General features: G+C 30.7%; 48 protein-coding genes (1 of these 48 running past the window's edge). 39 read left to right on the top strand and 9 right to left on the bottom strand.

Translation table 11 applies throughout. The annotated features are described in order from the left end of the window. The 3 genes in view from IPK06_03065 to IPK06_03055 are tightly spaced (at most 53 nt apart) and all read left to right on the top strand, a layout consistent with a single transcriptional unit that may run on beyond the window. Positions 1-807, top strand: the 3' portion of a protein-coding gene (locus tag IPK06_03065; protein ID MBK7978995.1) for a 1-acyl-sn-glycerol-3-phosphate acyltransferase. Its footprint begins 72 nt before the window's first position; 807 of the gene's 879 nt are visible here — the last part of the coding sequence; the start codon falls outside the window, past its left edge; the stop codon is at positions 805-807. A gap of 14 nt (positions 808-821) precedes the next feature. Beyond that, a complete protein-coding gene (locus IPK06_03060) occupies positions 822-1,322 on the top strand; it encodes a GNAT family N-acetyltransferase (GenBank protein ID MBK7978994.1) in 501 nt (166 codons plus the stop codon). Between the two features lie 53 nt (positions 1,323-1,375). Then, positions 1,376-1,588, top strand: coding sequence for a hypothetical protein (locus IPK06_03055; protein ID MBK7978993.1), 213 nt, complete (start codon positions 1,376-1,378; stop codon positions 1,586-1,588). Between the two features lies 1 nt (position 1,589). Here the strand turns inward: IPK06_03055 and IPK06_03050 are convergent, their stop codons facing one another. The 6 genes from IPK06_03050 to IPK06_03025 all read right to left on the bottom strand — a co-directional run bounded on the left by IPK06_03050 (position 1,590) and on the right by IPK06_03025 (position 4,490). Continuing rightward, complete coding sequence (locus IPK06_03050) at positions 1,590-1,898, bottom strand: hypothetical protein (protein MBK7978992.1); 309 nt, start codon at positions 1,896-1,898, stop codon at positions 1,590-1,592. A gap of 549 nt (positions 1,899-2,447) precedes the next feature. After that, positions 2,448-2,576 carry a hypothetical protein gene (locus tag IPK06_03045; GenBank protein MBK7978991.1) on the bottom strand — a complete coding sequence of 43 codons (129 nt, stop codon included), beginning with the start codon at positions 2,574-2,576 and terminating at the stop codon, positions 2,448-2,450. Then, positions 2,560-2,823, bottom strand: coding sequence for a hypothetical protein (locus tag IPK06_03040; protein MBK7978990.1), 264 nt, complete (start codon positions 2,821-2,823; stop codon positions 2,560-2,562). The genes IPK06_03045 and IPK06_03040 overlap by 17 nt, the downstream gene beginning before the upstream one ends. Further along, the gene (locus IPK06_03035; protein MBK7978989.1) at positions 2,823-2,903 is read right to left on the bottom strand and encodes a hypothetical protein; all 81 of its coding nucleotides are present in this window, start codon (positions 2,901-2,903) and stop codon (positions 2,823-2,825) included. The genes IPK06_03040 and IPK06_03035 overlap by 1 nt, the downstream gene beginning before the upstream one ends. Positions 2,904-3,369: 466 nt before the next feature. Further along, positions 3,370-3,843 carry a family 1 glycosylhydrolase gene (locus IPK06_03030; protein ID MBK7978988.1) on the bottom strand — a complete coding sequence of 158 codons (474 nt, stop codon included), beginning with the start codon at positions 3,841-3,843 and terminating at the stop codon, positions 3,370-3,372. A 410-nt stretch (positions 3,844-4,253) separates the two neighbouring features. Further along, the gene (locus tag IPK06_03025) at positions 4,254-4,490 is read right to left on the bottom strand and encodes a family 1 glycosylhydrolase (GenBank protein ID MBK7978987.1); all 237 of its coding nucleotides are present in this window, start codon (positions 4,488-4,490) and stop codon (positions 4,254-4,256) included. A gap of 688 nt (positions 4,491-5,178) precedes the next feature. On the opposite strand from IPK06_03025, the gene IPK06_03020 reads away from it, so the two are divergent. The 20 genes from IPK06_03020 to IPK06_02925 all read left to right on the top strand — a co-directional run bounded on the left by IPK06_03020 (position 5,179) and on the right by IPK06_02925 (position 32,330). Then, a complete protein-coding gene (locus tag IPK06_03020; GenBank protein MBK7978986.1) occupies positions 5,179-6,450 on the top strand; it encodes a Gfo/Idh/MocA family oxidoreductase in 1,272 nt (423 codons plus the stop codon). 37 nt (positions 6,451-6,487) lie between these two features. Continuing rightward, entirely contained in the window at positions 6,488-6,658 is a 171-nt protein-coding gene (locus IPK06_03015) for a hypothetical protein (protein ID MBK7978985.1), read from the top strand. A 69-nt stretch (positions 6,659-6,727) separates the two neighbouring features. Beyond that, positions 6,728-7,150 (top strand): hypothetical protein, encoded by a 423-nt coding sequence (locus IPK06_03010; protein ID MBK7978984.1) that lies wholly within the window; start codon positions 6,728-6,730, stop codon positions 7,148-7,150. A gap of 31 nt (positions 7,151-7,181) precedes the next feature. Further along, a complete protein-coding gene (locus tag IPK06_03005; GenBank protein ID MBK7978983.1) occupies positions 7,182-9,881 on the top strand; it encodes a DUF1080 domain-containing protein in 2,700 nt (899 codons plus the stop codon). Positions 9,882-10,256: 375 nt separating this feature from the next. Next, the gene (locus IPK06_03000) at positions 10,257-10,946 is read left to right on the top strand and encodes an HNH endonuclease (protein ID MBK7978982.1); all 690 of its coding nucleotides are present in this window, start codon (positions 10,257-10,259) and stop codon (positions 10,944-10,946) included. A 271-nt stretch (positions 10,947-11,217) separates the two neighbouring features. Then, complete coding sequence (locus IPK06_02995; protein MBK7978981.1) at positions 11,218-12,075, top strand: hypothetical protein; 858 nt, start codon at positions 11,218-11,220, stop codon at positions 12,073-12,075. A gap of 115 nt (positions 12,076-12,190) precedes the next feature. Next, entirely contained in the window at positions 12,191-12,829 is a 639-nt protein-coding gene (locus IPK06_02990) for a hypothetical protein (GenBank protein ID MBK7978980.1), read from the top strand. Between the two features lie 206 nt (positions 12,830-13,035). Next, positions 13,036-13,197, top strand: coding sequence for a hypothetical protein (locus IPK06_02985; GenBank protein ID MBK7978979.1), 162 nt, complete (start codon positions 13,036-13,038; stop codon positions 13,195-13,197). Positions 13,198-13,407: 210 nt separating this feature from the next. Further along, positions 13,408-13,797 carry a VOC family protein gene (locus IPK06_02980; protein MBK7978978.1) on the top strand — a complete coding sequence of 130 codons (390 nt, stop codon included), beginning with the start codon at positions 13,408-13,410 and terminating at the stop codon, positions 13,795-13,797. A gap of 268 nt (positions 13,798-14,065) precedes the next feature. Further along, positions 14,066-14,422, top strand: a complete 357-nt coding sequence (locus IPK06_02975) for a DHCW motif cupin fold protein (protein ID MBK7978977.1) — start codon at positions 14,066-14,068, stop codon at positions 14,420-14,422. A gap of 853 nt (positions 14,423-15,275) precedes the next feature. Further along, a complete protein-coding gene (locus IPK06_02970) occupies positions 15,276-17,462 on the top strand; it encodes a hypothetical protein (protein MBK7978976.1) in 2,187 nt (728 codons plus the stop codon). Between the two features lie 32 nt (positions 17,463-17,494). After that, a complete protein-coding gene (locus tag IPK06_02965; protein ID MBK7978975.1) occupies positions 17,495-18,637 on the top strand; it encodes a hypothetical protein in 1,143 nt (380 codons plus the stop codon). A gap of 1,094 nt (positions 18,638-19,731) precedes the next feature. Then, positions 19,732-20,385: a T9SS type A sorting domain-containing protein gene (locus IPK06_02960; GenBank protein ID MBK7978974.1), complete on the top strand. Its 654-nt coding sequence runs from the start codon at positions 19,732-19,734 to the stop codon at positions 20,383-20,385. 267 nt (positions 20,386-20,652) lie between these two features. After that, positions 20,653-20,865: a hypothetical protein gene (locus IPK06_02955; GenBank protein MBK7978973.1), complete on the top strand. Its 213-nt coding sequence runs from the start codon at positions 20,653-20,655 to the stop codon at positions 20,863-20,865. Positions 20,866-21,684: 819 nt separating this feature from the next. Beyond that, complete coding sequence (locus IPK06_02950) at positions 21,685-22,263, top strand: DUF2911 domain-containing protein (protein ID MBK7978972.1); 579 nt, start codon at positions 21,685-21,687, stop codon at positions 22,261-22,263. A gap of 141 nt (positions 22,264-22,404) precedes the next feature. Continuing rightward, positions 22,405-24,840: a PIG-L family deacetylase gene (locus IPK06_02945; protein MBK7978971.1), complete on the top strand. Its 2,436-nt coding sequence runs from the start codon at positions 22,405-22,407 to the stop codon at positions 24,838-24,840. Then, positions 24,833-24,985: a hypothetical protein gene (locus IPK06_02940; GenBank protein ID MBK7978970.1), complete on the top strand. Its 153-nt coding sequence runs from the start codon at positions 24,833-24,835 to the stop codon at positions 24,983-24,985. The genes IPK06_02945 and IPK06_02940 overlap by 8 nt, the downstream gene beginning before the upstream one ends. 27 nt (positions 24,986-25,012) lie before the next feature. Continuing rightward, complete coding sequence (locus IPK06_02935) at positions 25,013-26,695, top strand: sodium:solute symporter (GenBank protein ID MBK7978969.1); 1,683 nt, start codon at positions 25,013-25,015, stop codon at positions 26,693-26,695. A 311-nt stretch (positions 26,696-27,006) separates the two neighbouring features. After that, positions 27,007-28,569: a carboxylesterase/lipase family protein gene (locus tag IPK06_02930; GenBank protein MBK7978968.1), complete on the top strand. Its 1,563-nt coding sequence runs from the start codon at positions 27,007-27,009 to the stop codon at positions 28,567-28,569. A 728-nt stretch (positions 28,570-29,297) separates the two neighbouring features. Further along, positions 29,298-32,330 carry a prolyl oligopeptidase family serine peptidase gene (locus IPK06_02925; GenBank protein ID MBK7978967.1) on the top strand — a complete coding sequence of 1,011 codons (3,033 nt, stop codon included), beginning with the start codon at positions 29,298-29,300 and terminating at the stop codon, positions 32,328-32,330. Between the two features lie 680 nt (positions 32,331-33,010). On the opposite strand, the gene IPK06_02920 is transcribed toward IPK06_02925, so the two are convergent. The 3 genes from IPK06_02920 to IPK06_02910 form a co-directional block, all read right to left on the bottom strand. Next, positions 33,011-33,580, bottom strand: coding sequence for an isoprenylcysteine carboxylmethyltransferase family protein (locus IPK06_02920; GenBank protein ID MBK7978966.1), 570 nt, complete (start codon positions 33,578-33,580; stop codon positions 33,011-33,013). A gap of 218 nt (positions 33,581-33,798) precedes the next feature. Continuing rightward, positions 33,799-34,188: a hypothetical protein gene (locus IPK06_02915; GenBank protein ID MBK7978965.1), complete on the bottom strand. Its 390-nt coding sequence runs from the start codon at positions 34,186-34,188 to the stop codon at positions 33,799-33,801. A gap of 559 nt (positions 34,189-34,747) precedes the next feature. Further along, complete coding sequence (locus tag IPK06_02910; protein MBK7978964.1) at positions 34,748-35,029, bottom strand: hypothetical protein; 282 nt, start codon at positions 35,027-35,029, stop codon at positions 34,748-34,750. A gap of 145 nt (positions 35,030-35,174) precedes the next feature. Between IPK06_02910 and IPK06_02905 the strand changes: the two genes are divergently transcribed. The 16 genes from IPK06_02905 (at position 35,175) to IPK06_02830 (ending at position 56,152) form a co-directional block, all read left to right on the top strand. Continuing rightward, complete coding sequence (locus tag IPK06_02905; protein MBK7978963.1) at positions 35,175-35,633, top strand: tyrosine-type recombinase/integrase; 459 nt, start codon at positions 35,175-35,177, stop codon at positions 35,631-35,633. After that, positions 35,634-35,870 (top strand): tyrosine-type recombinase/integrase, encoded by a 237-nt coding sequence (locus IPK06_02900; GenBank protein ID MBK7978962.1) that lies wholly within the window; start codon positions 35,634-35,636, stop codon positions 35,868-35,870. It abuts the gene before it with no gap. Between the two features lie 72 nt (positions 35,871-35,942). After that, complete coding sequence (locus IPK06_02895) at positions 35,943-36,350, top strand: hypothetical protein (protein MBK7978961.1); 408 nt, start codon at positions 35,943-35,945, stop codon at positions 36,348-36,350. 453 nt (positions 36,351-36,803) lie between these two features. Continuing rightward, positions 36,804-37,202, top strand: coding sequence for an ROK family protein (locus IPK06_02890; protein ID MBK7978960.1), 399 nt, complete (start codon positions 36,804-36,806; stop codon positions 37,200-37,202). A gap of 548 nt (positions 37,203-37,750) precedes the next feature. After that, positions 37,751-38,905, top strand: a complete 1,155-nt coding sequence (locus tag IPK06_02885) for an MFS transporter (protein ID MBK7978959.1) — start codon at positions 37,751-37,753, stop codon at positions 38,903-38,905. Positions 38,906-38,941: 36 nt separating this feature from the next. Further along, positions 38,942-40,228, top strand: coding sequence for a hypothetical protein (locus IPK06_02880; GenBank protein MBK7978958.1), 1,287 nt, complete (start codon positions 38,942-38,944; stop codon positions 40,226-40,228). Between the two features lie 12 nt (positions 40,229-40,240). Then, a complete protein-coding gene (locus IPK06_02875; GenBank protein ID MBK7978957.1) occupies positions 40,241-42,595 on the top strand; it encodes a GH92 family glycosyl hydrolase in 2,355 nt (784 codons plus the stop codon). 141 nt (positions 42,596-42,736) lie between these two features. Further along, positions 42,737-45,871 (top strand): GH92 family glycosyl hydrolase, encoded by a 3,135-nt coding sequence (locus tag IPK06_02870; GenBank protein MBK7978956.1) that lies wholly within the window; start codon positions 42,737-42,739, stop codon positions 45,869-45,871. Positions 45,872-46,397: 526 nt separating this feature from the next. Next, positions 46,398-46,544, top strand: a complete 147-nt coding sequence (locus IPK06_02865) for a hypothetical protein (GenBank protein ID MBK7978955.1) — start codon at positions 46,398-46,400, stop codon at positions 46,542-46,544. 253 nt (positions 46,545-46,797) lie between these two features. Next, positions 46,798-49,326 carry a hypothetical protein gene (locus IPK06_02860; GenBank protein ID MBK7978954.1) on the top strand — a complete coding sequence of 843 codons (2,529 nt, stop codon included), beginning with the start codon at positions 46,798-46,800 and terminating at the stop codon, positions 49,324-49,326. Between the two features lie 1,359 nt (positions 49,327-50,685). Then, positions 50,686-50,913: a T9SS type A sorting domain-containing protein gene (locus IPK06_02855; protein MBK7978953.1), complete on the top strand. Its 228-nt coding sequence runs from the start codon at positions 50,686-50,688 to the stop codon at positions 50,911-50,913. 137 nt (positions 50,914-51,050) lie between these two features. Further along, the gene (locus IPK06_02850; protein ID MBK7978952.1) at positions 51,051-51,218 is read left to right on the top strand and encodes a hypothetical protein; all 168 of its coding nucleotides are present in this window, start codon (positions 51,051-51,053) and stop codon (positions 51,216-51,218) included. Positions 51,219-51,364: 146 nt separating this feature from the next. Then, complete coding sequence (locus IPK06_02845) at positions 51,365-51,502, top strand: hypothetical protein (protein MBK7978951.1); 138 nt, start codon at positions 51,365-51,367, stop codon at positions 51,500-51,502. A gap of 337 nt (positions 51,503-51,839) precedes the next feature. After that, complete coding sequence (locus tag IPK06_02840; protein ID MBK7978950.1) at positions 51,840-53,717, top strand: VCBS repeat-containing protein; 1,878 nt, start codon at positions 51,840-51,842, stop codon at positions 53,715-53,717. 59 nt (positions 53,718-53,776) lie between these two features. Continuing rightward, positions 53,777-55,681, top strand: a complete 1,905-nt coding sequence (locus IPK06_02835; protein ID MBK7978949.1) for a T9SS type A sorting domain-containing protein — start codon at positions 53,777-53,779, stop codon at positions 55,679-55,681. Positions 55,682-56,014: 333 nt separating this feature from the next. Further along, complete coding sequence (locus tag IPK06_02830; protein MBK7978948.1) at positions 56,015-56,152, top strand: hypothetical protein; 138 nt, start codon at positions 56,015-56,017, stop codon at positions 56,150-56,152. Positions 56,153-57,671 lie beyond the last annotated feature (1,519 nt).

The following is a 57,671-nucleotide window of genomic DNA, read 5'->3' as shown; positions in this document are numbered from 1 at the left end:
GGAGTAGATTTCATTGATAATTTATTTGAATATCTAAATTTTTCATTTAATGTTTCAAATAAAGATATTAGAAAAATCCCTTCTGAAGGAAGATTAATTGTTGTGGCTAATCATCCTATTGGAAGCTTAGACGGATTGGCATTACTAAAAATGATATCGGAAATTAGAGAAGACGTTAAGATTATTGCGAATTCAATTTTGTATGAAATTGAAAATTTAAGGGACTTATTTCTTCCCTTTAATTTGGATTCAAAGTTAATTCAAAGAGATAATATAAAAGCAATTGATATAGCGCTGCAAAATGAACAAGCAATTATAATTTTTCCGGCTGCCGAAGTATCAAGATTGAAATTCTATCATATTTCGGATTCAAAATGGCACAAAGGCGCGATTCATTTTGCCAAGAAAAACAATTCTCCAATTTTACCAATTTATATTGAAGCTAAAAACTCGCCACTTTTTTATTCGGCTTCGGCTTTAAACAAATATTTATCTAGATTTTTTTTAGTACATGAATTATTTAATAAAAAAAATAAAACAATTACAATAAAAATTGGGAATCCAATTCCCGCAAAAGTTTTTACTTCACATATTATTGAGGATCAAGCACAAATTGCATTATTAAAGAAACATGTAATGCGAATTAGGAATAATAAGAAAGGTGTATTTATAACTGAAAAAAATATAATTCATCCAATCTCGAGAAAATTTATAAAACGAGAATTAATAAATTCTGAATTGATAGGTGAAACATCAGACAGAAAAAAAATATATTTATGTAATATTCAAAGGCTCCCAACACATTAAACGAAATTGCAAGATTGCGTGAAATAACTTTTAGAAAAGTTGGAGAAGGCACTGGCAATAAATTAGATATTGATAGATTTGATAAAATTTACAAACACATAGTTGTTTGGGATGAAAATGATTTGGAAATAGTTGGTTCCTACAGATTAGGTGTAGGAAGTGAATTAATTAAAGAGTTTGGTATAAACGGATTTTATACTTCAACTCTTTTTAATTATTCGGATGAATTTATTAGTACTTATTTAAATAATAGTTTAGAATTAGGAAGAAGTTTTATTCAGAAAAAATATTGGAAGACAAATGCACTTCATTATTTATGGCAGGGGATTGGCGCATTTTTATATAAACATCCTGAAATAAAATATATGTTCGGAGGAGTTAGTATAAGTAAAAATTATAATCAAACAGCATCAGAATTGATTGTCTATTATTTTTCAAAATGGTACGGAAATTCTAATAAATCCGTTATACCCAATAAAGAATTCATTATTTCCGAAAAAATAACTCAAATTTAATTTTAGAATTTAATGGAAATTCACCAAATGATGATTATAAAATTCTTAAGAATTTGTTAAAGCCATTTGGCTTAACTGTACCAACCTTATATAAACAATATACTGATTTGTGCGAAAAAGACGGAGTTGAATTTTTATGCTTTGGAGTTGATGATTCGTTTGAAATGGGTATAGATGGTTTTATTATGATTGACGTTGAGAAAATTAAAGATGAGAAAAGGATACGATATATAGATATTCATTCCGGTGAACAAGCTGTTGCTTAAATTATTCTTTGTTATCGGTTAGACCAAGTTTTATTAAATAATCTTCAAGTTCTTTAATTAAACTAAAACTTTTGGCTTTAATCTCATTGAAAGTTTTTGAATAAAGCTCGCTTTTCGAATTGTCCCAATTTAATAATCGTTGATTATAATTTCGGAATGGTTCTTTTTCGAATCTTTGCGGTTTCGAGTCCTCTAAATATTGCAAAGTACTTCTTGCCTTTAGTTCAGAGTAGTCCCATGTCAATTCATAAAGAGTGAATAAAATCTTTTTAGCATTTTGCCAATCTTCTTTACTTAACTCTTTTTTCATAATTAAATATTCTATTTAAGGTTATGAATGACTTTTTTTGTTAATTCACTAATTGGAAATAAAACTGAACCGATAAAAGAAAAGTAAATATCGTTAATATCAAAGGTTAGTGTAGATGACAAATTTGTATAATAAGCGAAAAACTTGAATGTTATTATACATGAAAAAAGTTGAAAAACCAATTAAACTTATTTTAATAATTTCATATTTGTTAAAATAAAATTTATCTAAAAAAATATATTATATAGATTGTAATAATGAATCTTTCCTAATTCGAAACGTATTATTCCTCCAGTTTACTTCTGAATTTAAAAATGGTATAAACCACAACAAGCCTATAATTAAATCTTTAATTGGAATAAACAATAGTTGATAAAATTTAATGTCTGAATTGATTATCCTTAAAATGGAATAATCTAAAATCAGCTTAGTCATACAAGTTATTAAAAATTGTTCTAATCCAAATTGATTAAATAAAATTACCGCTAAAATAAAACTTGATGAGATAGGGTTAGAAAAGCTTCCAATAAATAAGTATTTAACCGAATCTTAGCTCCATTTTGCCCAGCGAGAATGACGGTTAAGAAATTTATTAAATGTTAGATTTTCATTAATGTTATCGACAAACGTAGGAGATGTTATGATTTTATATCCCAATTCCTCAACTTTTATCCCCATTAAATAATCTTCCGCTAAATAATTTTAAAGCTTCAAAACCGCCTATTTGTGTTATAATATTTCTTGGAATCAAAATAGATTTTCCAATTACAATGGAAATTTTGGCAATTTTAGATGCAGTAAAAACGCTGGGTAAAAGAAATGCGTTAAGGTGAATATTTTCAAAAACTGATGGAATATTCTTTGCGCTAATTCCTTTTATCGATGCTGTTACAAGACCTACACTATTGTCGTTGAATTCATTCATTAACTTTTTAGAAAAAGTGGTTCAACTCTAGTATTACTATCGCTTATTAAAATGTATGTTCCATTTGATTTTGGATACATATTGAATAGATTATTTATTTTGGGTTTAATCCTATCATAAAATTATCTATTACAATTTTCGTCTTGATATTTGAATATTTAAGGGATATCTGTTTAATAATATTCAACGCGGGATCTTCATTGAATGCAGCCCAAATATGATTTCATAGTTTGGGTAATCAAGGTTATAAAATGATTCTAAATTTTCTTCAAGTTGATCATCAATTCCTTTTATTGGCTTTAATATGCTGATTAAAGGATAATTGATTTAGAAAGTTTAATAATATTATTTTTTCGTGAATAGACTTTTCTTAAAACTATAATTGATAATAATTGATAACCAATTCCAACTGAAATAATAATAAGGAAAATAACAATTAGTAAATTTGTCATATTTTATCCATTAATTATTTATCATATAAAATTATTTTATGTACTTCTGAATATTTTTTTACAAGTTCCGAATAGTATAAAGCACTCGGTTTAATTATTCTTCTAAAATTATTTTTATAATCAATTTTAATAAGTCCAAATCTTTTGATTTACCTTTAAGCCATTCATAATTGTCAATAAGACTCCAATAAAAATACCCTTGGATGTTATGTTTATGCCTGGCTTTATTTAGAATTTTCAAATGACGTTTTATGAAATATTTTCTTAAACTTTCATCTTCAGTAGCTATTCCATTTTCAGTGATAATTATTTCCTTACCCGTTTTTGCAACAAGTTTGATGATTTTCTTTAATCCTTTAGGGTAAATCTCCCAACCCATATCTGTTGCCGGCTTTTTGGAAAAGGAATACCGGATTTTCAAACTAAATTTGAATTGACTATAAATTCTGTAGTAATAATTTATACCCCAAAAATCAATTTTGTTATCTAGCGGTATTTGGGTATCATATTTTAAGACTGTTGGAAACCAATGGCTGATTTTATTTGTTTTGAAAGCATCTAATAACATTTGTTAAAAAGTATCAACATTATTTGTTACTTTTTTATCAAGAAAAACCAAGTCCTGGCTTTTAAAATTATAAAGTGTTTTGCAATTCCTAACTTTGCGTTTGGATTTCTTTTTAAGATAATCATAAATGTAAATATGGGCTGACATCATATTGTAAATTGCATCCATCATCATATTCATATCTTTATAACCCGAGGAATTTACTCGGCATGCAGCCAGCGCCCAAACTATTGGTTCGTAAAGATATCCAATAATTTATCGGCAAATCAATCAATATGATTTTAGCGAAATTACAAAATGTTGAAACAGATTTTTGTGCCATGGTGAATGCCTGGAACCATTTAGATGTAAAGGGTGTAGTAATAAATGGCTAATCATTTTCAATAAGATAGCTCATTTCGAATATTGTTTTAAAGCTTTATCCGAATATTTATTTGTCGTTCAATTCTAGACCATTCAACAGAAAACCTATATGAATTAAGGTTAAGTTCTTTTAGATACTCAAAGTCTGTTTTCCAGTTATTCCAATGATTGCTCCCATTTTCATATAAAGTATTTTCACCTTTTATTTTAAACTTACCTTGACTTTCCCATTCGGTAAAGTCATTAGAAACATTTCTCGATTTGAAGATGTCGAAGTTCCCCAAAAAAATTTTGTCATTTAATTCTCAATAACTAAGCTGAAAAATCATTATCCGGATAATTTTATTTACGTGTAAAAATCTATTTATTTTGATGTTAATTTAATTGTATAATGTTAAAAACATATTATTATAATTTTAATAAATTGTTAACATTTGATAATACAATCAAAAGTGAAACCTAATATGGTCTTAACTTTCTATTTTAACCTGTAATATTTGTTGATTTGCTAATATTCTGATTGGTTTAAAAAAATTTACTATCAATAAATCCAAATTGTACCATCTCCAATCCAAAATTTAGTTTAATATCTAAGAAAAATATTTCAAATAATTTCTTTTGCCTAAATCTGGATAAGATTTAGTCGTACATAAAGTGATTATAAAAAAATAACCATGCTCCGATATATTAAAAGTTACCAAAATTGGTATGAAGCGAGAAATACAAAAATTTAATAAAAAAGTTAATTCATCTAAAAAAATATTAGTTAATAATACATAAGAAATTTTTAGTTTAGTTATCAACAATATTTACTTTCAAAAAATGTTATTATTCAAATAAATTGTTAAGTTATACGGTAAATAGTTTTGGAAATAAACCAATTTGTTTTTGAACTTATTTGAACAAAGTAAAGTTGCGTTTAATAAATTATTATCTAATTGTTTTTTTAACATTCAATCCACATAAAAAGTTATGAGTAATAAAAACAAATTTACAAGAAGAGGCTTTTTAAAAAGCGCGTTCGCTATTGGAGCCGGTATTACAATTGTACCTCGTAATGTATTGGGCGGAAACGGATTTATTGCTCCTTCCGATCAGTTAACAAAAGCGATTATCGGTGTTGGCGGTATGGGGCGGGGACATATTCCGTACGAAAATACTAGGGTTGTCGCAATTTGCGATGTTGACAAACTGCATTTGGAAGAAGCGCAGAACAAAATTGATTATAAGGTTAAACAATTTATCGACTTTAGGGAAGTATGTCAGCTTCCAGAAGTTGATATTGTGCATATTGCCACTCCTCCGCATTGGCATGGTTTAATGGCGATTGAAGCCGCTAAAGCCGGCAAAGATATTTGGTGCGAGAAACCAATGACGCGAACAATTGGAGAAGGCAAAAAGGTTGTAGAAGCTGTTAATCAACATAGTAGAATGTTTCGCTTAAATACTTGGTTTCGTTTTAAAGATAATTTTTATGGATTAGGTACAGAGGTTTTTCCTTTAAAGAAAGTTATTGACAGCGGAATTCTTGGCTGGCCGTTAAAAGTTACAATTAGCGGAAATACCGGGTTTAACTGGAAATTCTATTGGACCGGAAAGTATAATCTAATGCCGGAAAAAGTTCCTGATAATCTTGATTATAATATGTGGCTTGGACCGGCGCCGTACCGTCCTTATAACCCGCACCGCGTTCATGTTAATTTCCGCGGATACTGGGATTATGACGGCGGCGGACTTGGAGATATGGGTCAGCATTATTTAGATCCGGTTCAGTATATGCTAGGTAAGGATGATGAAAGTCCGGTTAGTATTGAAGTTGACGCGCCGCAGCAGCATTATGACGCGGTTGGCACATGGAAACGTATTGAATATACTTATGCTGACGGATGTCAAATTATTCTTGATGGAGAAAACAAGGATAAAGAAGCCGCATATATAGAAGGTCCGAATGGTAAAATTTATCAAGGTTTCAGATCGGACATTCCAAATTTGCAGAGTTTTATTAAATCGCTGCCTGACCCCGAACCGCAAATAAGTGTATTTTCCGAATCCGTAAAAACCCGAAAAAAGTTCGCGTTAAACGAAATGAACGGATTCCGTTCTTCAACTCTTGTAAACCTTGGAATTATAGCCGTCCGTTTGGGCAGATCGTTAAAATTTGATTCCGAAAAATTAGAATTTATTGACGATGAAGGCGCAAATCGCTTAATAAATCAACCGATGCGCGCGCCTTGGAATTTATAATTGAAATAGTTATTAACTAAAATTTATATTAAACATTATGAGTAAAAATACATTTCGAACAATAGCATTAATTATACTTTTAATTTTAAGTATCAGAAATATTGCTCAAGTCAATAGTGATCTTGATATTAAAGTTGAAGATATTTTAGACCAGATGCCTAAAAAGAATTTAGTTCTGCTTGATAAAGTTCTCAATGAACTTATCTAATTAGGTCCGGAAGGTTTTCAAAAAGTAACTGATCTTTTAACTCCGCCCGGTGCTGGCGATGATACAAATGTGAGATTTGCTTTAAACAGCTTGTCACGTTATGCCAGTCAATTTGACAAAATAAAAGAAAGGAATTTTGTTGAAGAAAACTTAATAATAGCGTTGAAAAAACAAAGTAATGTTGAGGTAAAAACCTTTTTATTGAATCAGTTAAATTTAGTAGGCGGCAATAAAACAATTGATGAAATTAAAGAATATTTATCAGATGAAGAACTTTGTGAACCTGCAGCTCAGACTCTTATTTCAATTGATGACAAAAGCGCCGCTAATGAATTATTATTTGCTTTAAAATCTTCCAAAGGGAATACCAAAGCTACCTTGGTTAAAGCTTTGGGAAATTTAAAATGTGTTAATGCTATCGAACAAATTACTCCGCTTATTCATTCAAATGATACGGCAATAAAAAAAATCAGCTCTTGCGGCTTTAGCTAATATCGGTTCGCCTTCATCATTTGATAATTTATTGGAAGCCGCGGAATCTGTAAAATTTAAATATGATCCGACAAACGCGGCGGAAGCATTTATTATCTATGCAAACCGTTTGGGCGAACAAAATAAAATTGACTTATTGAAAGAAGCGTGCGAAGAAATTTTTAACGCAAATACATCTGCCGATCAACTTCACAACTACTCAAGCGGATTGGCTATATACGCGAAATATTTGGGTTATGAAGTTACACCGCTATTATTAGAAGCGTTAAATAACGGCGATAAAGCGTTTCGTTATTCTGTTTTAAATATTGCTGAAAATATTGGTGGAATAGCCGATACAAGAAAATGGATTGACGAAGCCAAACTTGTTTCGCCTGAAATTCAATCGGAAATTATTTCAATGCTTGGAAGACGAGGAGATGAATTTGCGGTAGATTTTATAATTGAAAACTTAAATTCGTCTTCTTCGCTAGTTCGTGAAGAATCAATTACCGCTTTAACAAAACTTCAAGGATCTAAAGCAATTAAACCTTTAATTGAACATTTAGTTAAAGGTAATGATATAGAATCGGTTAAATCTGTCCTCATGCAATTGCTGGATAAAGATCACTTGCGACATGTAGCGGAAAAGTTAGAATTAACCGAAGGCAAAACCAAAGCGGGAATAATTGATATTATATCCTCAAAAGGCGGAACAAAATACTTTAATGAAATATTCGCGTACACAGCTTCCAAAAATAATTATGAAAAAACGGCAGCATTTAACGCGTTAAAAAATATTTCGACTGAAAATAATTTGGATGAACTGCTTAAACTTTTATTAAATGTTCAAGATTCAATTGAAATTCAACAGACACAACTTGCAGTAATTGCGGCTGCTGAAAAAGCCAAAAGTGAACAAAGAAAGACCGGTAAAATTCTAACCTCTTTGGAAAAAACGGATAAGAAAGAACGAATTATTCCAATACTTTCTAAAATTGGAGGCAAAGAAAATTTAGAAATAGTTTCAAAATATTTTAACACTTCAACGGGAGCAATACAGGACGCGGCTTTTACCGCTCTTACAAATTGGAAAGATTATTCAGCCGCGAATAAATTATATGAAATTAGCAAAACCGAAAACGGAAGCTATCAGCAAAAAGCGGTTTCAAATTTTATTCAAATTATAAATTCAGCAAAACTGCCGGATGATCAAAAATTGCTTCAATTCCGAAAAATTATGCCTTATGCTAAATCTGAAAGTGATAGAAATTTAATTATTAGATCTATTGGCAATCTTAAAACTTTCTTATCGCTGATTTATTTAGAACAATATCTAAATGACGAAGAACTACGGCAGGATGCTTCTCGTTCAATTATAGAAATCGCGCTGCCAAATGACGACCAAAATAATGGCTTCACGGGAAATAAAGTTCGCGAGTTATTGGAAAAAACAAAAACAATAATTTCCGGGGAAGATAGTCAAGATTATATAACCGAAATTGAATCTTACCTGGAAAATATGCCGATAGAAACAGGATTTGTATCAATGTTTAATGGTGTAAATCTTGAAGGCTGGGAAGGTCTTGTCGGTGATCCAATATCAAGATCTAAAATGAGCAAGAAAGAATTAGCCAAAAAACAGATAGAAGCTAATAAAAAAATGTTGGAAAATTGGAGCGTGAAGGATGGCTTGATCATTTTTAACGGAAAAGGTGAAAACCTTTGCTCAATTAAAGATTACGGTGATTTTGAATTGATACTTGATTGGCGAATTACAAAAGAAGGAGACAGCGGAATTTATCTTCGCGGAACTCCGCAAGTTCAAATTTGGGATACATCACGCGTAGAATCCGGCGCTCAAGTTGGTTCGGGAGGTTTGTATAATAACCAAAAACATATCAGCAAACCGTTAAAAGTTGCTGATAATCCGATTGATGAATGGAATACATTTCATATCACAATGATAGGCGCCAATGTAACTGTTTACTTAAACGGCGAATTGGTAGTTGATAATGTACCGATGGATAATTATTGGGACCAAGAACAGCCGATATTTGAATCAGAGGCAATTGAATTGCAGGCGCACGGGAATCAGCTAGCGTTTAGAAACATTTACGTTAGAGAAATAAATACCAAAGAAATTGGTTTAACAAAAGAAGAAAAAGAAGAAGGATTTGAATCTTTATTTAATGGAAAAAATCTTGACGGCTGGCAGGGAAATAAAATTGATTATTACGCTGAAAATGATGAATTGATTGTTAATCCAAAAAAAGGCGGTCATGGAAATCTTTATACCGCGAAAGAATACAGTGATTTTAATTTGCGATTTGAATTTCAATTAACTCCGGGAGCAAATAACGGTATTGGAGTTCGAGCGCCGCTTGAAGGAGACGCGGCTTATGCCGGAATGGAATTGCAAATATTAGATAATGAAGATTCAATTTACGCGAATTTACAGCCTTACCAATATCATGGCTCCGTGTATGGAGTTATTCCGGCCAAACGCGGCTTTCTAAATCCTGTTGGAGATTGGAATTCGGAAGAAATAATTCTTAACGGTACAAAAGTAAAAGTAACTTTAAACGGGAAAGTAATTGTTGACGGTGATATTGCCGAAGCAAGTAAAAACGGAACACTTGACCATAAAGATCATCCCGGTATAAATCGAAGCAGTGGTTATATTGGTTTTCTTGGACATGGTTCAGAGCTGAAATTTAGAAATCTTAGAATTAAGGATTTAAGCAAATAATTTGATATTCCAATATTTAAAAAATTGATAAATTAGCTGAGAGTCATGAGCTCTCAGTTAAATTAAAAATCCTTAATTTCCGCCACAAACATTTATTGATTATCAAATTCAATTTGTTTGTAACTTAACAACTTCTCATAATTATTATTTTGATGCCGCAAAACCAATACCTTAAAAAGAAATGTAAGTATTTCTACTTATTTACAAAGAGATAAAATTCTCTTATATTTAATTTATTATAAAAACTAAAATATTAAAAATATTATTAATGTAAATACAATAACAAATTTTGAATTGAAAACTAAGTTATGAAAGTATAAAACATTAATTTATAAATGAAAATGGATTTATTGATATAATACTCAAAAAATATTTATGAAAGATGAAATAATTTCATATCGTGAAATGTGCGACAGAGAAAATGTTCAAACTTTGCAAAGAGGAATGAACTTTCGTCTAAATTCCAACTATTCAGTTATTCTTATGTCGCAGAGGAAAAATGCGCCATATAAGGACAAAATATTTGATGATGGGTTTACATTAGGATATGAAGGACACGATATTCCTAAAAATGAGGGAATAAAAAATCCAAAATCTATTGACCAGCCTAGAAATACAAAAACTGGCAAACTTACTCAAAATGGGTTATTCGCAAAATCAATAGAAAACTATAAATCTAAAATATCTTCACCAGAACTAGTTAGAGTTTATGAAAAACTTTTTGATGGAGTTTGGTCAGAAAAAGGATTTTTCAAACTTATAGATTATAAATATCAAAACGATGAAAACAAAAGAAAAGTTTTTCGATTTGTTTTAGAAGAAGCCGATTTTGAATTAACTGATGAAATTATTTTTAATCAAAAATTAAAACCAAGGACCAGGTTAATTCCAAGCAATATTAAAAAAGAAGTGTGGAAACGAGATAGTGGTAAATGTGTAATTTGTGGTTCTACAGATGAATTACATTTTGACCACGATTTACCATATTCAAAAGGCGGAACTAGTATTTCAATAAACAATGTTAGAATACTTTGCGCAAGACATAATTTAAGCAAAATCAGATAAAATAGAATAAAGTTATAAAGTACTATAGAAATCACCTAAACTGCCTTATAAAGTTGGTTAATGTGTATTTGTAAAAATAAAGTATGAAAGCTTTGTTTGGTATTTAGCTTAAGAGAACAATGTTTAGAAAGTTAAGTCGCAAAGTTTGCTAAAGAAAAATTAAACATTGCTCCGGTAAATTTACCATTCCCAAAGGGACATGTCGTTATTTTTTAAAATTGTTGTTTGGGGCGGACAGGTGAAAAACCACACCGTTATACAGCGAGGAAATATGAAAAAGTTGATAATTGCTTTATTAGTATCAATGATTATTTCTTGCAATAAAGAAAATCCAACAGAAACCAATAAAAATTATACTTCACTTGATACTTTGAGCAGAGAAATTAAAGAAGGTATTTTTCTGTCAATTGATTCATTAAAAGATACATACTCGTTGGACGAAACAATTTCAGCAAAAGTAACATTAAAAAATATCACAAATGAAATTGGGTTGCCGATTTATATTCCAAATTGGCCGCCATATTTAGATTGGCATATACTAGATAAAAACAAGAATTTGATTAAATTTTATCCATCTGGACACGGATTTTCTGAATATGAGGATACATTAAATATTGGTGAAATTTTATTTGAAAATGTAGATTGGAATATTGTTGAGTCAAATAGCCACTTAAAATCGTTTAGCGGTGAATATATACTCGAAATAAATTTTAACGGTATTAGTTTTAATAAAACTCCACATTTAATTAAACATTTTAAGATAAATGAGATTGGAGAAGCAATATCAACATATTTAAAATTTGACTATGAATCAACAGATTCTATAAAATTAGATTTATATATTCGAAATAGAATAAGTAAAGAAATTACTGTAAACAATTTAAACAAAGAATCAAAATTATATTTAATTAAACAAAGTTATGAAAGACAAGATACTGTTTATAGAGAAAATATTAAGTTTAATTGGGAAACACAAAAGCTGAACAGTAAAAGTGATATTGTTTTATATAAGTATAAAAGTGAAAAAACTAAATTTCATGAATTGGGAATCAAAGGTGGATATTATTGTAAATTTCACTTACTTATAAATGGAAAGAAATATATATCTTCAAATTTTATATTTATATAAATAATTCTTTTATAAACATGTTTTTCCGGTTAATGCTAAAGTGAAAAAAGGATTTAAAATAAATTTGGAGCGGCAAATTAGCCGCGACGTCTTTATACAAAAAAGAGGTAATAAAATGAAGATCATAATTTTTTTAGCTTTGTTGCCAATATTATTATTTATGAATTTCGGCTGCAAAAATTCTACCGAACCAAAAGATGATATTGATTCAGTAATTGTTTATAAACCAAATATCTATATATATCCATCCGAAAAAAAATCGCTTACTGTTGAAGTAAATTTCCCTCAAGGTGGAAAAATAATTGAAAGTATACCTGCTTATGAAAATTCTTGGAAAGTAGAAGTTGATACAAATGGTAAAATAAATAATACTTATGATTATTTATTTTATGAATGCAGTGTTCCAGATTTATTCCAAATGGAAAATGGGTGGATTATAAAAAAAGAATATCTTGAGAAATTTTTTGTAAATAACCTAAGTGAATCTGGTTTTAGTGAAAAAGAACAAAATGATTTTATTGAATATTGGATTCCAAAGTTGACAGATTATGAATATTATGAAATATATCCTCAATATAAATCTTCACTTGATAAAATAATTGAAATTAACTTTTCTTTAGAACCAGATAATTTTTATAGATTATTTTATTTAATCAAAGGAAGAAACAATAATATCCAACTTAAAGAACCCGAAATAAAAATAGCGATTAGACAAAATTTTTATTCTGTAGAGTGGGGAGTAATATTAAAATAATAAACGCTGTATAACTAACAAATCAATTGACAGCGTCGCTCAGCTGGGTGAGCGCGATAAAAATAAAGTTTATAGTTTCTTTATTGTATTAAACTGAAGGGAACAATGTTCAGAAAGTTAAGCGCAGTTTTTTCAAAAGGACATGTTGTTATTAAGTAAAATTGTAATTATTGGCAACGATGTTATACGGTTAAAAGAGAATTATTATGAAAAGAATAGAACTTTTACTATTTATAATATTTTTTAATGGATATTCCTTTTCTCAACTTGATTGGAATTTAGATTATGAAAGCGCAAATTTTGCTAAAGAAAAGTTAAACTTTGCTCCGGTAATTTTACCATTCCTAAAGGGACAGGTCGTTATTTAATAAAATTGTTTTTTTTGACGGCGGGTAATTTGCCATGTCGTTATGTGCTAAAAAAAATATAATTATAGAATTAAATTTAATATATTATTTTAGAGCGTATTAAATGAAAAAGTAATAATTATTAAACTTTTCTAACTACTAATTTTGAGTTTTACATCAAGTAATAAAATAAATAATAATATCTATACAGATGAATCGAAAGGGAAAATAATGAGTGATGCAATACCAAAAGTTACCGGAGTTGGGGGAATATTCTTTTATTCAAATAATTTAAAAGAAACAAAAGAATGGTATACCAAAAACTTGGGGATTGAAATAAATGATTGGGGTTCATCAAGTTTTGAATACAGAAATATTAATAATCCAGAGGAAATTAATTCACTTCAGTGGAAACCATTCAAAAATGGAGATGAATATTTTTCGCCATCACAAAAAGATTTTATGATCAATTACATGGTACAAAACATTGAAGGACTTGTAGAAAAACTTAAGGAAAATGGTGTAACAATACTTGATAGTATTGCAAGTTATGATTATGGAAAATTTGTACATATTTTAGATGCCGAAGGAAATAAAATTGAATTATGGGAACCTAAATAATTTTCATATATCTAAAAGCATTTAACTATAAAATCAAATGACCGCAGAAACATGTCGGGTGAAGTTGAAAAATAAAGTTAGGAAGTTTTTGTTTGGCATTTAGCTGAAGGGAACAAGGTTTAGAAAATTTAGTCGAAATGTTTGTTGGAAAAAGTTAAGCATTGTTCAATAAAATAAATCATTTTTTATTAAGTAAAATTGTGTTTTTGGCGGCGGATTATGTGCAATGCCTTCATGTATTTGAAAATTTAATAAAAAGGTTAGAGAAATGAATAATTCTAATATTCCTTTTCAAACAATAGATTGGATGAAAATTCCAAAAACTGAACATAAAGGTGAAACTGGAATTGCATATTGGCAAACCATAGAATTTGCTGGATTGAGAATTAGAATAGTTGAGTATAGTGAAAATTACAAAGCAGATCATTGGTGTGAAAAAGGACATCTTGTTTATTGTATAGAAGGAAGTGTAATAAATGAACTTAAAGATGGAAAAGAAACATTGTTAAAACCAGGTATGTCATATATAGTATCAGATCAATTAAGTACGCATAGATCACTAACAAAAGAAGGTGCGAAGTTATTAATTGTTGATGGAGATTTTTTAAAATTAAATAATGAATAACGGCAAATTTCAAGTACAACCACTAAAATATGTAAAAATTCAAGAGGATATAATAAATAATTGTAGATGAAATATAAATCCTAAGTTAGTTTATATAAGTCATTTACCATAAGCCACATAGTCAAACCTATCTCTAGATATCCTTATATAGCACCATAACAATCCTTTTCTAAAATCCATTGCGAAGTGCCGAGGTATCTCTAAAAATCAATTCTATTATCTGAATAAAAAATAAATAACTAATTCATTAAGACCAGTTCTGTAGGGATTGATTTCTCTTTGAGGCTGTTTTTATTTCATTCTAAACATAAGTAGTATTTATATGTCACATTTAATGAAGCAGCCGATTAACCTTGTTAAGTCAAATATTTCTCAAGGTGTTTACAGATCTCATTTTTTGATTAGGCTAAGATAATGTGAATATAAATTTTAACTCCGGCATTGAGGTTTTAATAAATAACTAACAGAATCTTATTGTAAACACACTTTAAAATCTTGGTGATGAACGCAGTCTCAGAGATGGAATATATTCGTCTTTAAATTTAGTTCCGCAGTTCAGCCAGTCAAAAAACTCTTACCTAAATAGCAGCTTTTTTGCGGTTGTTTGTTAAGCTCCGCTGATTGAAGAAATAACACATAATATCTAATATTAAATAGTGAATTATAAAAACTAAATATTATCATTGACAATAATTAAAATTATTTGCAAAATACATGTAATAATTTTTCACTACTCCGAGAGAGTGAAAATTAAGTTACTCTATAGGAAATACACTCCACGAAACTCCAGGTATTCTCTCCCGAAGCAGAAATAGAAAATAAAAATTTTTAATGTTCAGCATTCGGGGGTATAATGTTAATTGGCATTTTATCTCGTAAAAATTTGATTATAGTTATATGCCTTTATATAACTATAATATTTTCTTGTAGAGACTCAGAACCAACTGCTCCAAAAGATACAGATAACCAATATTTAGCAGAAAAAACGATTGGCATAGGAGGCGGAGTATTAAAAACAGATGACTTTAAACTTGAAATATCACCTGGAACTTTAAGTGAATCGACTCAACTGAAATTATCACTTGATGACAGTGAAAATCCATATCCTTCGAATAGTTTAACTTCAAGATATATAGTTGAAGGGTTTCCAAATAATTACAATAAACCAATAAACATAAGAATTAAATTATCGGGTAATTTAGGAGCAAACAATTATATTTCCTTTGGAGAGAATGTCTTTATTCCTTCATTTGCCGCTGAAGATTATTCAGATAAACTAATTCCGGCAATCGATTCTTCCGTATTTTTGTTAGCAACAATTCCAGTGATAGTTAATGAAATAAATCTATATAAAACAATAGTGAACGGCACACAGAAAATAAAGCTTGGTGGCATATTTTCAAATACCCAAGTTACTACTCCTCAAGATCATTTTAAAATTATATGGTTAGCTAGTGGTCAAGCCAATCTCGATATTATGAAAACTATAGGAGAATATTTAGAAAATTCTTACTCGAAGTTTATTGAACCTGAATTAGGATTTAATTATGATAATAGAACCAATTGGCCTGTTGATGTATCTATAAAAAAAATGCCTTCTGGAGTAGTAGGATGTTATAACCCTTCATTATTAGGCCGAAATTATGGAGATATAGAAATTGATAGTGATTATTTATTTAATTCAAATGTGAAATATGTATGTATACATGAGTTTTTTCATCTTGTCCAAGACTTATATGACCCTCGTTCAAGTCCTTTTCACGCTACAAATATTGACTTTCCCTTTTATTGGGTAATGGAAGCCGCATCATGTTGGTCAGAGGTTTTATTTTCGTCTGATCCATATTATTTACCTAGCGGTTATACATCACATAAAACAGCTCCATTTAATGGATTCCAAAAAGGTGCAGATGGTAGTTTTGAAAAAGCAAGGGATCATGGATATGGAATGTCAGGAGTATTTATTTATTTAACTCAAAAATATGGAAATGGAATTATTAGGAAGATTTTTGAAAAAATTAAAGAAGGAAAAAATTCTATTGAAGCAATTAAATCTGCTACTGAAAGTCCTCAAATATGGCTTGAAAAATTTTTTACAGATTATCTAACAAATACACGTTGGGATAACACTCAATTACTAAGTGTCCCATATGGAACAATTACGACAATTACTCCGAATATGACAAATGTTTCAATTGATGAAAATTATCCGGATATATCAGCAAGGTATTTTAGGTATTCACTTAGTGGTTCATTCAAAGACAATTCCGAATTATTATTTACATTAATTAACGGAACAGACGTTGATAATGATTTGACAATTCTTAAAAAAAAGATAGGTGAAAATGCTCAGTTTGTTGATAATTCATATTCCCCTGAGATAAAAGTTACAAAAATATCTGAACTAGCAAAAAATGGTTATGATTTAATATGTATTGTAACAAATTCAAAAGGTAAATCTCCTTATACATCAACATCGCCATTAACATTGGATGTTAAACTTGAAAATAATGAAGACATAGTAAAAACTTATAAAAGAGCATTTATTGATCTTTCTGTTAAAGGTTTTTTTATTCGAACTACACCTGATTCAAGCTGGGAAGATCCATATTTTGAATTTTACACAACAGATGCTCCAAACCAAATTGGAATTACAACAAAAACTACATTTTCTTCATCATGGAATAAAACAAGAATTGATTCTTATCCGGAAGAAGGCACGACAGTAACAAATTCTGGTTCAATAACTATCCAATTCACTAATGATTTTGACTCAATATTAACTTATAATGAAACTTTTACAGTTAGTTGGCCAGGTTGGTATAATATAAATGGTAATATTAGCGTGAAAGATATTCCATTTGGTGAACATAATTGGACCAATTCAGATACATATTTATTGAGAGGAGGTGAATCGACTTGCGGAAAAGTAGTAAGTAGAAGTTATAATCAGGTTTGGTGGAATGGTTATAGTTATTCTTTTACTAGAAACGAATGTGATGAAGATAGTTATATATCAATTTCGCTTTATGAAGACTAGTGACATTAAATTTTAATATTTTGAGGACTCTTATGAAAAATTTACATTTTATTTATTATTTCTTTATAATATTTCAAATTATAAGTTGTGATAATTCGTTAGAAAAAAAAGGCTCTAATTTAAAATTTAATGATGACCCTTCTTTAAGCAATCAACAAACTTTTGTTACATATAAATATATTGATCCTATGGTTGGTATTGAGGCATTCCGTTTGCTCATACCGAAAGGTTGGAAAGTTGAAGGGGGAATAAAATGGTCATCTAACCCAGCATTACCAGCACAATCAGAATTTCGTTTTTTTAATCCTAATGGATCAGAGCAGGTGGAGTTTTTTCCAACTCAGTCTTATTTTTGGACAGATAATCAAACCGCATTATATACAAATCCACCCGGATCCTTACGTTTTGGAACATTAGTAGCTCAGCCAATTAGTTTACAATCTGCTTTTAGAAATATTATACTGCCTGCGTTTAGGGATAGGGTTCGCAATTTAAAAATAGAGACCCAAATCAAAATTCATGAATTGGAACAATTAGCAATTGGACAACCAACTGAAGGTGTTAATTCCTTTGCTGATGGAGGGAAAATAAGATTTACATATTTAGAAAATAATATTCAAATGGAAGAGGAAATGTTTGGGGTAGTGAGTCAATTTATTACAAATTTACCAGGCAGTTATTTTTCACCAGGTTATTTTATTAATTACTGGTACATTGACTATGTTTTTTCGTTCAAGTCAGAATATCAAAAACTAGATTCAAATTCCAAAATATTTCAAACAATGATATTTTCATTCAAACTCAACCCAAAGTGGTTTGCAAAAGTTGTAAATACAAAAGAAAAAATGGTTCAGATGATTATTCAAGGAATTAAGGAATTAGGGCGAATAGGAACAATTGTAGCAAATTCCAGCACTCAATTGAGAGAAGATCAGCTTTCAGATTGGGAAAGACGTCAACAAGCAAATGATCGTGTAGTTCAGAATTTTAGCGATAATATAAGAGGTGTAGAAAGATATAATGACCCGTATACAGGAAATGAAGTTGAGTTACCTTCCGGTTATGGTCATGCTTGGGCAAATAATTTAGGTGAATACATTATTACTGAAAGTCCAAGTTATAATCCAAATATTGGTTCTAATTTAAGTTGGGTTCAAATAGAACAAGCGAAATAAATTTAATAATGTTTTATTAATAAATGATTTAATAAAAAGTTACAACATTATAATTAGGCCATAAATCAATAAAGATTTTTTGTAATTATTATATTAAATCAATTCAAAAAAGAAAACGTAAATCAATGTATTTATTTTAAACCGACTCGCAATGAATAATTTTAACTACAAAAGGGAGCAAATGAAACAATACATTAAATATTCGCATCTAAATTTAGCTCAGCAGTTCAGCCAATCTAAAAACTCCTACCTCAATAACAGCTTTACAGCAATTGTTTGTTAAGCTCCGCTGATTGAAGAAATAACACATTATGTCTATTATTTAATAAATATTTATAAAAATTAAATATAATTATTGACAATAAATAAAATAATTTGCAAGATACGTATAATAATTTTTCACTACTCCGAGAGAGTAGAATTAAGAATTCGTTTTATAATTTTCAAACCACATAACTACAGATATCTCTCCCGAAGCAGACTGTTCTAATCTAAATACTTTTATTATTTTATTTGGAGGCTAAATGCACACCTATCCCAAATATTTAATTATTTGTCTTTTATTATTTTCAAGAATTTGCTACTCTCAATGGATTCAAACAAATGGAGCTAATAATTCAACGGTCACTGGTTTTGCAGAAAATAACCAAGGTTTTTTTGCTTCATATAATGCACGTTATGATAGTGTGGGAGTGATATTTACTAATGACAACGGTGTTAACTGGTTTAATGTAAGTACTGGCTTACCGGCAAGACAGATTGATGTACTTTTTGCGGATGGTTCAAATATTTTTGCAGCAGAAAATGATGCAGGAGTATATCGTTCAACTGACAATGGATTAAGCTGGACCGTAACTGGGATTACTGTAGCATATGTTTACCGATTTGCATCAATCGGTACAAATTTATTTGCTGGCGATGCCAACAGTGGAGTATATTTATCCACGGATAACGGTGTAAGCTGGACATCAATAAATAAAGGATTGACAAATACACTTATACGTACTTTATTTGCAAATGGTACTAACTTATATGCTGGAACCCGCGGAGGCGGGGCATTTCTCTCAACCGATAATGGAGCTAACTGGACTTCAATATTAGGACTTAATAAATACGTTTACTCGTTTGCAAATATTGGATCAAATTTATTTGCTGGCACAGGTAATGCCGGAATCTTTCTATCAACCGATAACGGTATAACATGGAAAGCTGTTAATAATGGAATTACATCATTTTATCCTGTTTACTCTCTGGTTACAAGTGGCTCTAATCTTTTTGCAGGAACATACGGTGGAGGTGTCTATTTGTCCACAGATAATGGCTCGAATTGGACTGAAGTTAATGAAGGATTGACATTTAAAAGTATTCAGGTGCTTGCGGTTAGTGGTTCATATCTTTTTGCCGGTGCAGATCAAAGCGGTGTATGGCGACGTTCGTTATCAGAATTGATTACCGGAATAAATAAAAAAACAGAATATTTGCTATTTAAATTTTCTCTATCTCAAAATTACCCTAATCCGTTTAATCCAACAACAACCATTTCCTATCAATTACCTGAAAAAAGTATTGTAACATTAAAAGTCTATGATATATTAGGAAGAGAAATTGCTGAATTAGTTAATGAATCTAAAGAAGCCGGTAATTATAAGGTTACATTTGATGCAAGTAATTTAAGCAGCGGTATTTATTATTATCAAATCAAAGCTGGTAATTTTGTTCAATCACGAAAGATGCTTTTAATAAAATAGTCCGATGTAAATTATTTAATCTTATTAAGCCTTTCCTAAAAAGAAGGGCTTTTTTTTTAATCGATCTTATATAAATCCCCAAAAATTAAATTTAACAATCACTAAAATAAAGAAGGCATCCGCATGTACACACCAGCTCTATTTGAGGAGCTAATTTGAAAGCTTTATCAACTTAAACAGGTTGAGAAAAGACTTATGACTGTTTTAATTAATGAAGTGAGATGTATTTAAATAACAAAGTAAATAATAATATTCAAGCAGGTAGTAGTGGAAACAGAAATTAATTTCATGGATGAACTATTAGCAGAAGTAGAGCTCAAAGAGGATATTCAAACAGAAGCATATTTTGATCTGTTAATTAAAAAAAATATAGGTTTAGAGGAAAAAATAGCGCGTAACTTTAAAATTGCAGAGGTAGAAGTTAAAATAATTAATGATTTCTATCTTAAAAAGATGTTCTGGTTATTCTCAAGCAGCTAAAGCTAGAATTAACGAAAAGCGAAAAAAATTATAAAATTTAAAACTGTCATACATATGGGCTTTTTTAGTTGCGCTGGAGTGTTCAGCAATTATCCAACCAAAGAAATCCGGAATAATAATAATAATAATAACCGGAGCCTATTATGCAAGAATTTCAACAAGGAATTAGGAATTTCACTTAGGTTTCACTTAATCTGATCCAGTACGGCTCCTGTTCAGCACAAAAAAAGCCCAAAACAAAATTCAAACTCGGGATCAAGGATATAGGTTCCATACCCTAAATAATAATAAAATAATCTTATGTAGTTTCACATTTATCTATAAACTTTGATTGCTCCTAAATATTTTTCGAATTTACAAATCCACCATGCAAAACTAAAATTAAAGGATGTTTTATGTTTTCTGGTTCATTAAAATTTTGCAGTAAGTGAACTAAATTATATCTCCACATTCCATCAAAAAAAAGTGAATCATATTGGCAATAAATTGAACTAAATTTTGGCAATAAAATATAATTACTAAAAAATATTTTAGTGATTTTTTTATTTATTTTACATTTATAAACAATTAATTTTAGGTTATAAAATATAATTGATATAAACTTCCGAAAAATTGATTTATAATATTCTGTTATTGTAATGAAATAAGAATCCATAATAATTTCAATCGATTCCAGTTATCATGAAAATAACAATTTTAATATTTCAGAAGTCTCTAATATAAATTTCGATTTTCATTTGTTTTTAAGTCTGTAAATATTAAATTAAATAAGACACAATATCAAAATAATAAATTATCAAACAAAATAAGGAGGACTTTATGATCGATAAATTCAGAAAGTTTTTAATAATTGCTTTAATTCTAATATTCTTTGCTTCAAATTCAAATTCGCAGAATGATAAAATTAGACCAAGCTTAAATGCAAGTGTTTCGCAGACAATTGGTTTAGACACAAAAATTGATATCAATTATAGTAGACCAGGTGTTAAAGGAAGAAAAATTTGGGGAGATTTAGTTCCATTTGGTTTAACACCAGGGAACAAATATTCAGATGATAAGCCTTTCCCATGGAGAGCAGGAGCTAATGAAAATACAACTTTTGAAACCAGCAAAGATATTTTAATTGATGGCAAAAAACTTCCTGTCGGGAAATATGGGATTCACATGATTCCGGGAGAAAAAGAATGGATTGTAATTTTTAGCAAAAATAATTCACTATGGGGAAGTTATAAATATAATGAGGCAGAAGATGCATTAAGAATAACTGTAGCTCCAAAAGAAGCTCCTTTTGAAGAGTGGTTAACTTATGGTTTTGATAATTTGAATGGAACTTCAGCAACAGCATTTTTGCATTGGGAAAAACTTATTATTCCATTTCAGGTTTCAATAGTAGAATAAAATTTATAATATTACTTTAACTTAGTTATTCGGCAGCTGAATTGGAAAATATTAAGTTGCCGATATTGATCTGATATACTCAATTTTTAGGTGGATATGAATCTTCGGAAAATCTTAATCTCATTTGCAATATTTTCATCAATGATTAATTTAAATCTAATTGCACAAATTCAGCGACCTATGAATAGTGCGGAAATTATTGAATCAATTAAAAAACTAAATGTGGCTGGAAGCGTTTTGTATATTGCAGCTCACCCAGATGATGAAAATACTTCAGTGTTGGCATACTTTTCAAAGGCGAGAAAATTAAGAACTGGTTACTTAGCTTTAACTCGCGGAGATGGCGGTCAAAATTTAATTGGTTCTGAAAAAGGTGATGAAATTGGAATTATACGAACAAAGGAATTGCTTGCTGCCAGACGAATTGATGGAGCCGAACAATTTTTTACAAGAGCAATTGATTTTGGTTATTCTAAATCTCCAGAAGAATCTTTTAAGTTTTGGGGGAGAGAAAATATATTATCCGATGTTGTTTGGGTAATTCGAAATTTTAAGCCGGATATTATTATTACTCGCTTCCCATCTGATGGAAGCGGCGGACATGGTCATCACACAGCTTCAGCAATTTTAACCGAAGAAGCATTTAAAGCTGCTGCTGATTCTGCTAAATTTAAAGATCAGTTAAAATATGTTGAACCTTGGCAAGCTAAAAGATTATTTTGGAATAAGTGGCGACCATCAGATGAAGAACAAAAAGGATTGATAAAAATTAATGTCGGAGATTATAATTCAATTTTAGGAAAATCATATACCGAAATTGCAGCTGAAAGCAGATCAATGCATAAGAGTCAGGGTTTTGGAGCTTCAGAAAGACGAGGAAATATTTTTGAATATTTTGAATTGAATGCTGGGAATAAACCAAATTCTGATTTGTTTGATAATATTGATATAACTTGGAATAGAATTGAAAATAGTCAGAAAATTCAGCACCAAATTAATAAAATTATTTCTTCCTTTAATCCTGAAAAACCATCTCAATCAGTAAATGGTTTAATTGAGTTAAATAATGAATTAAACTCTATAAAAAATAATTATTGGGTTGAGCAGAAAAAGAAAGCATTACTTTCAATAATTCAATCGTGTACAGGATTGTGGTTTGAAGCAATCTCAGATGATTATTCAGCCTCTCCTGGAGATAAAATAAATTTTACCACAACATTAATAAACAGATCGGACATAAATTTTACTTTAGAAAATATATCACTTTCAGATCAACTTGCAGACTCAACAATAAATATTAAATTAGAAAATAATAATCCCGTTGAAATAAAAACTAACTTTATTCTTCCAAAAGATTTTCCAATCTCTCAGCCTTATTGGTTAAAAGAAAATAACAACGGAAAAATATTTAATGTTGATGATCAAAAATTAATTGGATTACCGGAAAATCCACCAGCAATAATAGTGTGGGCAACTTTAAAAGTGGGAAATGATATTTTAAAATTTCAAACACCTTTGGATTACAAATGGACCGATAGAGTAAAAGGTGAAGAATATAGACCATTCGAAATTCGTCCACCCGTTGTAACTTCAATTCAGAATAAATTAGAAATTTTTTCTGAAGATGCTCCCAAGGAAATTAAGGTTCGATTAAAAAGTAATACAAATAAAGTTACGGGCGTGTTAAAACTTAACGGAAATTCAGATTGGAAAGTTTCACCAAGTGAAATTCCATTTTCGTTTGATAAAAAAAATTCCGAACAAACTTTCACTTTTTCAATAACTCCTCCAAATTTTAAAAACGTAGCAAATCTAACTGCCTATATTTTAATTGATGGAAAAAAATACAACAAAGATATGGTTGAAATTTATTATGATCATATCGGTTATAACACTTACTTTCCGGATAGTAAAATTAAATTAGTAAAACTAGATATTAAAAAATTTGCCGGAACAATTGGATATATTATGGGAGCCGGAGACGATGTTCCCGAAGCACTTGAAAATTTGGGTTATAAAGTTGCAATGCTGAGTGATGAAAAACTTGACAGCGAAAATCTAAATAATTATGATGCAATTATTACCGGAGTAAGAGCTTATAACACAAGAGATAGATTAAAATTTGATCAGCTGAAATTATTGGAGTATGTGAAAAATGGCGGAACTTTGTTAGTGCAGTATAATGTTTCTTCTGGCTTACTTACTGAAAACATTGGCCCGTATCCTTTTTCAATAACTCGTGAAAGAGTTACAGATGAAGATGCAGATATTAAATTTCTAAATCCGGAAAATAAACTTTTGAATTTCCCCAACAAAATTACTAATGAAGATTTCGATAATTGGGTGCAGGAAAGAGGTTTATATTTTGCAGATAATTGGGATAAAAATTACACACCTATTTTTGCCTCGCACGATAATGGTGAAAATGATTTAAAGGGAAGTCTTCTTTTTACAAAATATGGAAAAGGTAATTTTATTTACACCGGAATTTCATTTTTCAGACAATTACCATCTGGAGTTCCCGGCGCATTCCGACTTTTTGTTAACTTAATTTCTGCAGGAAAGTCAAATGAATGAAGAACAAAATGAAAATTCTATTGAAATATTAGATGAAGAAAAACCACCAATATTTTCTTCATGGAAAAAACTTTATATAATTGTTTTAATAAATTTAATTTCACTTATTATTCTATTTTATTTATTTACAAAATATTTTAGCTGAAATTTATTCTAATTAATTGGCCGATGAATGAGTATTCTTGATTGGATTGTTCTTATAGGTTTTTTGTTGTTTGTTTTGGTTTATGGAATTTGGAAAACCAGAGGCAAAAAAAATATTCAAGAATATCTGCTTGCAAATAGATCAACTCCTTGGTACACCGTAACGCTTTCAATAATGGCGACTCAAGCAAGTGCAATTACATTTCTTTCAACTCCTGGACAAGCATATGTTGACGGGATGCGTTTTGTGCAATTCTACCTTGGTTTGCCAATTGCAATGATAATTCTTTCTATAACTGTAGTCCCAATTTTTCATCGATTAAATGTTTATACAGCTTATGAATATTTAGAGCAAAGATTTGATTTAAAAAATAGAATTTTAGGGAGTGTGCTTTTTTTAATTCAAAGAGGCATGGCAGCCGGATTTACAATTTTAGCTCCGGCATTAATTATTTCTATTTTACTGGGTTGGGATATTCAGCTTACAATTTTATCAATTGGCGGAATTGTAATTTTATACACCACTTCCGGCGGAACTGATGCTGTTAACAAAACTCACTTATTACAAATGATAATAATTACATTTGGAATGTTCTCAGCATTCTTTATGATTTTGCATTATTTACCAAACGATATTTCATTTTTAGATGCCACACATATTGCCGGGAAAATGGGCAAACTAAATGCAATTACTTTCGATTTTGATTGGTATGACAGATACAATATTTGGACCGGATTAATCGGCGGAACATTTTTAGCTTTATCATATTTTGGAACAGATCAATCTCAAGTGCAAAGATATTTATCAGGAAAGTCAATTGCACAAAGCAGAATGGGACTTTTAGCAAATGGAATTATTAAAATTCCAATGCAGTTCAGTATACTTTTTCTTGGAACAATGGTTTTTGTGTTTTATCAATTTATTACTCCGCCTCTTTTCTTTAATTCTGTTGAATTAGAAAAAGTAAAAAACAGCAATTACTCAGCTGAATATTCAAATATTAAAAATCAGTTTGATGAAATTCATAAAATAAAAAGAAATCAATTAAGGGAAATGTTAGATGCAGAAAATTCAGAAAATGAAAATGTTAATACAATTTCTGAAAAAATAAATAATTCTGTAGCCCAAGAAAAAAAACTTAAATCAGAAGTTACAAGCTTAATTAAAAAAGTTGATTCAAGTGCAGATACAAATGATATAAACTATATTTTCCTCAGTTTTGTTATAAATTATTTACCAGCGGGATTAATTGGATTAATTTTGGCTTCCATTTTTTCAGCTTCAATGTCATCAACTTCTGCAGAGTTAAATGCTTTGGCTTCAACATCTGTAATTGATATTTACAAAAGATTAATTAAATCAGATGGATCAGATAGACATTATGTTTTTGTTTCAAAATTAACAACAGTATTTTGGGGATTTTATGCAATCGGTTTTGCAATGTTCGCAAACAAATTAGGTTCGTTAATTGAAGCTGTGAATATTCTAGGATCATTATTTTATGGAACGATTTTAGGAATATTTTTAATTGCATTTTATTTAAAAAAAGTAAATGGAACAGCAACTTTTTATTCTGCAATAATTGCTGAAACAATCGTAATCTTAATTTACTTTTTCACTTCAATTCCATATCTCTGGTATAATGTAATTGGATGTTTAGTACTAATTGCCATAGCAGTTTTTCTAAATAGGTATGCAACTTATAACTAAAAAAATCAATTATTTTTGAAACTTTATAGAGACTTACTCAAAATCGTCTTCTATTTAAAATTTAATTTCAATAAAAGTGGACTCCCCGCAACTGAGTAATATTCACATAATTCGTTCTTATTATACTCTGGAAAAAAGTAGTTACCCTTAAATAATTAAATAAATATTTTTATTTTTGTATTATTGCGAGTATAATTAAGTTGTGACTTATATAAAAAGACACCATGCTAATAAGATAAAATCAAATCAAATAAAATAAATTTCAGCATTATCTCTTGAAATTTTTTAAATATATAATAAATTATAATACTATGAGACAATTAATTAACTTTATTTTACTTTTTTTTATTACAGCAGAATTTTGTGTAATTGAATGTAAGTCAAAAACAAGCAATAATCAGCAACCGATCGTAAAAACAACCTATGGGGATATATCTGGTAGTTTTAGCCATAATGTTTATGCTTTTAAAGGCGTGCCCTACGCCAAAGCTGAAAGATTTATGCCTCCGCAGGATCCTGATTCTTGGGAAGAAATTCTTAAATGTGAAGATTTTGGACCTGTTGCAAAGCAAGTAGTACCATGGTATCCCGATTCTGTACAAAGCGAAAAAGAACTCTTCAGTGTGAATGTTTGGACACAGGGAATAATGGATGGCAAAAAACGTCCGGTAATGCTCTGGTTGCATGGCGGAGGTTTTCATATTGGAGCTAGCAATGACCCGATGACTTATGGTGAAGCGTTGGCAAAAAAAGGTGATATAGTGTTTGTGTCTATAAATCACAGGTTGAACATTCTTGGTTTTCTTGATTTATCGGTATGTGGTGAAAAATATTCAAAATCAGCAAATGTAGGTATGCTCGATATTGTAAAAGCATTGGAGTGGATACAAAATAACATAGATAATTTTGGAGGCAATTCGTCTGATGTAACCATTGTGGGCGAATCTGGCGGAGGCGGCAAAGTTGGCACACTCATGTGTATGCCATCAGCAAAAGGTTTATTTAATAAGGCAATTATCCAGAGCGGTACACTTATAAATGTGATGACAAAAGAGAAATCACAAGCCTTAGGCTTAGCTGTACTTGAAAGTTTTGGGCTTACACCAAAAGAAGTTGAAAAACTAGATACAATACCATACAAGGATCTTGTAAAAGCTGGAAACGATGCAATAGAAAAAATTTCGGGCCCAAGAAAACCTGGCTCGCTAACAATGTTTGGCTTTGCACCTTCTGCTGATGGAGTGGTTTTACTTCAACAACCTTTTAGTCCGGGATTTTCCGATATTTCAAATGAAATTCCGCTTATGATAGGTTCTACGCTAAATGAAATGATGCCAACAGCATATAGCGAAAAAGATCTTACAATTGAACAGGCTAAAGAACGCTTATCAAAAAAATATCGTAATAAAACTGATCAATACATTGAGTTATTTGCAAAGGCTTATCCAAACTTTATACCTCAGGATCTACTTTCCATTGATGAGGTTTTCAGACCAAATATAATACGAACCGCTGACGCAAGAGCTTCAGAGACGAATGCCCTCATCTATGTTTATTTTTTAGCATGGAAAAGTTCAGTTGATAATGAATCAAAAGGTTCCTTTCATGGTTTAGATATTCCTTTGGCTTTTAATAATGTTGACATGAGACCCGACTGGACGGGCAATTCAGAAGCAGCCAAAAAATTAGCTGACAAAATGAGTTCTGCATGGATTAACTTCATAAAAACAGCTAATCCTAATGTAGAAGGTATACTTCCAAAGTGGGAACACTATACTGCCCAAAACGGTGCTACAATGTATTTTGATAATGAATGCAGAATTGTAAATAACCACGACAGAGAATTGATGAATTTCATCAAACAGAATAATTAGTCGGACGAGACATTTATGAATTTTATGAATGACTCTGATTATAATTTTATATTTCGCTAAAAGTTTGTATAACAGCCATAGGTTAAATGGTTATGTTAAGGGCAAGTATTTACACGAATTAAAAAGTGTATGTCGTTTCTTATACCGACCGCTAACGGAAATAAATTAAAAGCCCAGAAATTAACAACATAGAAAGCTGTTAAAACTATTCTGGAATAAATATTTTAAACTCTATCGGAAATTTAGTTTATTGCTTTTGTTTCCATCAGCATAGCTTGTCTAGGCTTATTGGGTATATCGGCTTATTCAATTGAGAGAATGAAAAAAGAGGTTAGTATCCGCAAAGTTTTAGGTTCAGGAGAGTTCGAAATAGTGTTTTTACTTACTAAAGAGTTCTTTGGAATTTTGGCATATTTGTTGCGATTTCAACTCCAATAAGTTATACCATTAATAATCCATGGCTCCAAAGTCTTCCTATTAGTGTTGACTTCGGTTTAAGAGTATTTATTTTTGGTGTGTTCATATTACTTGCATTGAGATTTGCAACTATTTTTTCACAAACTTTACTGCATTAAAGAGTAAGCCGGGGGAGTCATTTCAATTTGAATAAATATTACAATAGTTATTTACTAATTTGGTGTCACCTTAAAGTGTTAAAGCCGTCATAATATTTTTCAAATTATAAATGTAGGAAGCAAATATTTGTTCAAGATTTAGGAGATACATAGATGATTTACTCAAAACGTTTTACAGTTGGGTTTGTTGTAACAATGATTTTCACATTTTGTATCGAGACTTACGCGCAAACTTCAATTAAAGAAGAAACGCGCTTTCCCTGGGCAAGTTCACAAAAGGATTTTATAAGAGATTGGCTGATAATAGGAGGTTTCCCGAATCAAGATGAAAATGGTTTTGACACGGATTATTTGCAGGAAAACAGCGGTGAGGAGAAAATCCAACCGGTCAATGATATGACTCATACCCGTCCCGATGGATTTAAATTTTATTGGAAAAATTATGAATCTCCTTACAACTATATTAATTTTTACGATATTCTCGAAGATGTTACATACAGCAACAAAGTTGGGTATGCTTATACAAAAATAAGCAGACAGAATGCCGGTAAAGAAATTCTTTCTTTCGGAAGCAATGTGGGATGTAAAATCTGGGTGAATGGAAAACGAGTTTATTCGAACAAGAATGGCAATGCGTCCGGTGAAAATAATCAGATCGAAGTAGATTTACTAATGGGTGAAAATTCCATCCTTCTAAAATCAGTGAATGGCGGCTGGACTTGGGGTTTTTGGATGAGATTAATAAAACCGGAAAATTTTTCGCTTGTTCACGAATTCCAGCTTTCACCCGAAATTATAAAATCTTCCGACCAAAACAAACTTGTTATTAAAACCGACAGAACCTTAAACAAGGAAATTCAAAAAATTGATGTTACTGTTAAAGCAGTTGCGGCAGGCGGAAAAGTTGTTTCGGAAAAGAAAGTAAAACGCGGAGAAGAAGTAGTTATCAATACTCAAAATTGGAAGGATGGAATTTATGATATTTGTCTAACGAGTATTAACACAAAAGGACAAGTTTTAACCGCTTATTTATACTGGTACAAAGGCGACGCTGTAAAAGCTGCCAAGGATTTAATTTCGAGCGTGCCGAATAAGCCTGAAACCCCAAAAGATATGCTTCATGTTATGCTTTCGGAATTAATAATCGACAGAGTTGGAAAAGATTTATCAAATATCGATTCATCAAAAATAAGCACGCTTTATTCACCTTTGATGGAATACGAGGAATCAGTAAATAATTCTGCCGTTCACGCGAATGGATTTGTAAGACTTACTTATCGTGATGAAACCGATAATACTCCGCAATTTTGCCGCGCGTATTTACCAATGAATTACGACCCCGATAAAAAATGGCCTCTTGTTGTAAATCTTCACGGGTATTACGGAGCAAATCCTCCTTATGTAAATTGGTGGTCAATTGATTCAAGGCATATGGATTTGGTTGACAGATACCCTGTAATTGATATTGAACCTCATGGAAGAGGAAATACAAGTTACACCGGAATAGGAGAGAACGATGTATTGAAATGTATTGAGCTTGCAAATAAAATGTTTAATGTTGATGAAGACCGGATTTATTTGAAAGGTGAATCGATGGGCGGTGGCGGAACCTGGCGTGTTGGAACAATGCATACAGATATTTTTGCTGCAATTGCTCCAGTATACGGCGGTTGGGATTATCACGTAAATATGACGGAAGAACAAATTTCGAAACTAACCGAGCGGGAAAAATTCTATAATGAAAGAAGCAGCAATTTTGCACAAGCAGACGCAATGTTGACAACTCCAATATTCATTACTCACGGAGATATTGACGAATCGGTTGATGTTAATTTTTCGCGATATGCCGTAAAGATGCTTCAAAGATGGGGTTACGATATTCGTTATCACGAATATCCAGGTTACGGTCACGAAGGAATTCCATATACAGATGAAGTAATTTCGTGGTTTCTAAATCATAAAAAAAATAATGCGCCTAAAACTGTAAGAGTAAGATCTGCTGCCTTAAACTCAGCAAAATCAAACTGGGTAAAAGTATTACAGCGCGAAAATCCTTTTGCATTTATCGAAGCTGAAGCTGAAGTTTTAATAAATAACACAATAAGATTGGCAACTGAAAATGTAATTTCCGTTGAATTGACTCCGCCTGTTGCTCTGATAAATCCAAAAGAAAACGTTACAGTGGTTTGGAATGTTAATGATATCCGTGAAGTGGAGGTAAAAGATGGCAAAATAATTCTTACAGATAAAAATTACAAAACTTCTGCAAAATCTAAAAATCCCGAAATTGAAGGTCCGATTTCGGAAGTAACAACTACTCCGTTTGCAATTGTTATCGGAACTTCTTCCAAAGATACTTTAATGAATAAATTGTGCAGGATTAAAGCAACTGAATTTGTAAGTTATTGGAAAAACTGGCAAAAATATGAGCCGCGTGTTTTTCTTGATACAGAATTGAGTGAAATCGATATGGCAAAATACTCGCTTATTCTATACGGCGATGCGGAAGCAAATTTAATTACTAAAAAAATAGGAAATAAAATTCCATTAAAAATTTCATCAAGTAATATTGAAATATCGGGTAAAGTTTTTGAAGCAAAAGATGCCTGTGTACAAATGGTTTATCCGCACCCGTTGAATGATAAAAGATATGTAACAGTTATCGGGGGTACATCTGCAGCTGGAATGTACTTTTACACAAACGGCGAAGAGGATTTCGATTTCTTCATTAAAGATGGAAGTGTTGTAAACAGAAGTCTTGGATTCCCATCCGATAAACTTATTATTGCGCGGGGAATTTTTGATAATAATTGGAAAATTAGCGACAAATATACCGAAACAGGCGACTTTGATCTTAGAAAAAAATGCCCGTATAGGAGAGTTCAGTCCGATTTTACAACAATAATTGAGAATTTACCTTTAGTTGATAAGGAAATATTAAATACTTACATCGGAAAATATGAAATCCAGCCTGGGGTTAATATTAATGTATTTATTGAATCAGGAAATTTGATGGGAAACAGCCCGGACGGACAGAAATTCAAATTATTCCCGATTTCCGAAACAGATTTTTTTATTGATATGGCTGACGTTTTGTTAATGTTTAAAAAGAATAACGACGGAATTGTTGACGGTGTTGAAATCATTCAAAACGGTAATAAAATGATTTCCCGAAAAGTTAAGTAAGACCCAAAATTAAAGATTATAAAATTTGTCCGATAGAGATAACTATTGTTACTCAATTGACAAATTTTTTTGTAAACAGTCAATATTTTGGTAATCTCATAATTTTTGTTTCATGAATTAACTTTTGAAAACATACAATTATTACTAATATTTTTTACGCAGATTTATCAGTCATCAAATCTGAAAAGTTATATTGGATATTAAAGATTGAAGCATTCGTAGGTATATAAGGACTCAACCGCATCGTTATAGAGGATTGGAGATGACTCATGGGTAACACACTTTAATGCTGTCATTGGATAATCAATTTGCTGAATATGACCGAATCAGGGAAGGTTAAGAGTTCTTTTAGTTTTCAAATGATTTCTCCACCTCGACAAAAAAAACTAATAACTAAACTCAAATTTGCTAATATAGTTTATAAATTCCTTATTAGGACAGCCAATAATCAACCAATAAGACCATAAGAAAAAAAAATAAACTCGCGATCAAGGATTCTGGTTCCATACCCCCACGGCACACTTAACCAGATTCCCATCGAGTTGGTAAATTTCTTTTCGAAAATAAAGTTAAGTAGGTAGTACTATGCTGATTAAAATTCGGGTTTAGATTTTTTTTATTTTCTAAACTTTTTGAAAAATAAAGCGGTCGGGTTGAGGCGCTTGTTAGGCACTGTTTATTTAATAAATTTTTGGTATTAGTTTTTTTGTTCTCTTCTGATAATTGGAATATATATCACCCATTTGCTCAATCATAAATTTTTCTTCAACTCTAATTCGATTTATATATCCAACAAGAGTCGATAGTAACATAAGAATTACAGCTAACCAATTTGATAATGAAATAGAAATACCAGTAAAAATTAGCAATTGACCTAAATAGCCAGGATGTCTAATGAATTTATAAAACCCTTTTTCAATTAGTAAATGATTTTCAACTTTGGAAACCGAATAAGTAAAATATTGCTTGAGTTGCCTAATGGAAATAACCCTAATTATTAATCCTATCGTAATGATAAATAATCCTATTGTGAACAATATATTCCAATAATAGATTCGTCCAATTTTTGTTGCTGCAATAGAAAAAGAAAGTAAATACCCAGCTGTAATTGAAATCACAATGAGCCATAGGCTTCCTTTATCTCTCACGCTAACAATTTTCAATTTCTTCTTTTGCTGATAGTTCACATAATACTCAAACAATCCATATAAATAAACTATCACGATTATGGTTATTATTTTAAAATTCATTCAGAACTCGGATCAGTTTATGTTGTGCCTAAGCCGAAGCCCAAAACAACAATGCCACATTTATTAAATAACTTTTTAATTAGAACAAACTTTTTTTGACTGTATAATCTTTAACAGGAAGATTAAACGGAACAACTACTTTTTAAACTGCATAAAAGCCCTGTGCAAAAAAAGCTTTAGGCATGAGGCACGGGTTAGATGCTTTTTTTATTAATTATTTATTTGCTTATAAATCTGCCGCAAATTAAAGCACCAACAAATATATTAATAAAAGTTAACGGAACAGCCAGCCATAATACATTGATTGGTAATACGGAAAAATTCCATAAAGCAATCCAATGCGTAACATATACTATTATCCAAACAATGAAAGTTGTTTGCAATACTTTGAATTTTTTCGAAATAATAAAAATCATAACTGCAATTATTATTCCCCATATAAGCCAGAGAATGTTATTTACGGGTTCATTGGGCAATACAAGATTAATTGCTTTGAAGTGCATATCAATATCTGGTTTTGCAAATAACATCCACCTTAAAGTTTCAAAAATGTTTATCCATAAACTAACAAGGAGAATTTGCCAAATTGCTTTTTTAAAATTTGCCATAATAATTCCCATATTCTAGTTTTTAATATATTTGTTATAGCAGCGTAACGTCAGCGCAAATTACCAGCCAATATTTATTAAATTACATTCTATTACAAATTAAAATATTATCTACAAATATGAAATATTAATATTGTATAAATTCTTAACTTAAAGAGAGCAAGGCTCTCTTTATAGCTGAAACATCTTACTGACTTTCATCTGATAGGATGCTCTGATTTTTTTCTGAACAAAGTGTGATATGTAATGTGTAAGTTGATTATACAAAACCCATTGATTCTTTACCTTCGGATTTTCTTCAACAAATTCAGCAATCCCTTTGCCGAAAGTTTTCTGTCTCTGATCTTTGTAATCAATTGCTAGTTTTAGGTTTTGAAGTATGTTGATTCTTCTTTAATGAGAGGGATTTGTTCGTAAGTATCTTCAATCTGCTGTTTAAGATTTTCAACAATTATTCCCGATGTGTGTTTGCGTAGAACTTATCCAATACTTCACCAAATACACTTCCGTTACTGAAAATGCTTCTTATTCCGCCCCAGAACATTCTTACTCCTTCACTTTAATCATAACTGTTGTGAACAAACAAACTGAGAGCAATATCACTTTCTCCATCGTGAAGAGTTATTTCGGGAAAGGTAATCTGTAACCTCATTCTGCTGTTTTCAACACATGAATGACTCGGGTCAATGTACCAGTCGGTCGTAAGATCATTAAGCTGTTCTAGAACAGGTTTTATCACTTCCGCATTTGTAACTAATTGGTAAGTGTTTTTCTGGATTGCAATCAGTTCATTATTATCTTCTCTGATTATTGCTTTGTACTTATTAGTAGGGAAGTACAATCAGCTTGTATCTTTTACTTGAACTTTTGTTTCAATTACAGGAAATAAAAACTTCCATAGTTTTTTATCTACTTCTGTTGTTATGTAATTTACCTCACTTTGTTAAATATGCTATTATCAAATAGAATGTTCTGGAGCATCATCTATGACAATTACACAATATTTGCAAACTGTGAAAGCAATATTTAAATATCAGGTATCTAAGGATAATATTACCAAGAATTCAATGGATCATTTAATAATTCCAATAATCAGTAAGAAAAATTTGATTAAACGTGAAAATGAATATTACAATAAAGAAGAAATACAATCCTTTATCAAACAAGAAATGAGTGAAAATTTGAGAAACATCTTTACCGGTTTATTTTTAACCGGCTGCAGGATAGAAGAATTTACGCATCTCACATGCAAAGATTCAATTGATTTAGAAAGTAGAATGATACTTATAAGAACAACTGAAATGCATGAAACCAAAACAGAATTTTCAGAAAGTAATATTCCGATCACAAATCATTTATTTAAAATAATCCAAAAATTAGAAGCAAAAACAAACTCTGAGTTTATATTTACGAATGAGGAAGGCAATCAAATAAAAGAAAGATGAATATTAGATAAATGTAAAGAAACAGCAAAAAATGCTGGAATAGCAAAAAATGCGACAGTACATAAATGGAGACACTCATTTAGTTCTCATATGCTGATTACCGGCTTACAGTATGAAGAACGCGAGTATTTGATGAGGCATAAACCAGAGGAGATGACTGCTCACTATACAAAAGTCAATCCAAGGGAATTGCATGATAAACTTTCAAATCTTGATGAAATCATAAAAGATATTTAGAAATATTAACTAATTTCAATTCATTAACAATGCTGTCCAAATGGGCAGCTTTTTTTATGTCCGGAGATTAAAATGAAATTTAAAGAATTCCTCCCATATTTAAATAATGAAGAAAAAGCAGAAGAATATTTAAGAGAAGCTAGGATATTTAAAAAGTTTGAAACATGTATTTACTGTAACAGCGGTTCATTAAGAAAAATTAGAAGAGGTAAAATAAAATGTCACAACTGTAAGAGAGAATGGAATAGGAGGAAGGGGAGCATTATTGAAAGGTCAAGATTGGATTACTCTATTATAATAATGATTATAAAATTGTATTCTATGGGATTATCAATTTTTATGATAAGCAATGAAACAAGTAAATCAAAATTGAGTATTTCACCTATTATTTATGAAATAAGAAATAAAATAAAAAATAAAGTAGATATAAAAATTGATAACTCCAGTCTGCTTCTTCTTTATTCACTAGTGAAGAACTAATTTGCAGAATTATTGATTTATATGAGCATTTTAATAATAGATTTTTTCCTCTTGAGATTTATAATACACTTATTTAATGATTTGAAAGAATACAGTGCAATTAAAATTGGATTTCCCGTTCTTCGAATTAGTCGTTTACTTGATAATGAGGACAGTCCTTTTATATTTTTGGAAAACTATTTTCACTCTCAAATTACTTTAAAAGTTGGGGAAGTTTTTTCTCAACTTTTATATGATAATTATGAAATTGATTGTAATGATAATCTGAATTTTTTGAACGAAAAAAAAACAGATTCATGAGGAAATAATTAGTTTTTCAAAATTCCTAAGAATAAAAAGGTGAACCTTTTTTGGAAAATGAGAGTTTTAACCCATATACTGGGCATAGACCTCTAGTTTGAATTTTTTTATAGCTTATAATATTTTATTCTCAATCAAAATTGAAAGGAAGAAATGGAATCAATAACAATTGGTGTAGATGTGGGAGCGAGTCACGATAGCTGCGCAGCGTGTAACCTTGAAGAAAGAAAATTTTTGCCGGAAACACATTTTGAGAATGAATTAATTAATGAAGGGACAGCTGATGAAATATTAAGTATTTGGTCAAAAACTATAGCAGATTGCATAAAAAAAGCTAAACATTTCAAAGTTAACGGTATTGGATTTGCAATGCCAGTACCTTTTGATTATGTTAAAGGCATTCCATTATTTAAAAGCGAAAATAGGAAATATGAAAATATTTACGGACTTAACATTCCAAAACTTTTAAGAAAGTTACTTTATATATATAATAATTTCCCAATTCGTTTTTTAACGATGCAACAGCGTTTGCAATTGGTGAGGATTGGATAGGAAAAGCAGCGGGTATGAACTGTTCGCTATCTTATTACTCTAGGAACAGGTTTTGGTTCTGCAAACCGGATACCTGTTGTTGATGGTAATGAGGTATTTCCTGCTGGAGCAGTCTGGCATTTGCCATTAGAGAATGGAACTGCTGATGATTACTTTTTCGCCCGTGGTTTACTAAAACGTTATTTTGAGAAAACTGGTTAAATACTAAATGGAGTGAAGGAACTTGCAGAAATTTCGAAAGAAAATGAAATTGTTCAATAGCTTTTCTACGATTTTGGTTGAAAACTGGGTATTTTCTTGAAACCATGGATCGAATTATTTGGGGTTGATGTTTTAGTAATTGGTGGTAATATATCTAATACATTCAATCTCTTTGGCGGTAGTTTAAAAATATTTTCGAGACAGCCAGAATAATCTAAGAATAGAAATTTCAGAATTGAAAGAAAAAGCCTCAATAATTGGAAGGGCTATATTGATTAACGATAATTTTTACTCTGGCACTAAATCACAGTTAATAAAAATGTAACTAAATCTTTTAAAAGGAAAATATGTTAAAATCAAAAATTTCTTTAAAGTATATCCTTCCCGTTCTTTTGTCTTTTTTTGTTGCAAGCTTTTGTGATTTAGTTGGTATTGGTGTTGACCGTGTAAAAAGCGATTTTGAACTAAGCAACACACTTGTACAACTAATTCCTTCTGTTGTATTTCTTTGGTTTTTTATTTTATCGGTTCCAGTTGGCATATTGCAAGATCGAATAGGAAAGCGAAACGTATTAAACATAGGTATACTTATTACTTTAATCGGAATGCTATTACCTTTTTTCTTTTATTCATTCACCATGATTCTCACAGGTTTTGCTTTTTTGGGAATTGGAAATACCATTGTGCAAGTATCTGCCAATCCATTACTAGTTGATGTTGTTCCATCTTCACACCGTTCAAGTTATCTTAGTTTATCACAATTTGTAAAATCGGTTGGTTCAATGATTGCAGCACCACTTGCAGGGTGGTTTGCCATCTATTATGGTGATTGGAAGTTTCTCTTTCTTGCGTTTGGATTAGTATCATTAATAGCAATTATTTGGTTAACTTCAACCAAAATTGAAGAAACGAAAAATATCGAACAGCGAGCAACTTTTATATCATCATTTAAGTTACTAGGAAATAGTTTTATTGCCATAATGGTACTTGGAATATTTTTAATTGTTGGAATTGATGTTGGGGTTAATTCAGTTTCTGGTCAATACTTATTATCGAAATTTGGGTCAGAACAAACCTTAGCTGAATCTGGACGAAGCATTTATTTCTTTGGAAAAATGCTAGGAACATTTGGTGGCGCAATTTTACTAGCTAAAATATCTTCTCGGAAATTTTTTATATGGTCGTCAATAATCGGATTAGTATCAATCTCTTTACTTTTTATTATTCCATCTGAAAATATGGCCTTGATAATTATTTTTATAATCGGGTTAGGATTATCTAATATATTTCCGCTTATTTATTCACTTACAGTTGAACAATATCCAACTCGTGCTAACGAAATCTCAGGCTTAATGATTATGGCAATATCTGGCGGGGCGTTTTTACCTTTATTAATGGGTTTGGTTAGTGATTTGTATAATGTAGGAACAAGTATAATTGTTTTGTTATTAGCAGTATCCGTAATTTTAATAACGTCTTTGAAGGTTGCAAAAAAAGCATGAACAAAAATTCTATTATGATTTATAAGGGAATATAAAATGAAAAAACATATTATTATAATAATTTTATTAATAGTTTTTGAAGCATGTAGTTCAATTTCTAACGAAAAAATTAAAATTGAACTAGCCTCAAAATTGGATACAAACAAATCTATAGCTTTTACAAAGGCTAAAGCTTTAGAAATTATGAAAAGTGGTTTTAATGCTGGGGATGGATACAGAGAAGTTTGGATCCGTGACTATAATACATTTATTGAATTGGCAGCTAAAGTTCATCCAGCTGAAGAGTTAAAAGCAAATCTGATAATTTTCTTCAAATTGCAGGGTAGTGACGGCAATATAATTGATGGATTTACACCTCGTGAAGATACAGAAATAAATTACGATTTTACATATTCGGATTTGGCACCAAATTATGCCGGACATAAAAATTCAGTTGAAACTGACCAAGAAACTTCACTTATTCAAGCTATCTATAAATATATTAACCTTACAGGTGATAAAGCTTTTCTAGATGAAATAATTAGAGGAAAAACAGTTGCTGAGCGTATGGAATGGGCAATGGATTATTTAATTGAAAATCGTTTTTCAGATGAGTACGGTCTAATTTGGGGAGCAACTACTGTTGATTGGGGCGATGTGCAACCAGAACATAGTTGGGGAGTTGACATAGATGAAAATACGCATCGTGCAATAGATATTTATGACAATGCCATGTTTATCATAGCTTTGGACAATTTAATGGAAATGCTGCCAAAAACAGTAACAAAATGGTCACCAGTAAAAAAAAGACTTATAAAAAACTGCCGTGAACATTTGTGGGATATAAATAATCAAAAGTTTATTCCACACATCTATTTGAATGGTTCTCCATTCCCAAAAGATTTTAATGAAAACGAGATATATTATTTTGGAGGTACTACCATTGCAATTGAAGCTGGGTTACTTACAAATAATGAAATACTTTCATCCATAAATAAAATGGTTGAACTAATAAAAAAAGCAGGAGCAACCTCTATCGGACTTACAATTTATCCTGCCTACCCAGAAGGATTCTTTAAAAATAAAGGTATGTATCCTTATGGATACCAAAATGGTGGTGACTGGACTTGGTTTGGCGGAAGGATGATTCAGCAGTTAGTTAAATATGGATTTCTTGAAAAAGCTTATGAACAGTTACTTCCAATGACAGAAAGAGTTTTAAAAAACAACGGATTTTTTGAATGGTATACAATAAATAATGAGCCGCGAGGTTCAGGTACTTTCAGAGGCTCTGCTGGAGTTTTATTTGTTGCAATTGAAATGTTTGAAAAAGAAATATTTTAAAATAAAAAATATATGGTAAAAATGAATAAAATTTTGTTGTTTATTTTTTTTCTTAAGATGGTTTATGCTCAACCAACTAATTTGATAAATGAAGTTGATCCCAATATTGGTGTGGCACATTCACGTTGGTTTTTTTATACACCAGCCGCTAATCCATTTGGAATGGCCAAACCTGCAGCTTCAACATATGGACAATATGGAAATAAATCTGGATGGGAAGCAACTGGATATGATCAACGTCATGAATCAATTGAAGGATTTGTTAATTTTCATGAATTTCAGATAGGCGGAATATCATTAATGCCAATGGTTGGCAATCTAAAAACTATTGCTGGAAAATTAGAATCCCCAGATGAAGGTTACCGTTCAAGATTTTCACATAATAATGAATTAGCTGAACCTGGTTATTACAGAGTTAAACTTGATGACTACAATGTTATAGCTGAACTAACATCCACACCCCGTGTTGCTTTTCATAGATACACTTTCCCCGAAGCAAAAAATTCTTACATAATTTTTGATGTTGGAAATGTTCAGGGAGAAAGTGGAAAAGTGGCAAATGCATTTGTCAGACGAGTTTCAGAAACTTCACTTGAAGGTTTTGTAGAAACATTTCCAGAATATGTTAAAAACTATCAACCCGGTGCTTCAGTTAAAATGTATTTTTTTGCTGAAATGGATAAAAAACATTCCGGCTTTGGCTCATTTGTAAAGGAACAAAGATTTCACCAATCTGAATCTGTTCAAGGAGAGGGCTGCGGAATGTATTTTGATTTCCATACACATGAAGGTGAAAAAATTACTATAAAAATTGGACTTTCTTACACAAGCATTGCAAATGCACGCATAAATCTTGAAACTGAAGCTCAAAATCTGAATTTTGATTCTGCTCGAACTAAAGCGCAAAATTATTGGAACAATATGTTAGGAAAGATTGCAATTGAAGGAGGATCTAAAAGCAACAGAACTAAATTTTACACTGGACTTTATCATGCACTACTTGGGCGAGGATTGGCAAGTGATGTAAATGGGGCTTATGTTAAAAACAATAGTACAATCGGACAAATTCCTTTGGATGAAAAAGGTAAACCTAAGTACAATCATTACAACACTGATGCTGTATGGGGTGCATTCTGGAACCTTACACAATTATGGGCAATGGTTTACCCTGATTACTTTAATGAATTTATCAATTGCCAGTTGGATATTTATCGTGATTGCGGATGGCTTGCAGATGGGATTGCAACATCTAAATTTGTTTCAGGAGTAGGAACAAATTTTATGGGACAAGTTGTTGCTTCCGCATTCAATCGAGGTTTAAGAGACTATAATATTGAAGATGCTTATTCTGCTGTTTTGCGCAATGAGCTTGATTGGCAAGACCGTATTAAAGGTGTTGGAAAAGCCGATACAAAAGTTTTTATTGAAAAAGGTTATGTTCCTTTTGATGAAATTAATGCATATTACACGGGATCAACTGCAGAAGCATCTCAATTTTCAGCATCGCATACACTCGAGTACAGTTTTAGTGCATATGCGGCTGCACAAATGGCTCACGCACTTGGCAAAAATGATGATTACTCAAGATTAATGAAGTTATCAACCGGTTGGATAAAACTTTTTGATGATGAAACTGGATTTATCCGTCCACGGGATTTGAATGGAAATTTTATTAAAGATTTTAACCCTTATGAAGCTTGGCGTGGATTTCAGGAAGGCAATGCTTTTCAATATACTTTTTATGTTCCACATAATCCAATTGGTCTCATTGAAAAAATTGGTAAAGAAAAATTTAATGAGAGGTTAAACGAACTTTTTGAAATGGCACAAGAAACCGGTTTTGGCGGAGGTAAGCAGATTGATGCTTTTTCAGGTTTACAAAATGTTTATAATCATGGGAACCAACCCAGCCTGCATATTTCATGGCTTTTCAACTATTCTAATGCTCCCTGGTTAACTCAAAAATGGGTTAGACAAATTTGTAATGATTTTTACGGAACCGATGGAATACATGGCTATGGTTATGGACAAGATGAAGACCAAGGTCAATTGGGAGCTTGGTATGTACTAGCCGGAATGGGACTATTTGATGTTAAAGGTGGTAGTGATGCTAATCCAATGATCCAGATAATCGTTCCTCAATTTAGTAAAGTTACTATTCAACTGGATCATAAATATTTTTCCGGACAAGAATTTATTATTGAAGTTGATGGCGATCCAACAAATGAGCATTATATTCAATCAGCAAGTTTAAATAATAAGGACTTAGATTCATTTGAATTTTCTTGGATAACATTTGTAAATGGCGGAAAACTAAAATTAGAAGTATCTGATAAGCCCAATAAAAACTGGGGTATTAATAAATAGAGATAATAAAAATAAATTTTAATTAAGGGAGAAGTTTACGAATTAAGATCAATTCTTAATGACGGCTCCAATATTTAAAGTAAATTAGTAAATTGATACATGCAAAATATTTCCAGCTAATTAAAAATGAATGAAAAAAATATGAAAAAAATTATACTATTTTTTTTTCTTTTAGGGATGCATCTATGTTCATGCGCACCAGAAAATAAAACTATTTGGGAAATAGGAGTAAACGACAATAGCGGAAATGAGTTTGCTCTTGCCCCAAAAGATTACACACGATTTATTGAAAAGGATTTTGGTTGGGAAGACAAATATTTTCTGATTGGAACTTCCAATGTGAAAAAAGACTGGCCATATATTTTGCCGGGAACAAGTGATACTTGGGGCGGAACTTGGGGAACATCAGGATGGCGCTCAAGTACATTGAATATTCTTTTTGGATTAAATGATGATCATTCAAATGGAGAATGGAAATTAACTATTGATATTCTCGATTGTAATTCAAAAGACCTGCCATTATTTAAAATAACAGTCAACGGTCAATCATGGAAGTATAGAATACCAATTATAAATAAAAATAATTTAATTGAAGGAGAGATTTCCGATTCATCAGAATTTTTAATCGAAATTACATTAGAAAATAGATTGTTAAGAACAGGCGGCAACGAAATAAATTTAACAATACTTGAAGGCTCTTGGTTAAAATTTGATCAAATAAAATTAGAGGGACCCGGCGATGTTAAGTTAACTGAAAATAATAATGTTTATATTCGCAATGTTGCTGCTGCAAATTACGAAATTGAATCAGAAATCGGTCCAGTACAACCTTTGTTAATTGATTTGGAACACATAAATGGAAAACCGGAATTACTTGTAAAACTTGATGATAATGTAATTTTAAAAGAAATTATTGAATCAGGACGTTATATATTTGAAGCGCCAATGCCAATAACAACTTTCACTACCGAGAGTAATTATGAAATAGTTATTAATGGAGATCTATTACAATCCGGTAAAGTTATTCGCAGTTCGCAAAAGCAGATTACACCTGCTGAATATGTGGATACTAAAATTGGAACCGCACACTCGCGGTGGATGATAGCACCGGGACCTTGGATGCCATTTAGTATGGTAAAAATTAGTCCAGATAACCAGAATGATGATTGGCAGGGAGGTTATGAGCCAACTTTCGAGTCAATTGGTTGTTTCTCGCACATACATGAATGGACTATGGCAGGGTTGGGAACTATGCCCACAAATGGAAAAATTCAGATTAATGTTGGCGATGAAAAAAATGTTGATAGTGGTTACCGATCAAAAATAAATAAATCAACTGAAGAAGCTCCAATTGGATATTATAAGGTTGAGTTATCTGACTATAATATTCTCGCGGAGTTGACCTCAACTACTCGTTGTGGATTTCAGCGCTATAGTTATCCGAAAGATAAAGAAGGTTCTCGTGTTCTATTAGATTTAGTTATTCCTGCAGAATACAGTTATAATTCGGTTGAAGTATACATAAAAAGGACAGGAGAAAAAACAGTAGAAGGTTTTAGTCATCAACTTTCTCCTGATACTTGGAGCGGTGGTATTTCCCAAGAATATACTGTTCATTTTATTGCTGAATTTGACCAACCAATTAAGAATTTTAGTGTTTGGACGGAAAATGGAATTCAAGAGAATACAGAATTACTTCAAGTTAAAGGAGCAAAAGACGCTGGAGCAATAGTTGAATTTGATATAAAAGAAAACAATGTTGTTCAATTGCGAACGGGTATTTCTTACGTTAGTATTGAAAACGCAAAAGAAAATCTCAATACCGAAATAACTATTCCATTTGGTTGGGACTTTGAAGCAGTTCGGAAAAATAATGTTGATACTTGGAATGATCTAATGCAAAGGGTAAAAGTTGTATCTAATGACCAACGCGAAAAAATGCGATTTTATAATAATTTCTACCGTTCATTATGTAGTCGTAATATTTTCAGTGATGTGAATGGAGAGTGGAGAGATGCTGATGAAAGAATTAGAAAATTGGTAGACTCTACATCACCGGCATTAGGATGTGATGCATTTTGGAATACATTTTGGAATCTCAATCAATTCTGGAATTTGGTAACACCTGAATGGAGCAACAAATGGGTGAAATCGCAATTGGCTATGTATGATGCAAACGGATGGATTGCAAAAGGTCCGGCAGGAATGGAATATATTCCTGTAATGGTTGCAGAGCACGAGATTCCGTTGATAGTTAGTACTTACCAAATGGGTATCCGAGATTACAATGTTGAAAAGGCGTATGAAGCAGTAAAAAAAATGCAAACCACTCCTGGTCAAGTTGTTGGTGGTGGATTTGCCGGTAATCGTGATTTAGAGGTTTACTTAAAATATAAGTATGTTCCATACGACAAAGGACGATTTTCAAATACATTAGAATATTCTTACGATGATTGGACAGTAAGTCAGTTTGCCAAAGCACTGGGAAAGGAAAATGATTATAAAACATTTCGAAATCGTGGGAACTATTGGAAAAATATAATCGATCCCAAAACAGGATATGCACGAATGAAAGATTCTAAAGGAACTTGGTTGCAAGATTTTGATGCTTACAAATCCGGGGCAAATCAACATTATGTTGAAGGAAATGCATGGCAACTAACTTTTTTTGTACCTCAGGATGTTCCCGCACTGGCAGAAGCAATTGGTAAAGAACGTTTTATTGAACGCCTCAATTGGGGTTTTAGTGAAAGTGAGAAAACTCGATTTAATGGAATAAATGACCAATATTGGGATTACCCCATTATGCAGGGCAATCAACAATCAATGCATTTTGCTTTCTTGTTCAATTGGGTGAACAAACCATGGCTTACGCAAAAATGGAGCCGTACAATATTAGAGCGTTACTATGGTTACGGTATTGCAAATGCCTATCTGGGAGATGAGGATCAAGGGCAAATGAGTGCATGGTTTGTAATGGCAGCTTTAGGTTTGTTTCAAACTGATGGTGGTTGTAGTAATATGCCAATATATGAAATTGGAAGTCCTATTTTTAAAAGAACAGAAATTAATCTTGGCAAACAATTTGGACGAGGTGATAAATTTGTAATTGAAGCAAAAAATACTTCTCGGCTAAATAAATATGTGCAATCGGCTAAACTAAATGGTGAAAAATTGAATGACTTTAAATTTCCGGCAAGCGAATTGTTAAAAGGAGGAAAACTAGAGCTTGAAATGGGTAGTGAACCAAATTATGATTTTGTAGTAGTAAAGTGAAGAGTAAGGATTGAAAAAAAAAGACATATTTAAAGAAAATGCACAAAACATAAAAAATAATTTGGCAGGCTTATCTACTTATAAACTTTCAATAAACTTTAGATATTTTAAAAGTACTTTTTAAACCACAATGGTTTTGACTGTACGTACTTAAAAGGTTATGGACAAATTTAATAATATTTTAATAGACGATTTTATTCATTCAGTTATTTTAAAAATAGTTAATTAGTTAATAAATTTATTTTTTTTCGCAGCCTTAAAGTCCTCCATTTTATTTTATTTCTTTATATTTCAATGTCCATATTTCTTCCAAAAAAAACATCGGCCGGAGTAACATTATTTAATGATTCATGGTAACGATGGTTATTGTAATTATAAATAAACCTTCCAATCTCATCTCCAAAAATCTAAAGCTTAATATCTAAAAAATAACTAATACATAGAGACCAGTATTAAAGAAAATATTTATCGCTTTGTAGCTGATCATTTTACATTTCATCCTAAGCTGATAGAGAGAAGTATTTCTATGTTATATTTTAAGCTGCCGCTGATAAATCTTGGTGATGAATGCAACGTGAGAGATGGAATATATTCACTGCTAAATTTAGCTCCGCAGTTTAGCCAGTCTAAAAACTCTTACCTCAATAATAGCTTTTCAGCAATGGTTTGTTAAGCTTCGCTGATTGAAGAAATAACACTTAATATCTAATATTTAATAATGAATTATAAAAACTAAATATTATTATTGACAATAATTAAAATTATTTGCAAAATACATGTAATAATTTTTCACTACTCTGAGAGAATAGAATTAGGAAATTATAAAGCAAATTACTCACTTCAAAATTGTATAAATTCTCTCCAGAAGCAGATACAATTATTTAAATCTGTTATAGAACTTAAAAAATAATCCCAAATAAATTGAAATGAGAAAGGTAGTTTTAATTATTTTTTTTCACATTTTTTCTTTAATAATTTATGGACAATCACAATATCCTCCTATTTCTCCAAAGTGGGTTTTTGAACCATGGGTTTGGGAAGACGCAATAAATACAAAAGATGCAGCTTGGAATTTAATTAATGGATATCTCAGTAATAATATTCCGGTTGGAGCAATAATTATTGATAGTCCTTGGGAAGCTCCCAACGATAATAATGGTGATAGAGGTTACAACACTTTTAATTTTGATATCAAAAGATATAACCAACCCAAAAAATTTATAGATTCGTTAAATGCAAAAGGTATACATGTAATTCTATGGATAACAGGCGTTATTACAACAAACTGTCCTCTTTATACTCAAGCCTACAATGCTCACTATTTTGTCAACGGCGGAAGCACTACAAAATTTTGGAAAGGCAACGGTATTGCAAGTCATATTGATTTTTTTAATCCTTCAGCTGTTGCGTTTTGGAAAGACTTGATGGATAACGTATTTGATAGCTTAAATGTTGATGGTTGGAAAGTAGATGAAAGTGATTCATATTTAAAGGAAATGAACTCAATATCCACATTTGCAGGCAGTAAAACTCCAACACAATATTCAAATGCCTATTACAGTACAATCTATAATTATACTCTTGAAAAAAGAGGCAATAAGGGAATGATCACGGCCCGACCTTATTGCGATCAACTTGAAACTCCATATTGGTATGCACCTATTTTTACAAATTCTGCGGGTTGGGTTGGGGATCAAACTCATTCTTGGATCGGACTTCAAGATGCACTTAAAAATATTTTCATTTCGGCTGATATCGGATATGCATCATTGGGGTTTGATATAGGCGGATATTCTCATGAAAGTAATGTCATTCCAAATAAAACATTATTTTTAAGATGGGCGCAACTCGGCGCTCTTGTACCTATTATGGAAAATGGGGGGACTACAAATACCTTCCATCAGCCGTGGCTTTTTGATGAAAATGCTGTTCAAATTTACAGATATTATGCTAATTTTCATCATGAACTTGTACCATATTTATATAGTTATAATATTCATTCACATTTAACAGGAAATCCAATTATTGAGCCTATTGGTTCAAGAGGAATACCACCGGATACAAATTCATGGAATGGAGATTGGAAATATTTATTGGGAAATAATTTTTTTATTGCTCCAATCTACCAAGATAATACTAATCGAACAATCACATTTCCTGAAGGTACTTGGATTAATTATTGGAATGAAAATGATATGCATATCGGTGGAACAACTGCAAATCTAAATTATTCAATTGAACAATATCCCTTATTTATTCGTTCGGGTGCAATTATTCCTTTACATGTTGATAATTCAGTAACGGGACATGGATCTAATTTTTCTAAAAATTATTTAACACTATTAATTTATCCAAAAGGTTTATCATCCTACAAATATTACGCAAGTGAAGCAGACTATATCGATATAACTTGTAATGAATTAAGTTCCGGTTACAATATTAATTTCAGCAATAATATTGATTCGTTAATAATAAGATTAAAGAATAATCTCTTACCGGAAACCATAAAATTTAGTGGAGGGAATGATTTGGACGAGAAAAGTTCGTTTTCTGAATTGGAAAATTCATCTTCTGGATGGTATCACGGTAAATTAACAGCAAATGATAATGTTTATACGTGGATAAAATTTAGTAATCCAACAAATTCTATACAAGTAACTACTTATTGCAGTTTAGATTTACATCCGGAGAATTATGAAGTGGCAACTTTAAATGAAGGGAGTACATATTATACTGACAGAGATTACTCAATCACTTCTATACCGGATCATTATCGTAATTTTAGCATGATAAAGACTGCAAATGCCGACAAAAAAACTATCAATTTAGATTTTCATTTTAATTTATGCAGACCCGCAGAAGTCTATATTGCTTATGACCATCGTTTGCCAACACCTTCATGGATTTACGACAATTATTTAGATACAGGTCAAAAGATCTATGTTTCAGATATATTTATAAATTACTTTAACTTATGGAAAAAAGATGTTGATGCGGGGACTTTAACATTGGGAGATAATTATGGTATAAATGAATCTTCAATGTATTTTGTATTCTATGACTTATATAAAACACTTCAACTTGATTTAAAAGTATTTCTGCAGGGACCGTATTCTGCTGAAAACAATATGAATTCGACTCTATCCCAAAATGGTCTTATTTATAAATCGCAACCTTTCAGTTTATCTCCATGGAATTATGAAGGAGCTGAATGTGTTTCAGAAATTCCGGATGGTGTTGTGGACTGGATTTTAGTCGAATTAAGAAGAGGCGTAGATAAAAATTCATCAGTTGCAAAAAGAGCATGCTTCTTAAAATATAATGGAATGATTGTCGATTTAGATGGAACAAGTAAAATAAAATTTGAAAATTTACCTCAAGGCGAATATTATATTGTAATATATCAAAGAAATCATTTACCAATAATGAGTTCTGCAAAAGTTTTGTTTGAATAAGTTATTATAAAATATTTTAATATTAGCTAACCATAAAAACAATCCATTTTATTCTAATTTTTCGATTTTTTTCTGTTCTCTGGACATGTTTTATTTTTGTTGGATTTAAAACCAAAAATATTTGTTGCAGATTCGAGCAGTTTTTTCTTCAAGTTATATATGTCGTTGAGCCAAATACAATACTATTCACACAATTGGCTTATGTAGTATTATTTTAGAGTAATTTCTGTAATATTTTTGTTTTTTGTTCGCCGGTGTACTGTTTTCTTTTTTGTATTTTATTCTTCTAAATTTTTCATAACTGTTAATTTAGGAAATTCCTGTAACATCTGTAGCTTTACAGAAGAATAGGTAGATATATTAAATAGCAGAAGATATGGTTACAAATTGAATATGGAAATTATAACAAGATAAAGAAAGTTATTCTTTTAAAATTATTCTTGTTTTATTGATGCATGTTATACTTTAGAAAAGATCTCATCTCTTATATTATGAGTTTACTTTTACTAAAATTGAATTTATTCTTACAAAAATATTAATTATTATTTTAAAATATTACAATTTTCATAAGTCAATTTTTTTCTACTCCGGGAGAGTTTGAATTTATAATGCAGACAAAAAATCAGTAAATTCATTCCGGAAAAATGTTCTCTCGTGAAGCAGACTGTTCTAATAAACGTATTTTTATTATTTCAGTTGGACTCTATATGTATTCTCTTTTTAAAAATTTCATTTTCGTTTTATTTATGTTAACCCAAATTAGTTTTGCTCAATGGGTATAAACCAATGGAGCTAACTGTTGAACAATAACGGGTTTTGGTATAAATAAAACCGGCATATTTGCTTCCTTTAATGCCCGCTATGATAGTGTTGGTGTAATTTTCTCTAACGATTTTGGCAAATAATTGGTTAAATGTCAGTGCTGATATACCGGCAAGACAGATTGATGTTCTTTTTGCAGATGATTCTAATCTTTTGTTGCAGAAAATGATGCTGGAATTTATCGCTCAACTGACACTAGTTCTAGCTGGGTTAGTACATGAATTACAGTAGCTTATATTTATTGTTTTGCTGCAATTGGTTCAAATTTCTTTGCGGGAGATGCTAATAATGGTGTTTACAAATCTACTGATCAAGGTAATAGTTGGACAACAGTAAATACCGGATTAACAAATACTACTATCCGCGCACTTTTTGTAAACGACTCAACACTTTATGCTGGAACAAGAGGCGGCGAAGTATATCTTTCAACCGATTATGGAGATAATTGGACTGAAGTTTACACGGGGCTTTCTTATTTGAAAATTGAGACTCTTGCCATTAGTGGTTCATACCTCTTTGCAGGTGCTGATCAAAGCTATGTTTGGGGCCTACCCCAATTCCTTTAATCCAAAAACAAAAATAAAATATACAATACCGTTAAATATAGTAAGAGAAAAGACAAAAGTGAAGATTGTTGTCTTTGATATTTTAGGAAAAGAAATTACAACATTAGTAAATGAATATCAAAATACTGGAAATTATGAAGTCGAGTTTAGTGCAGAAGAATTAACAAGTGGAGTTTATTTCTACAAATTGCTGGCATGAGAATTTACAGAAAAAAAATGCTTTTATAAAATAGTATATTCTAAAAATTATATAATTTTAATAAGCCCTTCCCACAAAGAAGGGCTTTTCATTTTAACCAAACTAATAAATAACAATCTTAATCACAGGAGCATCACATGAAACATTGCATCAAAACAATCACTTGGAAATTTAAGGATACCAGTGAGACTTATCCAGAGCTTAAGAATAAGGAAGTTAAAATTACATCTTCGTCAACAATCTATGAGAATTTCAATTTTCTGTTTGCAGGAGAATTAAAAGAAAAGTTTGTAGTTTTTGGTTAAGCTCTAGTAATAAAGTAATATGATTTGAGATAATATCAGAAGGATTGTTAAACAGCAGTTTAGTCCATCCAAGAGAAGTATTTCGAGGAACGATAATCGCAAAATATTAAAGTATTATAATAGCTCACAATCATCCATCCGGCAATTTGGAACCATCAAGAGAAGACATTTCAATAACTAAGAAATTAGTTGAGGCAGGTAAAATAGTAGACTTATCGGTTTTAGACCATCTAATATTTACAGATGATGGATTTACTTCATTTGTAGAGCAAAGGATTATCTGATCGGATAACCTACCCAAAATGTTCTATAATATTTTATTTTTTTAATATGATTTTCTCCCATAAAAAAATGCAATTAAATAATACACGAAATCTATTTAGTTTAATATTTTATATAAAAAATAATATAATCATTGATTATAATTGAAATTAATACTTTATTACAATATGTAATTTTCCTACTCCGAGAGAGTAAGAAAATAAGATTGCTGAATCATAAAATAATTCAACTAACCACAAAGTACTTCTCTCCCGAAGAATAAATTTCTTAAATACTAAAATTATAACTGACTATTCAGCTGCTTATTAATTTTGGAATTTAATTAAGAGGGACATATAAATGAAAACATTAATTTTTAGCTTATCAATTATTTATTTCTTTTTGAGAATAAATATATTTTCGCAAAAATCAACTTTAACTATTTTGGAAAAAATAGTAATTCATTGCAAAAGCAATAGTATTAGTGAGCCTTTATTTACGGAAATATCTGAAACTTCACTTATTGGAGTATCATCAAGTGCGGTTGATTGGGGGGATTATGATAATGATGGGGATCTTGATATTCTTTTATCTGGCTTTACAGATAATAATACTGTTACCAAAATTTATAGAAATGATGGGGGAAATAATTTTACTGATGAAAGTTCTATTCAGTTAATAAATGTTGGCGGCGGCTTTGCAAAATGGGGAGATTATAATAATGACGGCTTTCTTGATATTTTATTATTTGGTGATACATGGCCTTCTACTCCATATAGATTAATTTACCATAATAACGGGGACAATACTTTCACTGATCTGAATAATAGTAATTATTTACCAGCTCGTGCAGGAGGAAGTTGGGGTGATTATGATAATGACGGTGATCTTGACATACTATTGTCCTCAGGAATATTTCGAAATGATAGAAATAACAAATTCAAGGAACAAACTTGGCTGTCATTTCCCGATGGTAATGCATCATGGGGCGATTATGATAATGACGGTGATTTGGATTTAATTTCATCTGAATATTTTTCTGATTTTGCTACAATATATCGAAATAATCTACCAGATAATTCATTCACTCAACAAATAACTATTCCATTTGGCGGTACAATTACTTCAATTATATCGGGAGATTATGATAATGATGGTGATCTTGATATTTTTTTGATAGGTGAATTAAATGGAGCTAAAAACGGTACAAAAATATTTCGAAATAATTTTCCGGAAAATACATTCACCGAACAAACTTCAATTAACATTATTGGTTTACAAACATCAAATAATTCAATCGCTTTGGGAGATTATGATAACGATGGTGATCTTGATATATTGTTAACAGGGAATGGTGGTATTTATAATATTAATCCTGCTGCTAAAATATATGACAATAATTATCCTGAAAATTCATTTACTGAAAATACAAGCATTTCTTTAACAAATATTAGAAATGGTGCAGTTGCTTGGGCTGATTATGATAATGATGGCGATCTTGACGTTCTTTTAACTGGCAAAACCTTAGCAAATAAAAATATTTCGAAAATTTATCAAAATAATAGCATAGCAAAAAATGAAAAACCGTCTATACCTCCAAATTTACAAGTACAAATTATTGGAAATGATGTAGTTTTTACTTGGGATAAAAGTACGGATAATGAAACACCACAAAATGGATTAACATACAACATAAAAATTGGGAGAACTCCGGAATTTGGAGATATTTTGTCACCTATGTCGGATATTCAAAATGGTTATAGAAAAATAGTTTTTAGTGGTAATACAGGATCTAGTATTAGTTGGAGAATTAAAAATCTTCCTGAAGGTGAATATTATTGGAGCGTTCAGGCAATTGATAATTCTTTCTCAGGTTCGGAATTTGCAGAAGTAAAAAGTTTTACTAAAGGTAAACTTTTTTTAGAATTTTCTGAAGATACCTTAATTTCAATTACTGGAACAAGTAATGGTTTGGCAGCTTGGGGAGACTATGATAATGATAATGATCTTGATCTTTTATTAACAGGTAAAACCGATGATAATAATGAGGTAGCAATAATTTACAGAAACGATGGAGAATCAAATTTTATTGAACAGAATTCAATAACCCTGCAAGGAGGAAGTTCTGCTCAATGGGTTGATTATAACAATGATGGTAATATTGATATTTTTATTACAGCTGGCGATAAAATGGTAATGTACAAAAATAATGGAATTCTACTTTTTCAGAAAAATTAGTAATTACTTTAAGTACAATTGGAAGTTGTAGTTGGGGCGATTATGATAATGACGGTGATTTGGATATCCTCATTTCAGATAGACCTATTTCAAGAATTTATAGAAACAATGGCAATGATACTTTTACGCATCAATCATCAATAGCAATTACTGGTGTTGAAGGATCATCTCATTGGGGAGACTTTGATAATGATGGTGATTTGGATATTCTTATCGGCGGATATGCAGGAGGCGATAATAATCAGGACAGCTACATATTTCAAATATACAGTAATGAAGGATCTGATTTATTTTTAGAGAAAATAACAAAATACTGGATTATTGGCGAGTCATGCTCTATTAAACTCGGTGATTATGATATTGATGGAGATATAGATATACTAATGTCAGGTTCGCTTCATAATTATAGTTTTATAAGTATACTCAGAAATTACGGCAATTTTGAATTTAATAGTAGTAGTTCTGCAGATTGGGGAGATTATGATAACGATGGAGATTTAGATATTCTATTAGCTGGTAACTATACGCCTAATTCAAGTTTACCAGATCATTTCCCTGTATTAAATATTTATCGTAATAATTTCCCGGAAAACACATTTACATTACAAACTCAATTTGAATTAGCAAACATAAATGTTGGCCCCTCATTATTTTGTGATTATGACAATGATGGAGATCTTGATATTCTATTATCAGGCTTATCAGTAAATAAATCAATATCAAAAATTTACCGTAATAATTGTAAAGAACTAAACATACTTCCATCAATACCTTCAAACTTAAAAGTAATTATTAATGGAAATGATGTAACTTTTAGCTGGGATAAAAGTAATGATAAAGAAACACCTCAAAATGGGTTATCATATAATTTAGTTGTTGGAAGCACTCCGGATGGAACTGACATAGTTTCACCAATGTCCGACATAAATACTGGTTATAGAAAAATCGTAAGTATAGGTAATATGAATCTAAATAATTTTTGGACATTAAAGAATTTACCGGACGGAAAATATTATTGGAGTGTACAAGCTATAGATAATTGTTTCTCAGGTTCTAAATTTGCAGAAAGACTATCATTTGTTGTTTCCGCAATTTTAAAAAATATCGATTACAAAATTACACTTCCAAATTGCGACAGTTCACATACTCCTCTTATAATTGAACAAGGAAATTTCTCTGAGGGCCAAACTATGAAGTTTCCTGAATTTAATATTCCGAATCAATATTCAGCTTTCCAACCTTATTATAACTCTTTAATTAATGCTGAGTTATTTTTCCCTAAAGGAAGTCTAAATGAGAATATTAAAATAGAATTTATGCTGAATGGAATGTGTGAAAATGGATTAATAGATAGTCCAGAAACAGAAGAAATAGTTGAAGTATTATATCTAAGTTTTAATGTTATTGGAGATACGTCCGGATCCCACAATCCTCTTGAATATTATTATTTTAATGAAAACAAAGAAGGATATCTTAAAATACCTATAAGCAATATTGATTCATTAATGAAATTATTAAATTATAGTAAAGATTTACTATTCCCATTTTTCGCAGAAAATGGATTAGAACCGGATTTTGAAGGGATAAGAAAAGTAGTTGATGAAAATTACTATACAATATATTTCAAACACTTATCAGAAATAAAATTGGGAGTAATAAGTTCACCGACGAGTATAAAAAATATAACAAACTCAATTCCCACTGAATATAAGTTAGATCAGAATTACCTAATCCGTTTAATCCAACAACCAAAATCACATATCAGTTTGCAAGAAAAAAGTATTGTTACATTAAAAGTCTATGATATATTAGGTAGAGAAATTGAAGAATTAGTCAATAGATCAATAGAAGTCGGTAATCATGAAGTTGTATTTAATGCAAATAATCTAAGTAGCGGAATTTATTATTATCAAATAAAAGCTGGTAATTTTGTTCAATCAAGAAAGATGCTTTTAATTAAATAATCAATTGTAAATATTTATAATCCAGATTTAGCCCTTCCTAAAAGAAGGGCTTTTATTCTAACCTAATCCACTCAATATCAATCATAATCAAAAGGAGCATCAGATGAAACAATGCATTAAAACAATTACTTGGAAATTTAAGATACGAGGATTGAAAGATATCCCGAGCTTAAAGAACGTCAGGTTAAAAATCCCATCTCCGTCTACAATCTATGAGAATTTCAATTTTCTAAAGAAAAGCTTGTGTTTGATTAAGCAAAGTTATCGGGTTATCGGCATTGAGATAATATCAGAAGGATTGTTAAATAACAGTTTAGTCCATCCCAGAGAAGAATTTCGAGGGCAGGTGTCGCAACTTGTTCAAGTATTTTAATAGCCTACAATCATCCATTCGGCAATTTGGAACCATCAAGAGAAGACATTTCAATAACTAAGAAATTAGATGAGGCAGGTAAGATTATTAACATATAGGTTTTAGATCATATAATATTTACAGATGATTGATTTACTTCATTTTGAAGAACAGAGAATAATTTAATTTTTTTAATTCATTCTTTCATCAAATCATAAACGAAGTAGCAGAAGCAAATGATGTCATAGTAATACTAAAGTTCAGCCAGTCGGATACATTTTTTTCTAAAAAATAGCTTTATAAGTAAGTGATATGTTAGGCCTTGCGGATTAGGGTGATATAAAACAACCATTTATTGATGATATTTATTATTTTAGATAATACAATTAATAGTATATTTGAACTTAAATAAATAAAAATTTATGTTATTTGTTTGTTGAGTTATTTAAATGTAATTAATGATTTAAAAATCATTTCTAAGTTATTATGAAAACTCGAATTTATCATTTTAATTGTTTGCATCTCTATTACTCGCCACACCTGAATTTTTTCATAGGATAACTGATTAATACCATAGTTAAAGATTCAAAACAATTCTGAAAAAATGGACTTTACAACGATATTAAGCATTCTCCATTAATCTATTCGAATGAAAATGGGAACATTTTAGTACTTTGGATGCAAGTTATAAATCAAATGAACCTTCATACATTAATATGCAGTACTATTCAAGTTATGGTGCACCAGTTGGTTCAAATATAAAAGTAAATGAAATCGACGGAAAATTGCGATCAAGTTAAAGGAATAATAAATAGTGACGGAAGTTCTTTTGTATTTTGGAAAGGAGAAAAGTCAAATTTTTGTGCAGAGATTTGATAAAAATGCTATTAAATAGAGGAAACAATAAACTACTTCAAGATTATGAGGGAAGTTATAAATTAGAAAATTTTCAATTTCTTCTGATGGCGATGGAAATTTTATTCAATAGCATCATGCTCTCAGCATTCAACTGTTATGATTTCAAACTTTATCCAAAAAATATAATTTCAATTTAGAAGTAATTTGGAATAGATCAAACCTTTTAGCAAAAAATCATATGAATTCTGATGAGATTGTTCCGAAGATTTCATTTATTAGAAAGCAGGAATGTAGTTGATTTATGGATAGAAGTTTAGAATTCTTATACATTGGAAATATTAATAAAAATTTGATAAATATTTATTCAAAATATCTTGATAAAAGATATTAAAGTGATTATAAGTAAATTACGAACAATGATTTTAACTTGGACACTGGCAAAAAATTTAAGAAATTTGTAAGAAATCATTTTAATAATTTACAATTGAAGTGGAATGCATCAATAGTTGAAAGTAGTTCATAATGCATGTTTCAATTACATTCTGCGTATGAATAATCAAATAATAAAAATAATAACGTCGAAGTTGAAAGATTTATATTATCCCCATTTTGTAAATCAACAATTGCATATACGAGAAGATGGTAGTTTATTGTTTTTGGGCTAATATAAGTGACAAATACACAATTGTTCCCAGATATAAAAAGACAATATTTGGACAAAAGATGCTCTTCAAATGGAAATAAACTTGGTTATAATTTCAAAGTACCAATCAATAGTAA

The organism is Ignavibacteriota bacterium (genome assembly GCA_016713565.1).
Taxonomy (GTDB): domain Bacteria; phylum Bacteroidota; class Ignavibacteria; order Ignavibacteriales; family Melioribacteraceae.
Note: the sequence above shows the minus strand (reverse complement) of the source record. Positions and strands in the feature narration are given on the sequence as shown.

Bases quoted from the DNA above. Each gene is read 5' to 3' on its own strand.
- IPK06_02885 (MBK7978959.1), top strand. From the start codon at position 37,751: ATGTTAAAATCAAAAATTTCTTTAAAGTATATCCTTCCCGTTCTTTTG.
- IPK06_03035 (MBK7978989.1), bottom strand. From the start codon at position 2,903: ATGTATCCAAAATCAAATGGAACATACATTTTAATAAGCGATAGTAAT.
- IPK06_02980 (MBK7978978.1), top strand. From the start codon at position 13,408: ATGAGTGATGCAATACCAAAAGTTACCGGAGTTGGGGGAATATTCTTT.
- IPK06_02855 (MBK7978953.1), top strand. From the start codon at position 50,686: ATGTTTGGGGCCTACCCCAATTCCTTTAATCCAAAAACAAAAATAAAA.
- IPK06_02865 (MBK7978955.1), top strand. From the start codon at position 46,398: ATGTTATATTTTAAGCTGCCGCTGATAAATCTTGGTGATGAATGCAAC.
- IPK06_02895 (MBK7978961.1), top strand. From the start codon at position 35,943: ATGAAATTTAAAGAATTCCTCCCATATTTAAATAATGAAGAAAAAGCA.
- IPK06_02880 (MBK7978958.1), top strand. From the start codon at position 38,942: ATGAAAAAACATATTATTATAATAATTTTATTAATAGTTTTTGAAGCA.
- IPK06_03030 (MBK7978988.1), bottom strand. From the start codon at position 3,843: ATGTTATTAGATGCTTTCAAAACAAATAAAATCAGCCATTGGTTTCCA.
- IPK06_03015 (MBK7978985.1), top strand. From the start codon at position 6,488: ATGAGTAAAAATACATTTCGAACAATAGCATTAATTATACTTTTAATT.
- IPK06_02925 (MBK7978967.1), top strand. From the start codon at position 29,298: ATGATTTACTCAAAACGTTTTACAGTTGGGTTTGTTGTAACAATGATT.
- IPK06_02870 (MBK7978956.1), top strand. From the start codon at position 42,737: ATGAAAAAAATTATACTATTTTTTTTTCTTTTAGGGATGCATCTATGT.
- IPK06_02875 (MBK7978957.1), top strand. From the start codon at position 40,241: ATGGTAAAAATGAATAAAATTTTGTTGTTTATTTTTTTTCTTAAGATG.
- IPK06_02945 (MBK7978971.1), top strand. From the start codon at position 22,405: ATGATTAATTTAAATCTAATTGCACAAATTCAGCGACCTATGAATAGT.
- IPK06_02985 (MBK7978979.1), top strand. From the start codon at position 13,036: ATGAAAAGAATAGAACTTTTACTATTTATAATATTTTTTAATGGATAT.
- IPK06_02905 (MBK7978963.1), top strand. From the start codon at position 35,175: ATGACAATTACACAATATTTGCAAACTGTGAAAGCAATATTTAAATAT.
- IPK06_03020 (MBK7978986.1), top strand. From the start codon at position 5,179: ATGAGTAATAAAAACAAATTTACAAGAAGAGGCTTTTTAAAAAGCGCG.
- IPK06_03045 (MBK7978991.1), bottom strand. From the start codon at position 2,576: ATGGGGATAAAAGTTGAGGAATTGGGATATAAAATCATAACATCTCCT.
- IPK06_02975 (MBK7978977.1), top strand. From the start codon at position 14,066: ATGAATAATTCTAATATTCCTTTTCAAACAATAGATTGGATGAAAATT.
- IPK06_03040 (MBK7978990.1), bottom strand. From the start codon at position 2,823: ATGAATGAATTCAACGACAATAGTGTAGGTCTTGTAACAGCATCGATA.
- IPK06_02950 (MBK7978972.1), top strand. From the start codon at position 21,685: ATGATCGATAAATTCAGAAAGTTTTTAATAATTGCTTTAATTCTAATA.
- IPK06_02860 (MBK7978954.1), top strand. From the start codon at position 46,798: ATGAGAAAGGTAGTTTTAATTATTTTTTTTCACATTTTTTCTTTAATA.
- IPK06_02995 (MBK7978981.1), top strand. From the start codon at position 11,218: ATGAAAAAGTTGATAATTGCTTTATTAGTATCAATGATTATTTCTTGC.
- IPK06_02890 (MBK7978960.1), top strand. From the start codon at position 36,804: ATGGAATCAATAACAATTGGTGTAGATGTGGGAGCGAGTCACGATAGC.
- IPK06_02850 (MBK7978952.1), top strand. From the start codon at position 51,051: ATGAAACATTGCATCAAAACAATCACTTGGAAATTTAAGGATACCAGT.
- IPK06_02990 (MBK7978980.1), top strand. From the start codon at position 12,191: ATGAAGATCATAATTTTTTTAGCTTTGTTGCCAATATTATTATTTATG.
- IPK06_02915 (MBK7978965.1), bottom strand. From the start codon at position 34,188: ATGGCAAATTTTAAAAAAGCAATTTGGCAAATTCTCCTTGTTAGTTTA.
- IPK06_02965 (MBK7978975.1), top strand. From the start codon at position 17,495: ATGAAAAATTTACATTTTATTTATTATTTCTTTATAATATTTCAAATT.
- IPK06_02940 (MBK7978970.1), top strand. From the start codon at position 24,833: ATGAATGAAGAACAAAATGAAAATTCTATTGAAATATTAGATGAAGAA.
- IPK06_02930 (MBK7978968.1), top strand. From the start codon at position 27,007: ATGAGACAATTAATTAACTTTATTTTACTTTTTTTTATTACAGCAGAA.
- IPK06_02920 (MBK7978966.1), bottom strand. From the start codon at position 33,580: ATGAATTTTAAAATAATAACCATAATCGTGATAGTTTATTTATATGGA.
- IPK06_02935 (MBK7978969.1), top strand. From the start codon at position 25,013: ATGAGTATTCTTGATTGGATTGTTCTTATAGGTTTTTTGTTGTTTGTT.
- IPK06_02840 (MBK7978950.1), top strand. From the start codon at position 51,840: ATGAAAACATTAATTTTTAGCTTATCAATTATTTATTTCTTTTTGAGA.
- IPK06_03050 (MBK7978992.1), bottom strand. From the start codon at position 1,898: ATGAAAAAAGAGTTAAGTAAAGAAGATTGGCAAAATGCTAAAAAGATT.
- IPK06_02970 (MBK7978976.1), top strand. From the start codon at position 15,276: ATGTTAATTGGCATTTTATCTCGTAAAAATTTGATTATAGTTATATGC.
- IPK06_03000 (MBK7978982.1), top strand. From the start codon at position 10,257: ATGAAAGATGAAATAATTTCATATCGTGAAATGTGCGACAGAGAAAAT.